Genomic DNA, 56,621 nt, shown 5'->3' on the forward strand with positions numbered 1-56,621 from the left:
GGGGGCCGGGGGGCGGGTGCGGGTGCGTCGTGGCTGGTCGCGCCGTTCCCCGCGCCCCCAGGGGACTGCGGTCGGCGTCGGCTTCGGGGGGCCGGGCGCTGCTTGCCGGGGCGTTGCGGTTCGTGGGGCGGGTGCCGGTCCGTCGTGGTCGGTCGCGCGGTTCCCCGCGCCCCTGAGGGGGGTGCCGGTGCCGTTGGCCCCTGGCTCGGTTACTCGCCGGGCCACTCGGGGGTGCGCTTCTCGTTGAAGGCCGCCACTCCCTCGGCTCGGTCGGCGGAGAAGGCGACCGAGCGCCAGGCCGCGTCCTCCACCTCCAGGCCTGCGCGCAGGTCGAGGCCGTGGCCCAGGCGGAGGGCCCGTTTGGCGGCGCGGAGGCCGATGGGCGAGTTCGCGGCGACGCGGGAGGCGAGGGAGAGGGCCTCCTCGCGATCCCGGCCCTCGTCCACCAGCTGGTCCACCAGGCCCAGTGCCGCCGCCTCCGCCGCCTCCACCCGGCGGGCCGAGAAGATCAGCTCCGCCGCGCGCGCCGCACCCACCCGGCGCGGCAGCAACTGCGTGCCGCCACCGCCCGGGATCACCCCGACCGACACCTCCGGCAGCCCCACCACGGCCGTGCCGTCGGCGACGATCAGGTCGCAGGACAGGGCCAGCTCGAACCCGCCGCCCAGCGCGAACCCGTGCACCGCCGCGATCGTCGGCACCGGCAGCTCCAGCACCCCGGTGTACGCGCCCCGCGCCACCGGCCGCTGCCGGACCAGGTCCGCGTCCGTGAAGGAGTTCCGCTCCTTCAGGTCCGCCCCGACGCAGAACGCCCGTTCATGCGACGAGGTCAGCACGACCACCCGCACCTCCCGGTCCGCCCCCAGCGCGGCGCAGGCCCCGGCGATCGAGCGGGCCATCCCGGTCGAGACGGCGTTCATGGCCTTGGGCCGGTCCAGCACCAGCTCCGCCACGTGCCCGTGCCGCCGTACCAGCACGAACTCCCCGAACCGCTCCTCACCCATGACACCCTCCGGTTAACGCGGGTTAACTCACTGTCGGCCCGATCATCGCAGCCGTACCCGATCCCCGTGAAGCCCGCCGGCGCTACGCCCGTTCGAGTGACAACCCGGCCGTCTCGGCCCACACCGCCCACCCGAGCGCATAGCGTGCGCTCCGCCACGGCGGGGAGGGAACCGATGACACCACCGATACGCGCGCGGTCCCGCACGGAGACGGGAGGGCGCGCCGGGTTCCGGCCGCGCCGTGGGCGTCATCGCAGGCCCCGCCCCCGCAAGGTGCTGCTCGCCGCCGGTGGTCTGGCCCTGGCCGCCGGTGCCCTGACCCTGGTCCGGGTCGCCACGGAGTCGGGCGTCGGCACCCCCGGCACGGCCGAGGCCGAACCCCGGCCCGCCCCGGACGCCGCCGGCACCGCGCACCGCTCGGCTCGCGCCGCCGCGACCGCCGGCACCGGCCCGGCCGCGCTGCCCTCGGCCACCTCCGCGATGGGCGGCCGGAGCCCCGCCCCGACCGCCACCACGGCTTCCGCCACCCCGGGGACCGCGTCGGCGCCGTCCGGCGGCACCGCCGTAGCGACGCCCGTACCGACCGGCACCCCCGCGACCCACCGCGCCCCCAGCCCGGAACCCTCCGCGACGACGTCCGCCCCGCGCCCGGCTCCGTCCGCGCCTGCGTCCGGGACAACGCCGGCCTCGACCCCGACGGCCGGTCAGGGTGGTCAGGGTGGGGTGTGCGTTCCGGTGATCGGCCTGTGCGTCGACATCCACTAGGGCCGGGACAGGGCGGCTAGCCGTCCCGGCGAGCCAGCAGCCACGGCTCGACCACGCCGAGGCCGCGCACCGGGCGCTGCCACATCGGCTGGAGCCCGAAGCGGTATGTCGGGGGCTCCTCGCCCTCCTTCTCGGCCGCCGCGGCGGCCTCCGCCGCCTCCGCCTCCGAGGCGGGCGCCTCACCGCTGCGGATCAGCTCCTCCGCGAAGGCGCTGTCCACCAGCACGGAGTCGCGGGGCGCTATGGAGGTCAGCCGGGAGGCGAGGTTCACGGTCGTGCCGAACACGTCGCCCATCCGGGTCGTGACCGTGCCGAAGGCCATGCCGACGCGCAGCTCGGGCATGGTCTCGTCGTTGGCCAGCGTCTCGACCAGGCGCAGGGCGATGTCGGCGGCGATGCCGGCGTCGTCCGCCGCGTAGAGCACCTCGTCGCCGAGGGTCTTGATGAGCCGGCCGCCGCGGGCGGCCACCAGGTCGGCGGCGGTGGTCTCGAAGGCCTCGACCAGCTCGCCGAGTTCCTCCTCCTCCATACGGCGGGTCAGCCGGGTGAAGCCGACCAGGTCGGCGAAGCCGACGGCGAGCCGCCGGTCGACCATCTCCTCGTCGTCGGCCGACTGCACGACCCGGCCCGCGGAGGCGGCGAGCTGCCGGCGCCAGACGTAGACCAGGAACTCCTCCAGCTCGGGCAGGAGGAGTTCGACGATCGGGTACGTCACCTCGGTGCGGGTCATGCCCGGCTCCGGGGGCTCGGTCAGGCCCTCCAGGAAGGAATCCATCTGCCACTCGGCCAACCGGGCGGTGGTCTGCCCCGTGGAGCGGGCCACCTGCACCGCCATGGCCTCGCTCAGCAGCCCCGCCTCCACGAGACCGGCGAGGCGGCGCAGGGCGAGTACGTCGGCCTCGGTGAGGGCCTTGGCCTGGCCGATGTCGGCGAAGCCCATCGCCCGCCAGAAACGGGAGGCCAGCTCCATGGAGACACCGGCGCTGCGGGCGGCCTGGAAGGGGGTGTAGCGGCGCTCGGCGCCCAGGATGAGCTGTTCGAGCCGCAGGGCCAGCGGGTCCTCGCCGGTGTCGGCGGCTTGGTCGTCCCCCTGCTCCAGCAGAGGGTCCACCCGGCCGTCCGCGTCCGCGCCGGAGCCCGTGTCGTCGACGGTCACGCCTGCTGCCCTTCCGATCTGCCGCGGTCGTATCGACCGGCCTCAACTCTACGGCAGGTGTGCGCCAGCTCACTCCGCCGGGTTGACCGGGGCCGGGGGCCGCTGTCCGGGGCCGATGCCGAGGGTCCCGTCCACGCCCACCCCACCATCGTGGCCGCTCGCCGGGCTCCCCGCGCGGCCTCGGCACCGACGGCCCGCGACGCCGGTCTCCGCGTCGACGGCCCGCGACACCGGCCCCAGCGCCGACGGCCCCCTACGCCGGCCGCAGATGCACGATGTCCCCCGCCCCCACCGGCTCCTGCACACCCTGCGCCGTGGCGAGGATCAGCCGGCCGTCGCCGTCCAGGGCCACCGCCTCCCCGACCACCGACCGGTCGCCCGGCAGTTCCGCGCGCACGGTCCGGCCCAGCGTCGCGCAGCCGGCCGCGTAGGTGTCCTGGAGGCCGCTGGTCACCGGGTCGCCGCCGGCCGAACGCCAGCGGCCGTACCAGTCCTCCAGCGAGCGCAGTACGGCCCGCAGCAGCGGGTCCCGGTCCGTGCCCTGCGCCCCGGCCAGGGCCAGCGAGCCCGCCTGGGGCACCGGCAGCTCCGGCGCCCGCAGCGTGACGTTGACGCCGACGCCGATGACGACACCGTCGTCACCGGCCCGCTCCGCGAGGATCCCGCCCGCCTTGCGCTCCGCGCCGTCCACCGTCACCAGCAGGTCGTTCGGCCACTTCAGCGCCGTGTCGACACCGGCCGCCCGGGACAGCCCCGTCGCCACCGCCACGCCGGTCAGCAGCGGCAGCCACCCCCAGCGGGCGACCGGTACCTCGGCCGGGTCCAGCAGGACCGAGAAGAACAGGCCCGAGCGCGGCGGCGCCGTCCAGCGGCGGTCCAGCCGGCCGCGCCCCGCCGTCTGCTCCTCCGCGACGAGCACCGCGCCCTCCGCCGCCTTGCCGGCCGCCGCGAGCGCGACCAGGTCGTCGTTGGTGGACCCGGTGCTCCGGACGACGTCGAGGGACGACCACAGGCCGCCCTCGCGCACCAGGCCCCGTCGCAGCGCGGCCGCGCTGAGGGGCGGGCGGTCGAGGTCGGACCAGCGGCTGCCGTTGTCGTCTGCTGCATCTCGGGGCGTCATGCAAGCCACCCTAGGTGTGGTAAACGACGCAGTGCTGATCGGTAGGCCCACCACTACGCTACGGATGAGTAACCGTCCCCCCTTTTGAGCAGGCAGGGAGCCGTATCCCGATGTCCGAGCCGGAAGAGCGTCACGAGATCCAAGGGATCGACATTCACACGACCGCGGGCAAGCTCGCGGATCTCCAGCGTCGCATCCACGAAGCGACGCACGCCGGCTCGGAACGTGCCGTCGAGAAGCAGCACGCGAAGGGCAAGCTGACGGCCCGTGAGCGCGTCGAACTCCTCCTGGACGAGGACTCGTTCGTCGAGCTGGACGAGTTCGCCCGGCACCGCTCCACCAACTTCGGCCTGGAGCACAACCGGCCGTACGGCGACGGTGTCGTCACCGGCTACGGCACCGTGGACGGCCGTCCGGTCGCCGTCTTCTCGCAGGACTTCACCGTCTTCGGCGGCGCCCTCGGCGAGGTCTACGGCCAGAAGATCGTCAAGGTCATGGACTTCGCGCTGAAGACCGGCTGCCCGGTCATCGGCATCAACGACTCCGGCGGCGCCCGCATCCAGGAGGGCGTGGCCTCGCTCGGCGCGTACGGCGAGATCTTCCGCCGCAACACCCACGCCTCCGGGGTCATCCCGCAGATCTCGCTGGTCGTCGGCCCCTGCGCGGGCGGCGCGGTGTACTCGCCGGCCATCACCGACTTCACGGTCATGGTCGACCAGACCTCGCACATGTTCATCACCGGACCCGACGTCATCAAGACGGTCACCGGCGAGGACGTCGGCTTCGAGGAGCTGGGCGGCGCCCGCACCCACAACGCCGTCTCCGGTGTGGCCCACCACATGGCCGGGGACGAGAAGGACGCCATCGAGTACATCAAGCAGCTGCTGTCGTACCTGCCGTCCAACAACCTCTCCGAGCCCCCGGTCTTCGCGGAGGAGTCCGACCTCGCCGTCACGGACGAGGACCGCGAGCTGGACACGCTGGTGCCGGACAGCGCCAACCAGCCGTACGACATCCGCACGGTGGTCGAACACGTCGTGGACGACGCCGAGTTCTTCGAGACGCAGGCGCTGTTCGCGCCCAACATGGTCACCGGCTTCGGCCGCGTGGAGGGCCGCCCGGTCGGCGTGGTCGCCAACCAGCCGATGCAGTTCGCCGGCTGCCTCGACATCGACGCCTCCGAGAAGGCGGCCCGCTTCGTGCGGACCTGCGACGCCTTCAATGTGCCGGTGCTGACCTTCGTGGACGTGCCCGGCTTCCTGCCCGGCGTGGGCCAGGAGCACGAGGGCATCATCCGGCGCGGCGCCAAGCTGATCTACGCCTACGCGGAGGCCACCGTCCCGCTGATCACCGTGATCACCCGCAAGGCCTTCGGCGGTGCCTACGACGTCATGGGCTCCAAGCACCTGGGCGCCGACCTCAACCTCGCCTGGCCGACCGCCCAGATCGCCGTCATGGGCGCCCAGGGCGCGGTCAACATCCTGCACCGGCGCACCATCGCCGAGGCGGCGGCGAGCGGCGAGGACGTGGAAGCGGTGCGCGCCCGCCTGATCCAGGAGTACGAGGACACCCTCCTCAACCCCTACGTCGCGGCCGAGCGCGGCTACGTCGACGCCGTGATCATGCCCTCCGACACCCGCGCCCACATCGTCCGCGGCCTGCGTCAGCTGCGTACCAAGCGGGAATCCCTGCCCCCGAAGAAGCACGGCAACATCCCCCTGTAGTCCGCCGACCCCCTGGAGCCGACATGACGATCAAGGTCGTACGAGGCAACCCGACCCCGGAGGAACTGGCCGCCGCCCTCGCGGTGGTCCGCGCCCGGGCCGCCGCCACGGCAGCGGAGCCCGCCGGCCCGGACACCCCCGCCGCCGCGTGGTCCGACCCGTCCCGCATCGCGACCCACCGCGTCCCACCCCCGGGCCCGGCCTCCTGGACCCGAACTTATTGGCCGAGCTAGGAGCAGCCACCCCAGGGGCGCGGGGAACCGCGCACAGCACCACAGCACAGGGCGCGATTTAAGTACCGCTACTCAGGCGCCGTAGCCCGCCAAGCCCCACGCTAGTGGCATGCTGTGGTCGGACCCGGAGAACGAGCCGCCGAAGGAACTGCGCGACATGCAGGAGATGCTTCGGCGGCTCGGCCTTTTCATGGCCCTGGCCATGGTCGTCGCGATGATCGTGATCGGTCTGCGGTGATCGTGCTCGGCCTGGGGTGAGCGCGGCGGCCCCGCCTGACTAACCTGACCGCATGACCGCAACGCGCCGCAGGCGACTCGTGCTCGCCTCCCAGTCCCCCGCCCGGCTCGGGCTGCTCCGGCAGGCCGGCCTCGCTCCCGAGGTGATCGTGAGCGGGGTGGACGAGGACGCCGTCACCGCCCCCACCCCGGCCGAGCTGGCGCTCGCGCTGGCCGAGGCGAAGGCCTCGGTGGTGGCCGCGCTGCCCGAGGTGCGGGGCGCCCTGGTGATCGGCTGCGACTCGGTGCTGGAGCTGGACGGCCGGGCGCTCGGCAAGCCCGCCGACGCCGCGGAGGCCACCGCCCGCTGGAAGGCGATGCGCGGGCGGGCCGGGGTGCTCCAGACGGGGCACTGCGTGTGGGACACGGAGGCGAAGCGGTACGTCTCGGCGACCGCCTCCACCGTCGTCCGGTTCGGCGAGCCCAGTGACGCGGAGGTCGCCGCCTACGTGGCCTCGGGCGAGCCGCTGCACGTCGCCGGGGCGTTCACGCTGGACGGCAGGTCGGCGCCGTTCATCGAGGGCATCGACGGCGACCACGGCAACGTGATCGGCATCAGCCTGCCGCTGGTGCGCAGACTCCTCGCCGAGCTGGGCGTGGGCATCACGGAGTTGTGGGCGCCGGCGGAGTGACCCGGCCGGGGACGGCGTCCCGCGGCTCGTCGTCCCCGTACCGCTGTTCGGGCAGGTGCCGGGTGGTGTCGTCGGCGGACCCGGCGGTGGCGTCCTTGGCCAACGGGTCACCGCCCGTGCCGTCGTCGCCGCCCGGCGCCCGCCGCTCCGGGCCGGCCGAGCGGTCGTACGTCATCAGGAGCAGCACGATCAGCCCGAGCACCACGACCATGAAGACGAACGCCCCCGGGCCGACCAGACCCCAGGCGAACGCGCCCAGCAGGCCGTGGACGACGGCGGCGCTGATCAGCAGGATGCGGCCGAAGCCGGCCGGGGCGCGGTCGCGGACCGCGACCAGCAGGGCGACCAGCGCGCACAGGGCGAAGTAGAGGCCGAAAACCACCCCGGCGACCTTCGTGGACGTGGCCATCACCCCGGAATCGAGGCCGGCCAGGGACATCCGCTGCCGGTCGACGACCGTGCCGAGGAGCCAGTTGACGGCCGCGATGCCGCACGCCTCGGCGAGCAGGACCACCGCCACGATCCACGCCACCGGTCTGCGTACCACCGGTCCCCACCCACTCTCCGGTCGCTCAGCTGTCTGTTACCCCAGGTACGTTCGAGCCACCGCGAACGCTACTAACGGGTAAACCGGGGGACAAGGGTTCGCGCCGCGGCAAAGAATCATTGGGCCATTCGTAGGGACTCGACAAAGAAACAGAGTGGGGCGCAGCACCCCGCCACAGAGACCTTGGCCACATGGGGGACTAGGGTTTTCCGGGGGAAGTCCTGCGTACCGGGGTACGACTTGGGATTTCGCCGGTCGAGCGGGCCTCGAATCACGCTCCGTGTGGGCAAGCTCACCATTGGGGACGGGTCGTAGTGCCGTGTCGGCAGTCCCTAAACTCGGCTTGTTTCAAGGAGGGAGCCTCAATCGTGCGCAAGGTGCTCATCGCCAACCGTGGCGAAATCGCTGTCCGCGTGGCCCGAGCCTGTCGGGACGCCGGGATCGCGAGCGTGGCCGTCTACGCCGACCCGGACCGGGACGCTCTGCATGTCCGCGCCGCGGATGAGGCGTTCGCCCTGGGCGGTGACACTCCGGCGACCAGCTACCTGGTCATCGACAAGATCCTCAACGCCGCGCGCGAGTCCGGCGCCGACGCCATCCACCCGGGCTACGGCTTCCTGTCGGAGAACGCCGACTTCGCCCAGGCGGTCCTGGACGCGGGCCTGAACTGGATCGGCCCGCCGCCGCAGGCCATCCGCGACCTGGGTGACAAGGTCGCCGCCCGGCACATCGCCCAGCGCGCCGGCGCCCCGCTGGTGGCCGGCACGCCCGACCCGGTGTCGGGCGCGGACGAGGTCGTGGCCTTCGCCGAGGAGCACGGCCTGCCGATCGCCATCAAGGCCGCCTTCGGTGGCGGCGGGCGTGGCCTGAAGGTCGCCCGCACCCTCGAAGAGGTCCCCGAGCTGTACGACTCGGCCGTCCGTGAGGCCGTCGCCGCCTTCGGCCGCGGCGAGTGCTTCGTGGAGCGCTATCTGGACCGCCCGCGGCACGTCGAGACCCAGTGCCTGGCCGACAAGCACGGCAACGTGGTCGTCGTCTCCACCCGTGACTGCTCCCTCCAGCGCCGCCACCAGAAGCTGGTCGAGGAGGCCCCGGCGCCGTTCCTCTCCGAGGCGCAGGTCGCCGAGCTGTACCGGGCCTCGAAGGCCATCCTCAAGGAGGCCCGCTACGAGGGCGCGGGCACCTGTGAGTTCCTGGTCGGCCAGGACGGCACGATCTCCTTCCTGGAGGTCAACACGCGGCTCCAGGTGGAGCACCCGGTGACCGAGGAGGTCGCCGGCGTCGACCTGGTCCGCGAGATGTTCCGCATCGCCGACGGCGAGGAGCTGGGGTACGGCGACCCGGAGCTGCGCGGCCACTCGTTCGAGTTCCGGATCAACGGTGAGGACCCGGGCCGGGGCTTCCTCCCGGCGCCCGGCACGGTCACCCGGTTCGACGCGCCGACCGGGCCCGGTGTCCGGCTGGACGCGGGCGTGGAGGCCGGCTCGGTCATCGGCCCGGCGTGGGACTCGCTGCTCGCCAAGCTGGTCGTGACCGGCCGCACCCGCAAGGAGGCCCTGGAGCGGGCCGCCCGCGCGCTGGACGAGTTCCAGGTGGACGGCATGGCCACGGCCGTCCCGTTCCACCGCGTGGTGGTCCGGGACCCGGCGTTCGCCCCCGAGCTGACCGGTTCCGCCGACCCGTTCACGGTCCACACCCGGTGGATCGAGACCGAGTTCGTCAACGAGATCAAGCCCTTCACCGCCTCGGCCGACGCCGACGCGGAGGAGGAGGCCGGGCCGCGCGAGACGGTCGTGGTCGAGGTGGGCGGCAAGCGCCTGGAGGTCTCCCTGCCGGCCTCCCTGGGCATGTCCCTGGCCCGTACGGGTCTCGCGGCGGGCGCCAAGCCCAAGCGTCGCGCGGCGAAGAAGTCCGGCCCCGTCGCCTCCGGTGACACCCTCGCCTCGCCCATGCAGGGCACGATCGTCAAGATCGCGGTCGAGGAGGGCCAGGAGGTCCAGGAGGGCGACCTGATCGTCGTCCTGGAGGCCATGAAGATGGAGCAGCCCCTCAACGCCCACCGGGCGGGCACCATCAAGGGCCTCACCGCCGAGGTGGGGGCCTCCATCACCTCGGGCGCCCCGATCTGCGAGATCAAGGACTGACCCACAGCACGACACGCCGACGCCCGACGGAATCCTTTCCGTCGGGCGTCGCGCTGTTCAGCAGCCGGGCGTCCAGTTCTCGGCAGACGCGACGGACAGCCAACTCAGGGGCGCGGGGAACTGCGCGATCAGCCACAACGCACCCGCACCGGGCGACGCACCGACACGACCCGCCCCCGGCAACGCACAGCCAAGCCCCCCTACCGGCGCCGCAAATCAGCGACGCGCCCCCGTTCGGAAGCCGCCGCGGGCTCCCGCAGAGGCACATGCCCCCGCCTGGGCCCCGGCAGGGGAGCGCGCCGTGCCGGAGGCCCTTGGTCACCCCCCTGGCTCCCGCTCGCCCCGGTCACGGCGATCTGCACCCCCTGATCGGCGAGGGCCTGCAACTCGGTGCCCGCGCGGTCGTCGTGGGCCGGAGGCTCGTCGGTGACCAGCCGCGTGATGAGGTCGGTCGGCACGGTCTGGAACATGGTGTCCGTACCGAGCTTGGTGTGGTCGGCGAGGACCACGACCTCCCCGGCGGCCTGCACGAGCGCCCGGTCCACCGACGCCGAGAGCATGTTGGACGTGGACAGACCCCGCTCGGCCGTCAGCCCGCTCCCGGACAGGAACGCCCGGGAGACCCGCAGCCCCTGGAGGGACTGCTCGGCCCCGGAGCCGACGAGGGCGTAGTTGGACCCGCGCAGGGTGCCCCCGGTCATGACGACCTCGACCCGGTTGGCGTGGGCCAGCGCCTGGGCGACGAGGAGGGAGTTGGTGACCACCGTCAGACCGGGCACCCGCGCGAGCCGGCGGGCCAGCTCCTGCGTGGTCGTACCCGCCCCCACCACGATGGCCTCGCCCTCTTCGACGAGGCCCGCGGCGAGGTCGGCGATGGCCGTCTTCTCGGCGGTCGCGAGATGGGATTTCTGCGAAAAGCCGGATTCTCGCGTGAATCCGCCCGGCAGTACCGCACCGCCATGCCGGCGGTCGAGGAGTCCTTCGGCCTCCAGCGCCCGCACGTCCCGCCGTACGGTCACTTCGGAGGTCTGGACGACGCGGGCGAGTTCACGGAGCGACACGGCACCGTTCGCTCGCACCATTTCGAGGATCAATTGGCGACGTTCAGCAGCGAACACGAAACTGACAGTAACCCCAGCGACCGTCTGCTTTCAGCAGTTTGCGCCGAATAACAGAAGTTGTTCGCATGGCCGGTCGGGCAGTGGTATAAGCCCTGCCCGGCCCGACTATGCCGGACGCATGCCCGGCAACTTCCCGTGACCAGCGGGAAGTTCACCGGCGCCTCAGGCCTCCGCACCCGCCTTGCGGGTGTGCAGCTGCCGGGCGACCTCCGCGATCGACCCCGAAAGGGAGGGGTAGACCGTGAACGCGTTCGCGATCTGTTCGACCGTCAGGTTGTTGTCGACGGCGATCGAGATGGGGTGGATCAGCTCCGAGGCGCGCGGCGCGACGACCACACCGCCGACCACGATGCCCGTGCCGGGCCGGCTGAAGATCTTCACGAAGCCGTCCCGGATGCCCTGCATCTTGGCGCGCGGGTTGCGCAGCAGCGGCAGCTTGACGACCCGGGCGTCGATCTTGCCCGCGTCCACGTCCGCCTGCGTGTAGCCGACGGTGGCGATCTCGGGGTCGGTGAAGACGTTCGAGGAGACCGCCTTCAGGTTCAGCGGGGCCACCGCGTCGCCCAGGAAGTGGTACATGGCGATGCGTCCCTGCATCGCGGCGACGGACGCGAGCGCGAACACACCCGTGACGTCTCCGGCCGCGTAGACACCCGGAGCGGTCGTCCGGGACACCTTGTCGGTCCAGATGTGACCGGACTCGCGCACCTTGACGCCGGCCTCCTCCAGGCCGAGCCCCGCGCTGTTCGGGATGGCGCCGACCGCCATCAGGCAGTGGCTGCCGGAGATGACCCGGCCGTCGGCGAGGGTGACCTCGACCTGGTCGCCGACGCGTTTGGCGGACTGCGCGCGGGAGCGGGCCATCACGTTCATGCCCCGGCGCCGGAAGACGTCCTCCAGCACGGCGGCGGCGTCCGGGTCCTCGCCCGGCAGCACCCGGTCCCGGGAGGAGACGAGGGTGACCTTGGAGCCGAGCGCCTGGTAGGCACCCGCGAACTCGGCGCCGGTGACACCGGAGCCGACCACGATCAGCTCGTCCGGCAGCTCGGTCAGGTCGTAGACCTGGGTCCAGTTGAGGATGCGCTCGCCGTCGGGCTGGGCGTCGGGCAGCTCGCGCGGGTGGCCGCCGGTCGCGAGGAGCACGGCGTCGGCGGTGAGGGTCTCCTCGGTGCCGTCGGCGGCGGTGACGACGACCTTGCGGGAGCCGTCCAGCGACTGCATGCCGTCCAGCCGGCCGCGCCCGCGCATGACCCGGGCGCCGGCGCGCGTCACGGAGGCGGTGATGTCGTGCGACTGCGCGAGCGCGAGCCGCTTCACCCGCCGGTTGACCTTGCCGAGGTCCACCCCGACCACCCGGGCGGCCTGCTCCAGCGGCGGGGTGTCGTCGGCGACGATGATCCCCAGCTCCTCGTAGGAGGAGTCGAAGGTGGTCATCACCTCGGCCGTGGCGATAAGGGTCTTCGACGGCACGCAGTCGGTCAGCACCGACGCCCCGCCCAGACCGTCGCAGTCGACGACGGTCACCTCCGCGCCGAGCTGGGCGGCCACCAGGGCCGCCTCGTATCCGCCGGGTCCGCCACCGATGATCACGATCCGAGTCACGTACCCCATTGTCCCGCACGCTTCAAGGTGCCACTGCCCGGGGGCGGCACAAGGGCCGGACGGGACGGAAGTGACGCGCGCGGGGGCTGCCGTACCCTTCGTCCCATGTCGCTCTACGCCGCGTACGCCGGCAACCTCGACGCGCGGCTGATGTCCCGCCGCGCCCCGCACTCGCCGCTGCGCGCCACGGGCTGGCTGAACGGCTGGCGGCTGACCTTCGGCGGGGAGCAGCTCGGCTGGGAGGGCGCGCTCGCGACGCTCGTGGAGGACCCGCTGGCCCAGGTCTTCGTCGGCCTGTACGACCTCGCGCCGCTGGACGAGGAGTCGCTCGACCGCTGGGAGGGCGTGGGCCTCGGCATCTACCGGCGGGCGCGGGTACGGGTGCACACCCTGGACGGCGAGGAGCGGGCCTGGGCGTACGTCCTGGACGGCTACGAGGGCGGGCTGCCCTCGGCGCGCTATCTGGGCGAGATCGCCGACGCGGCGGAGTCGGCGGGGGCGCCGCACGACTACGTGATGGAGCTGCGCAAGCGCCCCTGCTAGCGGGTCGACCGAAGCTTGTCGGAAACGACAAGACAACGATCGCATTCCCGTGACGTCTGTCATCTACGCGCGTAGGCGAACACCGGCTACCCTCGTCGGCGTGAACGCATCTCTTCTTCCGGACGACATCCAGGGCGACCCCTACGCCGCCGCCGACGCCGCCGCCGCGCGCCTGCGCGCGCTGACCGGCGCCGAGACCCACGACGTCGCCCTCGTGATGGGCTCCGGCTGGGCCCCGGCCGTCGACGCACTGGGCGCTCCCGACGCCGAGTTCCCGGTCACCGAGCTGCCCGGCTTCCCGCCGCCGGCGGTGGAGGGGCACGGCGGCAAGATCCGCTCGTACACCTTCGGTGACAAGCGCGCGCTGGTCTTCCTCGGCCGCACGCACTACTACGAGGGCCGGGGCGTCGCCGCCGTCTCGCACGGCGTCCGCACCGCCGTCGCCGCCGGCTGCAAGACCATCGTGCTCACCAACGGCTGCGGCGGCCTGCGCGAGGGCATGCGCCCCGGCCAGCCGGTGCTGATCAGCGACCACATCAACCTGACGGCGACGTCGCCGATCGTCGGCGCCAACTTCGTCGACCTGACGGACCTGTACTCGCCGCGCCTGCGCGCCCTGTGCAAGGAGATCGACCCCTCCCTGGAGGAGGGCGTCTACGCCCAGTTCCCCGGCCCGCACTACGAGACCCCGGCCGAGATCCGCATGGCCCGCGTCATCGGCGCGGACCTGGTCGGCATGTCCACGGTCCTGGAGGCCATCGCCGCCCGCGAGGCCGGCGCCGAGGTCCTCGGCATCTCCCTGGTCACCAACCTGGCCGCGGGCATGACCGGCGAGCCCCTCAACCACGAGGAGGTCCTCCAGGCCGGCCGCGACTCGGCGGCCCGCATGGGCGAGCTGCTGGGCCAGGTACTGGGCAAGCTGTAGCACCACCCCCGGCCGGCCGGGTCGGGGGAACCCCCGGGGGACCAGGCAGACGCAGCAGACACAGGAGAGGTTGATCCCAAGGTGCACGATCTCATCGCCCGGGCCGGCGCGTGGCTCGCGGAGGACCCGGACCCGGAGACCCGCGACGAGCTGGCCAAGCTGATCGACGCCGGCGACACCGCGGAGCTGGCGGCCCGCTTCGCCGGCACCCTCCAGTTCGGCACCGCCGGGCTGCGGGGCGAGCTGGGCGCGGGCCCGATGCGCATGAACCGCGGCGTCGTCATCCGCGCCGCCGCCGGTCTCGCCGCGTACCTGAAGAAGCGGGGCCACGCCGGTGAGCTGGTCGTCGTCGGCTACGACGCCCGCCACAAGTCCGCCGACTTCGCCCGCGACACCGCCGCCGTGATGACCGGTGCCGGCCTGCGTGCCGCCGTACTCCCCCGCCCGCTGCCCACCCCGGTCCTGGCCTTCGCCATCCGGCACCTCGGCGCGGTCGCGGGCGTGGAGGTCACCGCCAGCCACAACCCGCCCCGGGACAACGGCTACAAGGTGTACCTCGGCGACGGCTCCCAGATCGTGCCGCCCGCCGACGCGGAGATCGCCGCCGAGATCGACGCGATCGCCTCGCTGCACGACGTACCGCGCCCGGAGGCCGGCTGGGAGATCCTGGACGACTCGGTCCTGGACGCCTATCTGGCCCGTACCGACGCCGTCCTCGCCCCGGACTCCGCGCGCACCGCCCGCACCGTCTACACGGCGATGCACGGCGTCGGCAAGGACGTCCTGCTGGCCGCGTTCGCCCGGGCGGGCTTCCCGGAGCCGGTCCTGGTCGCCGAACAGGCCGAGCCGGACCCGGACTTCCCGACGGTCGCCTTCCCGAACCCGGAGGAGCCGGGCGCGATGGACCTGTCCTTCGCCCGGGCCCGCGCCACCGACCCGGACCTGGTCATCGCCAACGACCCCGACGCCGACCGCTGCGCCGTGGCCGTACCGGACGGCGCCGACTGGCGGATGCTGCGCGGCGACGAGGTCGGCGCGCTGCTCGCCGCCCACCTGGTGCGCCGCGGCGCCCGGGGCACCTTCGCGGAGTCGATCGTCTCCTCCTCCCTGCTCGGCCGGATCGCCGGGAAGGCGGGGCTGCCGTACGAGGAGACGCTCACCGGCTTCAAGTGGATCGCCCGGGTGGACGGCCTGCGCTACGGCTACGAGGAGGCCCTCGGCTACTGCGTGGACCCCGAGGGCGTGCGCGACAAGGACGGCATCACCGCCGCGCTGCTGATCACCGAGCTGGCGTCGGTGCTGAAGGAGGAGGGCCGTACCCTCCTCGACCTCCTCGACGACCTCGCCGTGGAGCACGGTCTGCACGCCACCGACCAGCTCTCGGTCCGCGTCCAGGACCTCTCGGTGATCGCCGACGCGATGCGCCGCCTGCGCGAGCGGCCGCCGACCGCGCTGGCGGGCCTCGCCGTCACCCGCGCCGAGGACCTGAACCAGGGCACGGACACGCTGCCCCCGACCGACGGCCTGCGCTACACGCTCGACGGCGCCCGCGTCATCGTCCGCCCGAGCGGCACGGAGCCCAAGCTCAAGTGCTACCTGGAGGTCGTCGTCCCGGTCGCCACCCACGCCGACCTGCCGGCCGCCCGCACCCGCGCGACCGAACTCCTGACGGCGGTGAAGCACGACCTGTCGGCAGCCGCCGGCATCTGACCAGCCCGACGGCACAGGGGCGGCTCACCGGACACCGAGCCCGGTGAGCCGCCCCTGAGGCCGGGGGCCGGAACCTCACCCCACCGCCAGCAGAATCGCCAGCAGCACCGCCCCCGCCACCGCCGGCGCCATGATCTCGTAGGCCCAGCGGACCGTCGGCTCGCCCTGGGCCGTGTTCGCCTGGCCGCGGGTCTCCAGCAGGTCGCGCAGGTCGTCCATGACCTTGTCGGTCTCCGCCCGGGTCGGGCCCGTGTCCGCGCCGCGCAGGCCGAAACCGCCGAGTCCGGGTCCGCCGGAGCCGAGGCCGCCCGCACCGATGCGCCCGGCGGGGCCCCGGGCCGCCTCCGCCGCCGCCCGCTCCTGCCGCCGCGCCGCGCGCTTGCGGGCCCGCAGCGAGACCGGGACGGCCCACAGCTGGTACTTGGTGCCGGATTTGGCGACGACCTCGTTGGAGAAGCCGGAACGCAGGGCCGCCACCTCGCCCCAGGGCAGGGTGACGACCCGGAAGGGGTTGCGGACGCGCAGCCGGTCGGGGCCGGCGAAGACCGCCGGGCGCAGGGTGAAGGCGGCCACCAGCGGCACCACCAGGATCATGCCGGCGAGCGCCAGCCAGGGCGTGCGGCCCTCGCCCTTGAACAGCGCGTCGAAGCCCAGCCAGCAGACGATCACGAGCAGCAGCACACCGCCCGCGAGTCCCATGGGCGAGCGGTAGACGCGGTCCTTGGCGACGGGCGCCGGCGGCGGGGGCGTGGGGGACTGGTCGTCCGGGGTGGTCATGGCCCCGATTCTGCCGCATGCCCCCGGCACCCGGCCGACCCGCCCGGCGGCGCCCGGCACGGTGCCCGCGCTTCGATCAAGAAGCCGGGGGTGTACAGCCGCTACGCGCGTAGATATGCTCGTCTGGTGACCATGCCCACCACTGCTCCCACAGCTCAGGCTCTCGTCGACGTCACCGCGTCCGACAGCACGCTGCGCCGCTTCCTGCACGGGCTGCCCGGCGTCGACGCGGTCGGCCTGGAGGCGCGCGCCGCGGCTCTCGGCACCCGTTCCATCAAGACCACCGCGAAGGCGTACGCCATCGACCTCGCCATCTCGATGGTCGACCTGACGACGCTGGAAGGCGCGGACACCCCGGGCAAGGTCCGGGCGCTCGGCGCCAAGGCGGTCCACCCCGACCCCACGGACCGCACGGCCCCGACCACGGCCGCGGTCTGCGTCTACCCCGACATGGTGGCCGTCGCCAAGGAGGCCGTCGCCGGCTCCGGCGTCAAGGTCGCCTCGGTCGCCACCGCCTTCCCGGCCGGCCGCGCCGCGCTCGACGTGAAGCTGGCCGACGTGCGCGAGGCCGTCGCAGCGGGCGCCGACGAGATCGACATGGTCATCGACCGGGGCGCGTTCCTGGCCGGCGGGTATCTGAAGGTGTACGACGAGATCACCGCCGTGAAGGAGGCCTGCGGGACCAGTGCCCGGCTGAAGGTCATCTTCGAGACCGGCGAGCTGTCGACGTACGACAACATCCGCCGCGCCTCCTGGCTCGGCATGCTGGCCGGCGCCGACTTCATCAAGACCTCCACCGGCAAGGTCGCCGTCAACGCGACCCCCGCCAACACCCTGCTGATGCTGGAGGCGGTGCGCGACTTCCGCGCCCAGACCGGCGTCCAGGTCGGCGTGAAGCCCGCCGGCGGCATCCGCACCACCAAGGACGCCGTCAAGTTCCTGGTGCTCGTGAACGAGACGGCGGGCGCGGACTGGCTGGACAACCACTGGTTCCGCTTCGGCGCCTCCTCGCTCCTCAACGACCTGCTGATGCAGCGCCAGAAGCTGGCCACCGGCCGCTACTCCGGCCCCGACTACGTGACGGTGGACTGATCACCATGGCTTCCGCATTCGAGTACGCCCCCGCGCCCGAGTCCCGCTCGGTCGTCGACATCGCCCCCTCCTACGGCCTGTTCATCGACGGTGAGTTCACCGACGCCGCCGACGGCAAGGTGTTCAAAACCGTCAGCCCCAGCACCGAGGAGGTGCTGTCCGAGGTCGCCCAGGCCGGTGAGGCAGACGTCGACCGCGCCGTCCGGGCCGCCCGCAAGGCGTTCGAGAAGTGGTCCGCGCTGCCCGGCTCCGAGCGCGCCAAGTACCTGTTCCGCATCGCCCGGATCATCCAGGAGCGCAGCCGCGAACTGGCCGTCCTGGAGACGCTGGACAACGGCAAGCCGATCAAGGAGACCCGCGACGCGGACCTCCCGCTGGTCGCCGCGCACTTCTTCTACTACGCCGGCTGGGCCGACAAGCTGGATCACGCCGGGTTCGGCCGGAGGACGACAAATGGGCCCAGCGGTGCGAACCCGGCTCCGCTGGGCGTGGCCGGCCAGATCATCCCGTGGAACTTCCCGCTGCTGATGCTGGCGTGGAAGATCGCCCCGGCGCTCGCGACCGGCAACACGGTCGTCCTCAAGCCCGCCGAGACCACCCCGCTGTCGGCGCTGTTCTTCGCGGACATCTGCCGCCAGGCCGGCCTGCCCAGGGGTGTCGTCAACATCCTCCCGGGCTACGGCGACGCGGGCGCCGCGCTGGTCGCGCACCCGGACGTGAACAAGGTGGCCTTCACCGGCTCCACCGCCGTGGGCAAGGAGATCGCCCGCACGGTCGCCGGCACGAACAAGAAGCTCACCCTGGAGCTGGGCGGCAAGGGCGCCAACATCGTCTTCGACGACGCCCCGATCGACCAGGCCGTCGAGGGCATCGTCACCGGCATCTTCTTCAACCAGGGCCAGGTCTGCTGCGCCGGCTCCCGGCTGCTGGTCCAGGAGTCGATCCACGACGAGCTGCTGGACTCCCTCAAGCGCCGGCTGTCCACGCTGCGCCTCGGCGACCCGCTGGACAAGAACACCGACATCGGCGCGATCAACTCCGCCGAGCAGCTGGCCCGGATCACCGCGCTGACCGAGCAGGGCGAGGCGGAGGGCGCCGAGCGCTGGTCCCCGGCCTGCGAACTGCCCGGCTCCGGTTACTGGTTCGCACCGACGCTGTTCACGAACGTCACCCAGGCGCACACCATCGCCCGCGACGAGATCTTCGGCCCGGTGCTGTCGGTCCTCACCTTCCGCACGCCGGACGAGGCGGTCGCCAAGGCGAACAACACGCAGTACGGCCTCTCGGCGGGCATCTGGACCGAGAAGGGCTCGCGGATCCTGGCGGTCGCGGGCAAGCTGCGCGCGGGCGTGATCTGGTCCAACACCTTCAACAAGTTCGACCCGACCTCGCCGTTCGGCGGTTACAAGGAGTCGGGTTTCGGCCGCGAGGGCGGTCGCCACGGCCTGGAGGCTTACCTCGATGTCTGACCGTCTGAGCGTCTTCAAGACCTACAAGCTGTACGTCGGCGGGAAGTTCCCGCGTTCCGAGAGCGGCCGGGTGTACGAGGTGACGGACTCCAAGGGCAACTGGCTGGCGAACGCTCCCCGGTCCTCCCGCAAGGACGCCCGGGACGCGGTCGTCGCCGCCCGCAAGGCGTTCGGCGGCTGGTCCGGCGCGACCGCCTACAACCGGGGCCAGGTCCTGTACCGGGTCGCGGAGATGCTGGAGGGCCGCCGCGAGCAGTTCACGCGCGAGGTCGCCGAGGCGGAGGGCCTGTCGAAGTCGAAGGCGGCGGCGGTCGTGGACGCCACCGTCGACCGCTGGGTCTGGTACGCCGGGTGGACCGACAAGATCGCCCAGGTGACCGGCGGCGCCAACCCGGTCGCGGGCCCGTTCTTCAACCTCTCCTCGCCCGAGCCGACCGGCGTGGTCGCCGTACTGGCCCCGCGGGAGTCGTCGTTCCTCGGCCTGGTCTCGGTGCTCGCCCCGGTGATCGCCACCGGCAACACGGCGGTCGTCGTCGCCTCCGAGCGGGCCCCGCTGCCCGCCCTGTCCCTGGGCGAGGTGCTGGCCACCTCCGACGTGCCGGGCGGTGTCGTCAACGTCCTGTCCGGCGGTACGGCGGAACTGGCGGCCCCGCTGGCCGCGCACCAGGACGTCAACGCGATCGACCTCGCGGGCGCCGACGAGGCGCTGGCGAAGGAGCTGGAGATCTCGGCGGCCGACAACCTGAAGCGGGTTTTGCGTCCGGGTCCCGTGGACTGGGCCGCGACGCCGGGGACCGAGCGGCTCACCGCGTTCCTGGAGACGAAGACGGTGTGGCACCCGACGGGCTCGCTGGGCGCGTCGGGGTCCTCGTACTGACGAAGCCCGCACGGGCCCTGACGGGGTCCGGATGGGCGGGGGCTGCGCGATGCGGCCGGGTGCGGGGCCTTCCCCGTGGCCGGTCGCGCAGTTCCCCGCGCCCCTCAGACGTCCTGATGGGCGCTCAGCGCGCTGAGGAGCGGCCCCACCAGCGGGACGCCGCCGAGGGACCGGGCCTGGGCCAGGGGGGCCGTCAGCATCTGGGTGCTGACCGGCTTGAAGTCGGCGAGCTGGGTGCCGATGCCGTTGTCCAGCGGGTCGACTCCCGTGCCGGCGAGGGGGTTGGGCTTGAGGCCGGCCACCGGGCCGGTCACGTAGCCCACCGCGCCGGTCAGCGCCTGCAGGCCCGCTTGCGGGTCCACGTTGCCGATCCCCACCGGCCGGGAGTTGAGGCCGGCGACCGGGGAGGAGTCCGCCGCCGCCGTGGCCGCCCCCGCGCCCAGCGCCGCCCCGGCGGTCGCCAGGACGATCAGGGCGCGCCGCGCGGTGGAGGTGCGGGAGGAAGTGTGTCGTGCCATCGCTGGTGCCACCTTCTGGTGCGCAGGGTAAGGATGTCGGCACACAGGGTAGTTGAGGCGGGAGTCACGCTCAAAAGCCGACCCGCGGGGTCGGCAGGCGGCCCCCCATGCGTCAAACTGGTGTTCCGTGAGCCTTCATCTCCCGTCCCCCGCCCGTGTCGTGCTGCTGTGCGGCCCCTCCGGCTCGGGCAAATCCCTGGTCGCCGCCCGCTCCGGGCTCCCCGTCCTGCGTCTGGACGACTTCTACAAGGAGGGTGACGACCCCACCCTGCCGCTGGTGGCGGGCAGTTCGGACATCGACTGGGACCACCCCGGGTCGTGGGACGCGGAGGTCGCGGTCGAGGCCATCGCCCGGCTGTGCGCCACCGGGTCGACGCCGGTGCCGGTGTACGACCTCTCGCTGAGCGCCCGTACCGGCGAGGAGACGCTGCACATCGGCCGTACCCCGCTGTTCATCGCGGAGGGCATCTTCGCCGCCGAGATCGTCGAGCGCTGCCGGGAGCGGGGGCTGCTCGCCGACGCGCTGTGTCTGCGCCGGGGCGCCTTCACCACCTTCCGGCGGCGCTTCCTGCGGGACCTGCGGGAGGGCCGCAAGTCGGTGCCGTTCCTGCTGCGCCGGGGCTGGCGGCTGATGCGCTCCGAGCGGTCGATCGTCTCCCGCCAGGTGGCACTGGGCGCGCATCCCTGCGACCGGGACGAGGCGCTGGGCCGGCTGGCGGCGGCAGCGGCGGGGCGCCGGGCGCGGGAGCAGCGGACGGCGGCGTGACGGCCGTACCCGCCGTGGCCGGTCCTCGGGGGCCGGAAACGCGGAACGGGACTGGTGGGACCCCCCGGTCCGCCAGTCCCGCCCCTGTGCGCTCCCCCGTGTTTCCCCCGTAGGGGCCCACCCCCCAGTGGTCCCCCCGTCACCCCCGTGTTTCCCCCGTAGGACCCACCCCCCAGCGGATCCCCGTCCCCCGTGGGCCACCCCCCAGTGGCCCCGCCTTCAGGCGACCAGCTCGCCGAAGGCGCTCTCCTCGTCACGGCCGAAGCTGAGGACCTCGTCCTCGCGCAGCCGGCGCAGCGAGCGCCAGATGCTGGACTTCACCGTGCCGACACTGATGCCGAGGATGTCGGCGATCTCCGGGTCCGTGCGGCCCTCGTAGTAGCGCAGGACCAGCATGGTGCGCTGCGGTTCGGGCAGCCGGGCCAGCGCCTGCCAGAGGACCGCGCGCAGCTCGGTGCCGCGCATCGCGTCCGTCTCGCCGGGCGTCTCGGGCAGTTCCTCGGTCGGGTACTCGTTGAGCTTGCGGCGCCGCCAGGCGCTGATGTGCAGGTTGGTCATGGTGCGGCGCAGGTAGCCGCCCACGGCCGCCTTGTCGCTGATCCGGTCCCAGGCCCGGTAGGTCGAGAACAGCGCGCTCTGGAGCAGGTCCTCGGCCTCGTAGCGATCACCGGTCAGGTGGTAGGCCGTGGCGTACAGGGAGGCGCGGCGCTCCTGGACGTAGGCGGTGAACTCCGCCTCCGACAGCGAGCGGCGCCGCTCCCCCGAGTCCTCCCCGTACGCCTCTCCCCCGTGCTTCTCCCCCGTGTGTGCGTCGACCACCGTCATGTACGCGGTGTGCTGACGCCCGGTGCCGCGAACGCACCCCCGTCCGCTCACACCACCGGACTTCTCCGCTCCCCGGCGTCCGTCGTGCAGACGCGTGACCACTGCGCTGGTGCTGATGCTGTGCAGCGTGTTCATCTCGCGCTCCCCGTCGTGGACTTCCGGTGCTTCCGTGGTGCTCCGGCGCTGTCTCGCAGTGCCGCGGGCCGGCCTGCCGTTCCCGGCGTCCTGCCCGTGCCGAAAAGACTGCCGGGGCCACTTCATCGCCGTGTCCGTCGACTGTCACAGACCTGTCACAGGCCATCGGGACCCGGCTGTCACGCTGGGCACACAGGTGATGGCGGTGTGCGGGTATCGGTCCCGGCGGTCGTCCCGCGCCCCCTCCATGGGCCAGAATGAGCCCCGTGCCTTCCCTGTTGCTGATCGAGGACGACGACGCCATCCGCACGGCCCTGGAGCTGTCCCTGACGCGCCAGGGACACCGGGTGGCCACCGCTGCCAGCGGCGAGGACGGTCTGAAGCTGCTGCGCGAGCAGCGGCCGGACCTGATCGTGCTGGACGTGATGCTGCCCGGCATCGACGGGTTCGAGGTGTGCCGGCGCATCCGGCGCACGGACCAGTTGCCGATCATCCTGCTGACCGCGCGCAGCGACGACATCGACGTGGTGGTCGGTCTGGAGTCCGGTGCCGACGACTACGTGGTCAAGCCGGTGCAGGGCCGGGTGCTGGACGCCCGCATCCGTGCCGTGCTGCGCCGCGGGGAGCGCGAGTCCAGCGACTCGGCGACGTTCGGCAGCCTCGTCATCGACCGCTCGGCCATGACCGTGACGAAGAACGGCGCGGACCTCCAGCTGACCCCGACCGAGCTGCGGCTGCTGCTGGAGCTGAGCCGCCGGCCCGGTCAGGCGCTGTCCCGGCAGCAGTTGCTGCGGCTGGTGTGGGAGCACGACTACCTGGGCGACTCGCGCCTGGTGGACGCCTGTGTGCAGCGGCTGCGCGCCAAGGTGGAGGACGTGCCCTCCTCCCCGACCCTGATCCGTACCGTCCGTGGTGTCGGCTACCGCCTGGACTCGCCTCAGTGACCGAGACGCGCGAGGAGCCGCGCGGCCAGGCCGCGGGGCGTGGGGGAAGGCTGTCGCGGCTGCGGTTCACGAGCCTGCGGCTGCGGCTGGTGGTGGTCTTCGCGCTGGTCGCGCTCACGGCCGCGGTGTCGGCGTCCGGGATCGCCTACTGGCTCAACCGGGAGGCGGTGCTCACCCGCGCCCAGGACGCGGTGCTGCGCGACTTCCGGCAGGAGATGCAGAACCGGGCCGGCGCCCTGCCCGAGCATCCGACACAGGACGCGTTGCAGCGGGCCGCGGGCCAGATGGCGGCCGGGAGCCAGCACTTCAGCGTGCTCCTGGCCGGCAAGGACCCGAGCGGCAAGACGGTGTACGGCAACTCGGACGGCATCAACGGCTTCTCGCTGGATGACGTGCCCGCCTCGCTGCGCGCGGCGGTCGACAAACGGCAGAAGGTGACGGACTCGGGGCAGCAGCCGTACCACCTGTTCTGGCAGCGGGTCACCGACCGGGGCACGCCGTACCTGGTGGCCGGCACCCGGGTGATCGGCGGCGGTCCGACGGGCTACATGGCGAAGTCCCTGGAGCCGGAGGCCAAGGACCTCAACTCGCTGGCCTGGTCGCTCGGTATCGCCACCGGGCTCGCGCTGATCGGCGCCGCGCTGCTCGCGCAGGCCGCCGCCACGACCGTACTGAAGCCGGTGCACCGGCTCGGGGTGGCCGCCCGGCGGCTCGGCGAGGGCCGGCTCGACACCCGGCTCCGGGTGTCCGGCACGGACGAACTCGCCGATCTGTCGCGGACGTTCAACAACGCGGCCGAGGCGCTGGAGAAACGGGTCGCCGAGATGGCCGCCCGGGACGAGGCCTCGCGCCGCTTCGTGGCCGACATGTCGCACGAACTGCGCACCCCGCTGACCGCCATCACCGCCGTGACGGAGGTGCTGGAGGAGGAACTGGAGTCGGAGGCCGGCGGCATCGACCCGATGATCGAGCCGGCGGTACGGCTCGTGGTCAGCGAGACGCGGCGGCTCAACAGCCTGGTCGAGAACCTGATGGAGGTGACCCGCTTCGACGCGGGCACCGCCCGGCTGGTCCTGGACGACGTGGACGTGGCCGACCAGATCACCGCCTGCATCGACGCGCGGGCCTGGCTGGACGCGGTCGAACTGGACGCCGAGCGGGGCATCCACGCCCAGCTCGACCCGCGCCGCCTGGACGTCATCCTGGCCAACCTGATCGGCAACGCGCTCAAGCACGGCGGCTCGCCGGTGCGGGTGTCGGTGCGGACGGCCGACGACGAGGTGGTCATCCGGGTCCGCGACCACGGCCCCGGCATCCCCGAGGACGTCCTGCCGCACGTCTTCGACCGCTTCTACAAGGCGAGCGCGTCCCGGCCGCGTTCCGAGGGCAGCGGGCTCGGTCTGTCCATCGCCCAGGAGAACGCCCACATCCACGGCGGCGGCATCACCGCGGCGAACTCCCCCGAGGGCGGTGCGGTGTTCACGCTGCGGCTGCCCCGGGACGTCTCACGGCTGACGGAGGAGGAAGCCGCCGCCGAGGAGGAACGGACCGGCAGGGCCGAGAAGGCCGAGAAGAAGAGCGAGACGAAGACCGGCGAGAAGAAGGACCGTCCCGGAAAGGAGGGGTCATGACCGTACGACGCCTGCTGACGCTGCCCCTCCTGGGCGCGCTGCTCACCGGGTGCGGCATCCGGGCGACGGAGGTGCCGACCGACTTCGGGGCGGCGCCCTCCCGGGTCGCGTGCTCGCTGGCGGCGCCGGACACGGCCGCGCAGTCCGCGCACGGGGTGCCGGTGCAGGTCTTCCTGCTGTGCGGGGCGTCCCTGGTGGCCGTGGACCGCACGGTACGGGTCCCGGACGGCACACCCGACGCCCGGCGCCGGGTGATCGTGGCGCAGGGCCTGCTGGACGAGCTGGCCGCCTCTCCGTCGGCGCAGGAGAAGGCGGCGGGGTACACGACGTACGTGCCGGGGGCCCTGAGCGTGTCCGGGCCCGGTCCGCGGGACCCCGAGGACACCCTGCGGCTGAGCACCGCACCGGACCACCTCACGGCCTACGCCCTGGCCCAGCTCGTGTGCACCCTCTCCGACTCGGCGGCGGCCGAGGGCGACGGCTCGGTGGTCCTGGCGGGCCCGGCGCCCGCCGAGCCGCGCCGGTACGAGTGCACGGACGAGCTGCGCGGCACACCCCGGGCGAAGCCGCCGTCCGGCAGGGTCGCGGACGGCTGATCCCGGCTGTTGGCGGACGGCCGCCCCGGGAGTGACCGCTCGGTACGGAGACCGCTCGGGGTGGAAACCGCTCGGTATGGAACCGATCCCGCCCGGCCCGGCGTCTAGGGGGTCGTGCAGCGTCAAGGCTCCATCGGCGGCAGCAGCGCCGCGATCCGCATCCGTGTCACGGCAGGCGTCCTCCTCGTCGCCCACCTCACCCTCGTCGCCTGGCTGATGCTGCGGCCCCTGGACGTCCCCTGGGTGATGCCACCCAACGTGCACCTGCTGGCCGGCATCCGCGCCGATCTCGCGCTCGGCTGGCCGGCCGCGGTGAAGCCGCTCGGCGAGGGGCTGGCCCTGCTCGCCCCGCTCGGTGTCCTGCTCCCGCTGGCCCACGGCAGGCTCGCCGTGTCCCCGGTCGCCTCCGCCCTGCGTACGGCGGCGGCCGGCGCCCTGGTCTCCTGCGGCATCGCCCTGCTCCAGACCGGGGTGCCGGGCCGGGTCGTGGACGTCGACTCGCTGCTGCTGAACACCACGGGCGTGCTGCTGGCCCACCTCGCCGTCGTCCCGGCCGTCCGGGGCCGGCTGCGTCGCCGGGAGCCGCTCACCGACGGCACGGCGGCACCGGTCGTCGCCCAGGAGGAGCTGCCTCAGGGGCGTACCCCGACGATTCCCAGGGTCGGGATCGCCCCATAGAGTGATGCTTCGCCCCCTTCGTATCCGTACCGTGGAAGACAGCCGGGAACAGCCGGCCGCCGACAGTCGGCAGCCGGCCGAGCACAGCGGAAGTCGGCTGACAGCGACGACGACCACGGAGGAGATCACATGCCCGCCCTCACCCGTCCCACCCACGGCCGCATGATCGGCGGAGTGTGCGCCGCGCTGGCCCGCCGCTTCGGCACCTCGGCGACGACGATGCGGGTGATCTTCCTGCTCTCCTGCCTGCTGCCGGGCCCCCAGTTCGTGCTCTACATAGCGCTGTGGATCCTGTTCCCGTCGGAGGACAAGGCCCGCACCGCCACCTGGTAGCCCGCACCGCCACACGGCAGACCTCGCACACGCCGACGCCGCCGACGCGCGCCCGGAAGAACCGGGGCGCCCCGACGGCGTCGTACGGGGGGGTGCTGGGAGGGGGCTGCCTCAGCCGACCGGAATGCCGTTGACCGGCAGGCCGTGGGTGGGCAGGCCCTTGAGCGGCAGGCCGCCCAGCAGACCGGCGACCGGCTTGGTCGGACCCTCGGCGATGATGCTCTCGACGACCGGCTGAGCGGCGGCGAGCCCCTTGCCGAGCAGCGGCACCGCGGCGGCGACACCGCGCTCGGCCACCGGCTTGACCTTCTTCATCGCACCGCTGTCCGGGAGCGCCTCGATGAGCGTGGAGGGCGGCAGCGTCTTGGTGACGGTGTCCAGGGTCTGCGCGGAGTCCGGGACGGCCGGGGCGGCGCTCGCCACGCCGGCACCGGCGGCGGCGAAGGCGGCACCGAGGGCGGCGACACCGAGGGTCTTGGCAGCAGACTGCTTCATGGCGAATGCGTCCTTGAATGCGGAGAGGGAGATCACAAACGATCTGAGCGGTCCACGACCGTAAACATCCCGGACCGCCCACCGCAAACACCGAAATGCGGACACCTTGTGAAACCGCGTCCGCATTCCGAGCCGGCGACCGCCTCCCCCTAGACCCCCGGTTCCGCAGAACCGCTGGTGGAGGCCGTCTGCCGGAACAGCCATTCGGATTTCAGCTCGGCGTATCCGGGCTTGATCACGTCATTGATCATCGCGAGTCGTTCATCGAAAGGAATGAACGCTGATTTCATCGCATTGACGGAGAACCACTGGAGGTCGTCGAGCGTGTAACCGAACGCCTCGACGAGGTGCTCGAACTCCCCGCTCATGGTGGTGTGCGACATCAGCCGGTTGTCGGTGTTCACGGTGGCCCGGAAGTGCAGCCGGCGCAGCAGCCCGATCGGGTGCTCGGCGTAGGAGGGCGCGGCCCCGGTCTGGAGGTTGGAGCTGGGGCACAGCTCCAGCGGGATCCGCTTGTCCCGGACGTACGAGGCGAGCCGGCCGAGCGTGACCGAGCCGTCCTCGTGGACCTCGATGTCGTCGATGATCCGCACCCCGTGCCCGAGCCGGTCGGCGCCGCACCACTGCAACGCCTGCCAGATGGAGGGCAGTCCGAAGGCCTCGCCGGCGTGGATGGTGAAGTGGTTGTTCTCCCGCTTGAGGTACTCGAAGGCGTCCAGGTGCCGGGTGGGCGGGTAGCCGGCCTCGGCGCCGGCGATGTCGAAGCCGACGACGCCGGTGTCCCGGTAGCGGTTGGCCAGTTCGGCGATCTCCAGGGAGCGGGCCGCGTGCCGCATGGCGGTGAGCAGGGCACCGACCCGGATCCGCCGGCCGCTGTCCCGGGCGAGCCGCTCGCCCTGCCGGAAGCCCTCGTTGACGGCCTCGACCACCTGCTCCAGGGTCAGCCCCCGCTCCAGGTGCTGCTCGGGGGCGTAGCGCACCTCGGCGTAGACGACCCCGTCGGCGGCGAGGTCCTCGGCGCACTCCCGGGCGACCCGCACCAGGGCCTCGCGGGTCTGCATCACGCCCACGGTGTGCGCGAAGGTCTCCAGGTACCGCTCCAGCGAGCCGGAGTCGGCGGCCTCCAGGAACCAGCGGCCCAGCTTGTCCGGGTCGGACTCGGGCAGTCCGGAGTAGCCGGTCTCCCGGGCGAGTTCGACGACGGTGGCCGGGCGGAGTCCGCCGTCGAGATGGTCGTGCAGCAGAACCTTGGGCGCGCGGCGGATCTGGTCCGGCGTCGGAACATGCGCCGGCACGGTCGCCGGGACGGACCCGGTGGGTGCGGTCTGGCTCGTCATTTCGGCACTGTAACTCCTACGCGCGTAGAGAGAGCCGACCGCGCGGCGGTCACTTTCCCGGCGCCTTGGTCGGTGCTTGCCGGTGCCTTACCAGCGCCTTGCCGACGCTTTTCCGTCGATACGCAACGGTGACCGCACGTACGGGTTTCGTCCACCGCGCCTTCTGACACTGTTCTGTCATGGGAGAGCGAGCGACGCCGGTCCGAACGGCCAGGCTGGGAAAGGCAGTCGGCCCGGAGCCGACGTCCGTCAGCGGAGCGGTGCTGCTGCTCCCGGGCGGAGAGGAGGTCTCCGCCCGTAAGCCGTCCCCCGTCTGGGCGACGGCGTTCGTCCCTTCCCTGGGCCGCCGCCTCGCCCGCGCGGGCCGCGCGGAGGGCCTTGCCGTGCACACCGTGCACTACCGCTACCGGGGCTGGAACGGCAGCGAGGCGCATCTCGCGGCGGACGCGGAGTGGGCCGCCGACGAGGTGGTACGGCGCTACGGAGATGTCCCCGTCTGCCTGGTCGGCATCGGCATGGGCGGCCGGGCGGCGCTGCGCACGGGCGGGCACGAGGCGGTCGGCTCCGTGGTGGCGCTGGCGCCGTGGCTGCCGGAGGACGACGTGGCCGCACCCGCCGAGCCGGTGAAGCAGCTGGCCGGGCGCCGGGTGCTGATCGTGCACGGCACGAACGACGAACGCACCGATCCCGAACTGTCGTTCCGCTTCGCGGCCCGCGCGAAGAAGACCAACCGCGAGGTGTGCCGCTTCGAGGTCCACTCCGACGGCCACGGCATGCACGGCTACCGCGAGGAAGTCCTCTCCCTCACCGCCGACTTCGCGATGGGCGCCCTGTTCGGCCACACGGTCTCCCGCCCGGTCGAGGACGCGCTGGCGGCCCCGCCCCCGATCGGGCTGCGGATGCCGTTGGCGGCGGGGTTCGGGAGGTCGCTGAAGCGGTAGGGCGCGCGGGCTGACACTGTGACGTCCGTCTCACTGTGACGGAGAGTGCCCCCGCCGCCGCTTCAGCGAAGGACCGGTGAAGCCGGCTTCACAGGGTACGCACAGGAACCACCTGGCTGCCCCTCAGGATCACTGTTACTGAGCGTAACCCGCCCCGGTCGTAACGTCCTTGCCGTGTGAATCATCGGCATGCCTATGGTGGCGTCCGCTCCCGGGAGGACCTGACCAGTCCGCTCGTCCGGGAGTCTCCGGTGCGTCCACGGGGGGACGCTCTGCACCACGCAGGACCCGAGCCCGGGTTTGGCATGTCCCTCCCAGGAGTGCGCCTCCAGCAGCCACCCCTGAAGAGAGGGACACGCGTGTCGCTCATACCTGTACGGAAGCAGGGCAGACGCCCCAGATGGATGACGGGCTTGGCGACTCCGGTCGTCTCGCTCGCTTCCCTCGCCCTCCTCGCCACCATGGCGGTGCATCCCGATCCGACCGCCGGCCGGGAGCCGCGCACCGCTCCGGTGGCCGACTCCTACGACGGGTTCGACGCCAAGGCCGCCGAGCAACTGCGCGGGGACCAGTGTGTGGGCGTCGACGGCCTGCGCAAGGGCGGGCCCAACCTGTTCGCCCTGGCGCAGAGCGCCATCGGACTGCCACCCGATCAACTCCACAAGAAGCTCAATCGGGATCTCTACGACACCAAGGATCCCCTGCACACGGCTTTCATGGCCGACGAGGACAACAGCTCTCAGTGGCGGGACAAGGTCCTGGACCAAGGACACGCGTTCTCCAACGCCGTCACAGGCCTGGATGACTACCCTGGCTCGCCGGAGGGCGAGACCGAGATCTACGACCGGATCGGGCTGCTCCCGTGGATCTACCAGTCGTGGGGCAAGGCGATCGACCTCTTCTCGCCGTTCTACGAGCCCTCGCCCACCGCGGACGACGCCACCAAGGCTGCCGCGGTGAAGGTCGGCGACCAGCTGTACACCTCCGGGGGGACGCCCGAGGAACAGCAGGCATGGGCGCTGTGGAAGAAGAACTCCGGCAAGATCGAACCCAACACGCTGTTCGTTCCCCGGGTGTTCGCGGACGACGCCCGCGTCTTCCTGTCCTCGGGTGGCTTTCCCAAGACGGCACCGGCCCCGGACACGCCTGAGTTCCGTATCGCCGTCGAGGACCTGAAAACCCGTTTCGCAGCCTGCGGGTGGCACGACCCGATCGACCCCAACCGGGTGCTCGGCAAGGAAGTGGCCCAGGCGACCACCGAGTGGCAACAGGAGATCACCTCCCAGGCCGCACAGCGCCAGCAGATCCTGACGGCTTCCGGCACGGCCACGAAGGCGTTGCAGGACGGCTCGTTCGCGTTGGGCAAGATGCTGGGGCAGTCCTGGATCGCCGACTACTCCACCCGTTGGCTGGACTACTACACCGAGGGCGGCCTCAACTGGGTCGGCGACGGCCAGCTGGAGATCCAGGTGCCGGGCGCCGCCGGCAAGTGCCTCGACGTCCAGGGCGCCGGCAAGACCAACGGCACGCCGGTCCAGGTCTACACCTGCAACGGCGGGGCCTCCCAGAAGTGGCAACGGTGGGCCACCTATGACGGCGGCTACACCCTGATGAACCCGAACTCGTTCAAGTGCCTTGAGGTGCTGAACGGCGCCACTGCCGACGGAACGAAGATCCAGATCCGGGACTGCGGCAGCGGCAAGGCCCAGCAGTGGAAGTTCGACATCCGCAGTGCCGGCCCGCTGGTGAACGCGGCGTCCGGCAAGTGCCTGCACCTGCCGACGTTCGACAACAGCAAGGACGCCGTCTCCTCGGCCTGCAACGGCTCCGCCGCGCAGAAGTTCCGCATCGTCGCCAAGACCCATACCGGCAGCGCCCCGGCCAAGGCCGACGTGGACAAGGCCAAGGCCAACCTCACCGCCGCGCAGACGGAGTCGAAGAAGCAGCTCGCCGTCCTCAAGACACAGCTGACCGCCGCGCAGAAGGCCGCGACCACCTCGGACACCGCCCTCCAGGCGGCATACGGCATCGCGGATACGGCCGGGGCCCCGCGCGGGCGGGGCCTGCTCGTCGGTCTGCAAAAGGACCAGGTCACCAAGGGCGCGTCCGCCGCACTGACCGCGCTGGAGAAGGCCGGCGAGACCGCCGAGGCCGCAACCCGTGCCGCCGCCGGGGACAGCGCGACCATCACACAGCGCGCCCTCGCCCAGGCCGCCCAGTCGAAGGCCGAATTCCGCAAGAAGGCCGCCGAGGCAGCCGAGTGGCAGGCCAAGGCCGCCGCGGACGCGGCCAAGGTCCACCGGGACAACGCCAAGAAGGACAAGGAGACCGCCGAGGCCAAACTCGCGGTCGCGGTGAAGGCCGAAGCCGACGCGAAGGCGGCCGCCGCCGACGCGCACGCCAAACGCCTCGCGGCCGAGGCCGAGGAGAAGACCGCCAAGGCGGAGAAGGAGAACGCCGCCGCCAGCCGCGCCGAGGCCGCCCAGCACCGCACGAACGCCGGGTCCGAGGCGACCAAGGCCAAGGACGCCAAGGACAAGGCCGAGGCCGCCGAGAAGACCGCCGAAAACAGACGCGACGACGCGGTCACGGCCAAGGACCACGCCAAGGACATGCGCGACGACGCCTGGGACGCCGAACAGAAAGCCGACGCCGCCCGCGCCAAAGCCGACGCCAAAACCGCCTACGCCGACTCCCTCGACTCCGGCGACGCCGCCGACGCGGCCCGCACAGCGGCCAACGACGCCGACACAGCAGCCGACAACGCCGAAGCCGCCGCAGGCAAAGCCCGTTCCGAGGCCGACGCCGCCACCCAGGCCGCAGCCGACGCCGACGCGGCGGCCACCCGCGCCGAGGCGGCGGCCAAACGGGCTCGCTCCGACGCCGACGCCGCCCAGGCAGCCAAACTCAAAGCCGACGCCGCCGTGAAGACGGCCACCAGCGCCGCCGCGGACGCCATCACCGCCTCCCAGCACGCCGCATCCGAAGCCAAGACGGCCGTGAAACTGGCCGACGAGGCCGAACAGCACGCCAAGGACGCCAGAACCCAGGCCGACGCCGCCAACACCGAGGCCGGCAAGGCACGCGCCGCCTCCGCCAAAGCCGCCGGATACGCCCACGTCACCGCCCAGGCAGCCGTCGACGCCGGCAAGGCGGCCCAGCAGGTCGCCGCCCCCGCCAACGACGCCATCCAGCTCGGCGCCGCCTACATCGACACCGACTCCGCCGCCGGCCTCGTCGTCCTGACCGGACAAGGCGCGAAGACGATCGCCGAGCAGCAACAGGCCGTCGCCGACGCCCACGCCAAGAACGCCGCCGCCGAGGCCGACGCCGCCAAGAACCTCGCCGACCAGGCCAAGGGCGACGCCAAGGAGGCCTACCAGCACGCGGCCAACGCCGCCAAATACGCCGCCGACGCCCGCACCTACTCCAAGGAAGCCCTCGGCTACGCCGCCGACGCCGCCAAAGCCGCCGCAGCCGCACAGGCATCACTGGCCCGCACCCTCACCTACGACCAACAGGCCACCGACGACGCCGCAGCCGCCGACAAGGCAGCCGGCAACGCCGAGGGCTACGCCAAGGACGCCCGCGACAACGCCGACGCCGCCGAACTCGACGCCGAAGCCGCCCGCTCCGCCGCCACCCAGGCCGAACAGGACGCCAAGGACGCCCGCACCGCAGCCGACCGCGCCGACACCGCCGCCACCGAAGCCGAACAAGCGGCGAAGGACGCCGACAAGTACGCCAAGGAGGCCCAAGCAGCCGCCGACCGGACGGAGAAGGCGGAGGCCAACAAGGAAGCGTCCCAGGGATCCGGCACCGGTATCCCCGGTGTCTTCGCCGTCCCGGACGAGTCCACCGTCGAGATCGTCAGCAGCAAGCAGATCGGCACCTGCCCCGGTATGCCGGAAGCGGCCTTCCAGGGCTGCAACGCGGCCTACGACCTCGTCGTCACCTACGAAGCCGACGTCTACCTGTGCACCGACGACCAAGCCCAGGCCACCGCTGACGGATGCCCGAAGGCGGCATGGCAGTTCCTCCAGCGGGCGACGCTCAAGAAGATCGAGATCAACGGCTGGACGCACCACTTCTCCGGCAAGGACATCGTCCGCGCCGGCTGGCAGAGCCTCTTCGGTGACGTCGCCGGCTCGATCCTCTTCTCCTTCTTCGCCGAAGACCTCATGGACTGCTGGCACGGCGACAAGACCGCCTGCGCCTGGAGCATCGCCACCTACGTCCCGCTCGAAGGCCTGCTCGCCCCGATCACACGCGCAGTCAAAGCCCTCGACGCCGCAACCAGAACCGGAATCGGATTCGAAGACGCTTTCAAGGCCCTACGGAGCCTTGACGGCCTGTCACCGCTGGCAAAGGAAGGGATCGGTGCCAAGGTCCTCCAACAGCTGTACGAGACCTGCACGAAGCGCACAAGGGCAGCATTCAGGCTGTCCGCGGGCGGCGCATGCGGGGAAATAGTCCCGTACGCCGGCTCGGAATTGGCTGCAATTGCATACAAGTTCCGGATAGCCAGCGGGCTTCGGTACAAGTTTGGACGCAACGTCGCGGTCGCCAGGGTTCCCGGATGGGCCAAGGCCACCGGAGCGAAGGATGACTTCGTCGTCTTCGCAAATATTCCTCAGGGACTCCACTCCGAGGAACTGATCGTGCAAAAACTGGAAGAAAAGGGATTCAACAGGAATCAGATCTCGGAACTCTACAGTGAACGCAGCCCATGCGCCGATAGGTGCTCCCCCCTCATGGAAGGCATACCGGTGACTTATTCGACTCCCGACGGACCGGGTGCGTACCATATGATCGAGTACATGATCAACACGTTCGAGCGTGGGAAGTTGGCCCGATCCACTCAATCGACTCCGTCTGAGTGACGTAGAAAAGAGATGGGCGCCGGAAAGCCCAACCTCCGGCGCCCCCTGCGTGCAAAGCAATGCACGCAGGTTACTCAGGAGAAATTCGTGACATCAGGGATGTCATCCCACCTGGAGATGCCTTGTGACGTACATAGACCCCGAGACACGAGCCAAAGCCGAAGCACACGGGAATCCGTACGCCCCGGAGGACATCATCGCCGCAGGCCACGAACTGGCGGGCCGGGTCTGCCGCGAGCTGCAACGCGCTGGTCTTCCCGCTGATGTCAAGCGTCCGGGGGCACCGCAACAGCCGGGCGCCTGGGTGGAAGTCGACGACAGCCAGGGTCAATACGCTGGCGGCCTCTACGTGCGCTGGAGCGCTCCGGAACTGGCGGAAGCCGGTATGCGGGCGGTTGCCGAGCGCCAGGACCCGGAGGCGGCAGACTGGAGGCACCACGCCGAAGTCGTTGTCCTCATGCAGACGGCATTGATCGGGATTCTGCGGCTGGCCGGCTTCTCCGTGGTTCGCGCGGAAGAGGTCGACGACATCGCCAAGGGTGACGTGTACGTCCACGCCGATCCACCCTCGTCTTCGTGAACGTGTTGCCCCCGCACTGCTCCGGAACAGGGTGACAGCGCGCACCGCTGCGAGCAGCGCCCTGCCGGGCGGCGTGTGGCTGTTCCTGTTCTGGCCTAGCCCGGAACCAGGTTCCCCCGCCGAGACAGCAGGAACCTCTTGAAGGCCGCCACCGGTGGGGTGTCCGGGCGGTCGGCCAGCCAGGCGACGCCGATTTCGCGGGCCGCCCGGGGGGCGGTGACCGTCAGTTCCACGACGCCGGGGCGGGGGACGGTGGGCGGGGGGAGGAGGGCGACGCCGAGGCCCGCGGCGACCAGGCCGCGCAGGGTTTCCGCCTCCTCGCCCTCGAAGGCGATGCGGGGGCGGAAGCCGGCCTCGTGGCAGAGGGTGTCGGTGATGCGGCGCAGGCCGTAGCCGGGTTCGAGGGTGACGAAGTTCTCCTCCGCGGCCTCGGCGAGGCGGACGCGGCGCCGGGACGCCAGCGGATGGTCGGCGGGCACGACCAGGCGCAGCTTCTGCTCGTCCAGGCGGCGGGCGACCAGGTCGGGGGCGTCCGGCACCGGAGAGGTCAGACACAGGTCCAGTTCCCCTGCGCGCAGCCGCTCCAGCATCGCCTCGCCGTAGTTCTGGACCAGGCTGAAGCGGATGCGGGGATGGTCGGCGCGGAAGGCGTGCAGCAGGCCCGGCACGGTCTCCGCGCCCATGGTGTGCAGGAAGCCGAAGGCGACCTTGCCGGTCGCCGGGTCGGCGTCCGCGCGCACCTCCTCGGCAGCGCGTTCGACCTCGGCGAGGGCGCGCTCGACGGAGGCGAGGAAGGTGCGCCCGGCGGGGGTCAGGGAGACCGTGCGGCCGTGCCGGGCGAACAGGTCGACGCCCAGGTCCCGCTCCAGCCGGACCATCGCCCGCGACAGGGTGGACTGCGGGACCTCCAGCTCCTGGGCGGCCCGCGTGACGTGCTCGGTACGGGCCACGGCGGCGAAGTGGGCGAGCCGGGGCGCCAGCAACAGCGCCATGTCTTCTGTGTCACCGGACGGTGACAGCCGCCCCTGTGAGCTGTACTGATGCGCCATGGGAACGATTATGCCGATTCCGTGCATTGGACGCATCAGCCCTGCGTAGCTACGGTCGAAGCATGTCTCCCGCCAGTACCGAGGCGTCCACCAGCGTGGACGCCGGCACATCCGTCACCTCCCCCGACTCCCGGCTGACCCCGGGCGGCCCCGGCTACCGCCGGATGAGCTTCGCCCTGTTCCTGGCCGGCGTCGCGACCTTCGCCCTCCTCTACTCCACCCAGGCCCTGCTGCCGCTGATCTCCGGCGAGTTCGGGGTCGCGGCGAGCGAGGCGAGCTGGACGGTGGCCGCCGCGACCGGTGGCCTCGCCCTGTTCGTGCTGCCGATGAGCGCCCTGTCGGAGCGGTTCGGGCGCCGTACGGTGATGACCGCCTCGCTGGCCGTCGCGGTCACCGTCGGGATGCTGGTGCCGTTCGCGCCGTCGATCGGTGCGCTGGTGGTGCTGCGGGCGGTGCAGGGTGCCGTGCTGGCCGGGCTGCCGGCCTCGGCGACGGCGTACCTGGCCGAGGAGGTGCGGCCGAAGGCGCTGGTCACGGCGATCGGCCTGTTCGTCGCGGGCAACAGCGTCGGCGGCATGAGCGGCCGGGTGATCACCGGCTGGGTGGCCCAGGAGTGGGGCTGGCGGGTCGCGGTCGGCGTGATCGGCGCGGTCGCGGTCGGCTGCGCGGTGGCGTTCCGCCTGCTGCTGCCCGCCCCCCGGCACTTCACGGCGGGCTCGCTGCGCCCGCGCGTGCTGCTCGGCACGGTCCGCGACCACCTCTCCGACCCGCTGCTGCGCCGCCTGTACGCGATCGGCGCGCTGTTCATGACGGTGTTCGGCGGCGTCTACACGGTGATCGGCTACCGCCTCACGGAGGCGCCGTTCGGACTGCCGCAGGGCATCGTGGGCTCGATCTTCCTGGTCTACCTGGTGGGTACGGTGTCCGCGTCCTCGGCGGGCCGCCTGGTGGGCCGGCTCGGCCGCCGGGGCGCGCTCTACCTGGCGGGCGGTACGACGGCGGCGGGGCTGCTGCTGTCCCTGGCCGCCTCCCTGCCGCTGGTGCTGCTCGGCCTGGTGCTGATCACGGCGGGCTTCTTCGCCGGGCACGCGGTGGCCTCCTCGGCGGTCGGCAAGACCGCCACGCACGGGCGGGCGCAGGCGGCGGCGCTGTACCAGTCCGCGTACTACATCGGCTCCAGCGTGGGCAGCACGGTCGGCGCGACGGCCTTCCACGCCACCGGCTGGGGCGGCACGGTCGGCGTCGGGCTGTGCGCGGTGCTGGGGGTCGTGGCGATCACAGTCCTCGGTACGAGGGCGGCCCGGGTGGCGGCGCGCCGCGTGCCCGTGGGGGCGCGCTGACATCGCCGTACGCCGGTCCGAACACCCGATCCCAGCTGCGCCTTTTCCCGCTCCAGGGGCCGTTGTCAGTGGGCTGCGGTAGCTTCCCGAGTGCTGGGGCGCGACAACGCGCCACCGGGACGGCCACAGGGGTGGGTGGACGATGGGCGACAGTACGGCGACGGCGGACCTGGACCTCGCGCTGGAGAAGCACCGCACCGAACTGACCGGGTACTGCTACCGGATGCTCGGTTCCTCCTTCGAGGCGGAGGACGCGGTGCAGGACACGCTGGTGCGGGCCTGGCGGAGTTACGACCGGTTCGAGGGCCGTTCCTCGCTGCGCTCGTGGCTGTACCGGATCGCGACGAACGTGTGCCTGGACATGCTGGCGGCGGGCAGCAGGCGGGCGCGTCCGATGGACCTGACCGAGTCGACGCCGCTCGCGCGGGCGGCGCTCGCCCCGCGCCCGGACAACACCTGGCTGGAGCCGGTGCCGGACGCGCGCGTGCTGCCGGCGGTGGCGGACCCGGCGGAGGCGGCCGTCGCCAAGGAGTCGATCCGGCTGGCGTTCATGGCGGCCCTCCAGCAGTTGCCGCCCAAGCAGCGGGCGGTGCTGATCCTGCGCGAGGTGCTGGCCTGGCGGGCGAGCGAGGTCGCCGAGCTGCTGGGCACCTCGGTGGCGTCGGTCAACAGCGCGCTCCAGCGGGCCCGGGCCACCCTCGCCGAGCGCGAGACGACCCCCGAGGGCGCGGTGTCCGATCCGCTGGACGAGGAGCAGCGAAGACTCCTGGAGCGCTATGTGAAGGCGTTCGAGGGGTATGACATGGCGGCGCTGACCGCCCTGCTCCACGAGGACGCCATCATGACGATGCCGCCGTTCGACCTGTGGCTGCGCGGCCCGGCCGACATCACCGGCTTCATGTCGACCCTGGGCGCCTCCTGCGCCGGTTCCCGGCTGCGGCCGGTCCTGGCCAACGGCCTGCCGGGCTTCGCCCACTACAAGCCGGACCCGGACACCGGCGGCTTCAGCCCGTGGGCGGTGCAGGTGCTGGAGCTGTCAGGGGGCCGGATCACCGGTTTCCACTGCTTCCTCGACACCAAGCGCTGGTTCCCCCTCTTCGACCTCCCCCTCCACCTGGAGGCGGAGCCCGACGAAGTCGAGCAGAGCGAGTAGCGCGGCTCCCGGCCCCCGCAGCCGGATCCGCCCTCCCCTCCGCCGCGCGGCCAGCTCCATCCGCGCCAGCACCTCCACCACCCCGAGCCCCGGCTCCTCGACGGCCCCCACGTCACACACCACGACCCGCCCCCGCTCCCCCTCCACCCGCGCACACAACTCGACCACCCGCTCCCGACCGACGGAAGCGGGCAGCACGATCACGACCGGGCTCCGGGCATCCACGCGCGGGTAGACCGGCGCGGGGGCCGTAACTCATCGGGGGGCGGGCTCACCGGCCCCGGCATGCCGAAGGGGCCGGTGGAGGATCCACCGGCCCCGTTCACCCGCGGCAGGGAAGTGCCGGCTCAGGCGATGCGCTCCAGCACCACCGGATTCGCCGTGAAGGCCGTGCCCGGGGTCGCGATGTCGTACGCGGACTCGACTGCCTGGAGGGCGTAGTCGAAGCGTTCGGGGGTGTCCGTGTGGAGGGTGAGGAGGGGCTGGCCCTCGGTCACGGTGTCGCCCGGCTTGGCGTGGAGTTCGACGCCGGCGGCGGCCTGCACCGGGTCCTCCTTGCGGGCGCGGCCGGCGCCCAGGCGCCAGGCGGCGATGCCGACGTCGTAGGCGTCGAGGCGGGTCAGGACGCCGGTGGCCGGGGCCTTGACGACGTGCTGCTCCTTGGAGGTGGGCAGGGCCGCGTCCGGGTCGCCGCCCTGGGCCGCGATCATCCGGCGCCAGACGTCCATCGCCGAGCCGTCGGCCAGGGCCTTCGCCGGGTCGGCGTCCTTGACGCCGGCCGCGTCGAGCATCTCGCGGGCCAGTGCCAGGGTCAGCTCCACGACGTCCGCCGGGCCGCCGCCGGCCAGCACCTCGACCGACTCGCGGACCTCCAGGGCGTTGCCCGCAGTGCGGCCGAGCGGGGTGGACATGTCGGTCAGGAGGGCGACCGTCTTCACCCCGTGGTCGGTGCCGAGGCCCACCATCGTGGACGCCAGCTCGCGGGCGTCCTCGATCGTCTTCATGAAGGCGCCGGTGCCGACCTTGACGTCCAGCACCAGGGAGCCGGTGCCCTCGGCGATCTTCTTCGACATGATCGAGGACGCGATCAGCGGGATCGCCTCGACCGTGCCGGTGACGTCGCGCAGGGCGTACAGCTTCTTGTCGGCGGGGGCCAGGCCGTCGCCCGCCGCGCAGATCACCGCGCCGGTGGTGTCGAGGACGTCCAGCATCTCCTCGTTGGAGAGCAGGGCGCGCCAGCCGGGGATCGACTCCAGCTTGTCGAGGGTGCCGCCGGTGTGGCCGAGGCCCCGGCCCGACAGCTGCGGGACGGCCGCGCCGCAGGCCGCGACCAGCGGGGCCAGCGGCAGGGTGATCTTGTCGCCGACGCCGCCCGTGGAGTGCTTGTCGGCGGTCGGGCGGGACAGCGCGGAGAACTCCATGCGCTCACCGGAGGCGATCATGGCCGCCGTCCAGCGGGCGATCTCACGGCGGTTCATGCCGTTGAGCAGGATGGCCATGTTGAGCGCGGCCATCTGGTAGTCGGCGACGGCGCCGCGGGTGTACGCGTCGATGACCCAGTCGATCTGCTCGTCGGTCAGTTCACCGCGGTCCCGCTTGGTGCGGATGACGGAGATGGCGTCCATGGCCATGGTCGATGGCTTCCTTCCGGGAGGTGCGAAGCCGTACGGCCCCTCTGCGCAGGTCAGAGGGGCCGTACGGGAGTTACTTGGTGAGATGGTCCGGGCCGAAGGCCTGGGGCAGCATCTCGGCGAGCGGCAGGACGCCCGCGGGGGTGTCCAGCAGCAGGTCGGGGCCGCCGAACTCGTAGAGGAGCTGGCGGCAGCGGCCGCACGGCACGAGCAGGGCGCCCGCGCCGTCCACACAGGTGAAGTGGGTCAGCCGGCCGCCGCCGGTGCGCTGGAGCTGGGAGACCAGACCGCACTCGGCGCACAGGCCGATGCCGTACGAGGCGTTCTCGACGTTGCAGCCGGAGACCGTGCGGCCGTCGTCGACGAGCGCGGCCACGCCGACCGGGTAGCCCGAGTAGGGGGCGTAGGCGTGGGACATGGCCTCCCGCGCCTCGGCGCGCAGCGCCTCCCAGTCGAAGCCGGCCGCGTCCGTCGTCACTTGCCCTGTCCCTTCCGGTACCGCATGCCGTCCGCCTTCGGCATCCGCAGGCGCTGCGCGGACAGCGACAGCACCAGCAGCGTGACGACGTACGGGGTGGCGCCCACGAAGTCGCTCGGGACCTCGTCGGTGAGCAGGTACCAGACCAGCACGAGGGCGGCCATGACGGCACTGATGACGCCCTGCCACAGCGCCTTCTTGTACATCTTCCACCCGGCCAGCAGCGCGAGCAGGACGACCAGCAGCAGGAGCAGCGCGTGCACGGTGACACCGCCGTTGCGCAGCTGGAGCGCGTCGGAGTAGCCGAACAGGCCCGCGCCCATCGCCAGGCCACCCGGACGCCAGTTGCCGAAGATCATCGCGGCGAGACCGATGTAGCCGCGGCCTCCGGTCTGGCCCTCCAGGTAGGTGTGGGAGGTGACCAGCGCGAGGAAGGCGCCGCCGAGGCCGGCCAGGCCGCCGGAGATCGCGACGGCGGCGTACTTGTAGCGGTAGACGTTGACGCCGAGGGACTCCGCGGCGATCGGGTTCTCGCCGCAGGAGCGCAGCCGCAGACCGAACGGCGTGCGCCACAGCAGCCACCAGCTGGCGACGAACAGCACCGCGGCGAGGATCGTCACCACGGACAGGTTGGTGATCAGACCGCCGAGGATGCCGGCGACGTCGGAGACCAGGAACCAGTGGTGCTTCTCGATCGACGCGAGGCCGTCGGACAGACCGGGGATGGTGACGTCCGGCAGCGAGTCCGCGGGCGGGGACTGCTTGGGGTTGCCGCCCGCGTCGGCCGCCTTGCCGTCGGCGAAGAACAGCTTGGCGAGGTACTGGGTGGCGCCGAGCGCGAGCAGGTTGACGGCGACACCGGAGACGATGTGGTCGACGCCGAAGGTGATGGTGGCGACGGCGTGCACGAGGCCGCCGAGGACACCGAAGCCGATGCCGCACAGCAGGCCGAGCCAGGGGCTGGACTGCCAGCCGATCCAGCCGGCGCCGAAGGTGCCGAGGATCATCATGCCCTCAAGGCCGATGTTGACCACGCCGGCCCGCTCGGACCACAGACCGGCGAGCCCTGCGAGGCCGATGGGCACGGCGAGGCCGAGCGCGGCGGCGACCTGCCCGGCGGAGTCGAGCTGGTCGGAGCCGGTGATCATCCGGACCGCGGCCAGGAGCAGCAGCGCACCGGCGACGATCACGAGGATCTGGCCGAGGGAGCGGCCCGAGCGCCGGGCGGCGCCGTCGGCCTTGGGCGCCGCGGGCGGCGGCGCGTCGGTCATCGTGGCAGTCATCACGCCACCTCCTGCTTCTTCGTCGCGGCGGCGGCCTGCGCGGCGAGTTCGGCGCCGACCTTCTGCTGCTGGCGCTTGAGGCCGTAGCGGCCTACGACCTCGTAGGCGATGACGACGCACAGGACGATGACGCCCTGGATGACGCCGAGGATTTCCTTGTCGTAGCCCTGGAATTCCAGGTGGTTGGTGGTGCGCTCCAGGAAGCCCCAGAGCAGGGCGCCGAGCGCGATCCCGACCGGGTTGTTGCGGCCGAGCAGTGCGATGGCGATGCCGGTGAAGCCGATGCCCGTCGGGAAGTCGTTGCTGAAGGCGTGGCTGTCGTTGAGGAGGGTGGGCATGCCGATCAGACCGGCCACCGCGCCCGAGATGACCATGCTGGTGGCGATCATCTTCTTCACCGAGACACCGCTGGCGCTCGCCGCGGACTCGGACTGGCCGACGGTGCGCAGGTCGAAGCCGAAGCGGGTGCGGCCGAGTACGAACCAGTAGGCGATGCCGACCAGGACGGCGATGACGATGAAGCCCCACAGCTCACCGGCCGGGCCGGCGTCGATGGTGAAGAAGTACGACGACGAGGGCAGCGGCTTGGTCGAGACGACGGTGCCGCCCTGTTCGAGCCGGGCGAGCTTCCCGGGCTGGAGCAGGTAGGCGATGATCGCGGTGGCGATCGAGTTCAGCATGATCGTGGAGATGACCTCGCTGACGCCCCGGGTCACCTTGAGGACGCCGGCGATGGCCGCCCACAGGGCGCCGGTCACCATGGCCGCGATGATGACGAGCGGGATGGCGATCCAGCCGGGCACGGCGAGGGCGCCGCCGAGGACGGCGGCGACGAACGCGGCGAGCCGGTACTGGCCGTCGACACCGATGTTGAACAGGTTCATCCGGAAGCCGATGGCCACCGCGACGCCCGCGAGGTAGTACGTCGTCGCCTTGTTCAGGATGTAGACCTGGCTGTCGCTGGCGAAGCCGTAGGTCGTCATGTCGCTGAAGGCGGCACCGGGGTTCTTGCCGGTCGCGAGGATCACCAGGGCGGTGACGACGAGGGCGGCGACGACCGCCAGCACCGGCGCCGCGATCCCGAGGAGCAGCCGCTCCTTGTCGATCCGTGAGGTCAGCTTCTTCATCGCTCGTCGTCCTCTGTGTGCTCCAGGTGGCCGGTGGCCGCACCCGTCATGGCGGAGCCCAGCTCCTCGGGGGTGATCGTGGCGGGGTCGGCGTCGGCGACCAGGCGGCCGCGGTACATCACCCGCAGGGTGTCGGACAGGCCGATCAGCTCGTCCAGGTCCGCAGAGATCAGCAGCACGGCGAGGCCCTCGCGGCGGGCCTCGCGGATGTAGTCCCAGATGGCGGCCTGGGCACCGACGTCCACACCGCGGGTGGGGTGGGCGGCGATGAGCAGCTTGGGGTCGTGGCTCATCTCGCGGCCGACGATCAGCTTCTGCTGGTTGCCGCCGGACAGCGAGGCCGCGGTCACGTCGATACCGGGGGTGCGGACGTCGTACGCCCGCACGATCCGCTCGGTGTCGGCGCGGGCGGCCTTGATGTCGAGGAGCGGGCCGCGCGAGTTGGGCCGCTCGGAGACGTGGCCGAGGATGCGGTTCTCCCACAGCGGTGCTTCCAGCAGCAGGCCGTGGCGGTGGCGGTCCTCGGGGATGTAGCCGATGCCGGCCTCGCGGCGGTCGCGGGTGGGGGTCGCCGAGATGTCGGCGCCGTCGAGGGTGACGGTGCCGGTGTCGGGCCGGCGCATGCCCATGATCGCCTCGACCAGTTCGGACTGGCCGTTGCCCTCCACACCGGCGATGCCGAGGACCTCGCCCTTGTGGATGGTGAAGGAGATCTGGTCCAGGATGATCCGCTCGATGCCTTCGAGGTCGGTCTGCGCCAGGTGCAGTCCGGCCACCTCCAGCAGCGGGACGTCCGTGACGGTGGACTCCGCGGTCTCCGGGGTGGGCAGCTCGCTGCCGACCATCAGCTCGGCGAGCTGCTTGGGGGTGGTGCCCCGGGGCTCGACGGTGCCGACGGTGGTGCCGCGCCGGATGACGGTGATCTCGTCGGCGACGGAGAGCACCTCGCCCAGCTTGTGGGAGATGAAGATGACGGTGAGGCCCTCGGCCTTCAGCTCGCGCAGGTTGTCGAAGAGCGCGTCGACCTCCTGCGGCACCAGGACGGCGGTGGGCTCGTCCAGGATGAGGGTCTTGGCGCCGCGGTAGAGGACCTTGAGGATCTCCACGCGCTGGCGGTCGGCGACGCCCAGCTCCTCCACGAGCACGTCGGGGCGGACGCCCAGGCCGTACGCGTCGGAGATCTCCCGGATCTTCGTACGGGCCTTGCCGCCGATGCCGTACAGCTTCTCCGCGCCGAGGACGACGTTCTCCAGCACGGTGAGGTTGTCGGCGAGCATGAAGTGCTGGTGCACCATGCCGATGCCGCGGGCGATGGCGTCGCCGGGGTTGGTGAAGGTGACCTGTTCGCCGCCGACCGTGATGGTGCCCTCGTCCGGCTGCTGCATGCCGTAGAGGATCTTCATCAGGGTGGACTTGCCGGCGCCGTTCTCACCGCAGAGGGCGTGGACGGTGCCGGTGCGGACGGTGATGTCGATGTCGCGGTTGGCGACGACGCCGGGGAAGCGCTTGGTGATGCCGCGCAGTTCGACGGCAGCGGGAGGGCTGGACGCGTTGATGGCGCACTCTCCTCGGGGAAAAGGGGCTGCATAGGGAGGTGGCAGGCGTCGGCGACGCTAGCGCGGCAACTCCGCGCTACACGCGTAGAGTTGACACATTGTTATGGCCCGGCGGGGAGCTCTGGAAGGCGCCCCCACGCCGAGCCACGGGTACGGCGGGAACCGTCAGGTCACGGGGTGGTCTTGACCTTGACCGAGCCGTCGACGATCTTCTTCTTCGCCGCGTCCAGCTTGGCCTTGATGTCGTCCAGGAAGCCGCCGCTGGTGGACAGCGAGACACCGTCCTTCTCAAGCGAGTAGGTGTTGGTGCCGGCCAGCGGCTTGCCGTCCTTGACCGACTTGACGAAGTCGTAGACGCCGACGTCGACGTTCTTGACCATCGAGGTGAGGATCGAGTTCTTGTACTTGGCCAGGCCCGGGATCTCGTACTGGTCGGAGTCCACGCCGATGGCCCAGGCGCCCTTGACGCCGTTGACGGCCTCGATCGCGCCGTTGCCGGAAGAGCCGGCCGCCGAGTAGATCACGTCGGCGCCGTTGTCCAGCATGCCCTGCGCGGCCTGCTCGCCCTTGTCGGGGCTGGCGAAGCCGGAGGTGTCAGAGCCGTGCGACAGGTACTGGGTGTCGACCTTGATCTTCTTGTTGGTGTCGTGCACGCCCTGCACGTAACCCGCCTCGAACTTCTTGATCAGCGGGCTGTCGACACCGCCGATGAAGCCGACGTGGTCCTTCTTCGTCTTCAGCGCGGCGGCGACACCGGCCAGGTAGGAGCCCTGCTCCTCGGTGAAGGTGATGCTGTCGACGTTCTTGCCGTCCACCACGGCGTCGATCAGGCCGAACGACGTCTTCGGGAACTGCTTGGCGACCTTGGCGACCGCGGGCGCGTAGGTGTAGCCGACGGCGATGATCGGGCTGTAGCCGGCCTGGGCCAGGTCCGAGAGGCGCTGCTCGCGGTCGGCCGGGGTGTCCGAGGACTTCGCGGTCAGCTCCTTGATGGAACCGCCGAACTCGGACTTGGCCTTGTCGGCACCGCGCGCGGCGGAGTCGTTGAAGGACCGGTCGCCGCGGCCGCCGACGTCGTAGGCGAGACCGATCTTGATGCCGCCCTTGCCGCCCGTGGAGGACGAGTCGGTGTCGTTGTCGGAGGAGGTGCTGCCACACGCGGTGGCAGTGACGGCGAGAGCTGCGGTGGCGATACACGCAGCGGAAAGCTTGGCTACCCGGCGCACGGGAGGCTCCTTCACCTGACCTGAGCGCCGTGTCGGCGCTTGATGGGAGCACTGTGACAGCGCTCCAGCCGGGACGCCCCCATTGGCGTCGGCTTCGCGGCATCGTAACGCGCGTAGATGTCGCGAAAAACCCCCTACCGAAGCCGTTATCGATTCGAGGCAAACAGCACCTGAACACGGACTCTCGGCCCTCTCACGGCCCTGTTGCGCAGCGTGTCCGATTGGCTTACGAGTGTGTTGCGTCGCCTGCCGGAACACTGTCCGGCAGGCGCGTCACGCTGCGCGGCACCGTCGCCGGACGGCCTGACCATGATCCCCTTTGATCAAATCCCTTGCACCCTCTGTAACTCGGTGACTACAGTCGACCCGCGATCTTCGGCTACTGACCATTGCCGATCACCGATCATCATCAGCAGGGGGAACACCCGTGAACTTCCGCAAGACCATTTCGGCCGCTGTGGGCCTCGGCATCGCCTCCGGCGCCGCGCTCGTCGCCGTGTCCGCATCGCCCGCCGTGGCGGAGTCGACGTGCACCACGTGGAAGTCCTCCAACGGAGGCACCGCGTACGGCAAGTGCACGGGCGGGGAGACGCGCTTTTCCACGCATCGGGTCGTGGCCGTGTGCATAGGCCCGGACGGTAAGAAGTTCAACCGAGAGGGCCCGTGGGTCAACACCCGCAAGGGTGAGACGTCCAAGGCGGTGTGCAGCTCGGACCCCGGCCACACAGGCATCGGCGTCTACTCGATCAAGGTGGTTACCGACGAGCCGGCATGACGCCGGCTGTCGAGGGAACTCCCGCTTGACTTCTCCAGGGCCTCCCGGCACGCCGCCGGGAGGCCCGTCCGTTGCGTCGCGCGGGTCAGCTCTCGCTCTCCAGGAAGGCCGCGGCGGTGAACATCTCGACGCCGACCGTGATCGCGTACTCGTCCGCGTCGAAGTCACCCTGGTGCAGGTCGCGCGCGACGCGCTCGCCGGGGCGGCGGACGCCGAGCCGGGCCATCGCGCCGGGGACGTGCTCCAGGTACCAGGAGAAGTCCTCGCCGCCGAGGCTCTGCTCGGTGCTCTCGACGGAGTCCCGCCCGCGCCGCGCGGCCATGGCCCGGCGCAGCAGGTCGGCCGACTCCTTGTCGTTGACGACGGGGGGGACGCCGCGCACGTAGGTGATCTCGGACTTGGCGCGGTGCAGGGTGGCGACCTCGTCGATCGCCGCGTGCACGATGTCGGGGGCCTCGCGCCACGCCTCCAGGTCGAGGCAGCGCACGGTGCCGGACAGCTCCGCGTGCTGCGGGATGACGTTCGGGGCGTGGCCCGACTCGATCCGGCCCCAGGTGAGGGCGAGCCCGGCCCGGGTGTCGACACGGCGGGCGACCAGCGCGGGCACGTCGACCGCGACGCGGGCGGCGGCGGTGACCAGGTCGGTGGTCAGGTGCGGGCGGGCGGTGTGGCCGCCGGGGCCGTCGAGGGTGACCTCCAGGCGGTCGCAGGCGCTGGTGATCGGGCCGTGCCGCAGACCGATCCGGCCGGCCTCGACCTTGGGGTCGCAGTGCACGGCGAGGATCCGGCCGACCCCGTGCAGCGCGCCGTCCTCGATGGCGACCAGGGCGCCGCCGGGCAGCACCTCCTCGGCGGGCTGGAAGATCAGCCGTACCGGGCGGGGCAGCAGGCCCTTGGCGTGCAGGTCGGCGAGGACCAGTCCGGTGCCGAGCACGACGGTGGTGTGCACGTCGTGGCCGCAGGCGTGCGCCCGGTCGGGGACGGTGGAGCGGTACGGGCAGTCGCTCTTGGTGTCCGGGATGGGCAGGGCGTCGATGTCGGCGCGCAGCGCGAGCAGCGGTACGGCGGTCCGGCCGCCCTCCGGCAGGCCGATGTCACAGACGAGTCCGGTTCCGCTGCTGAGGACACGGGGCCGGAGCCCGGCGCGCTCCAGCCGCTCCTTGATCGCGGCGGTGGTACGGAACTCCTGGTTGCCCAGCTCGGGGTGCATGTGCAAGTCGCGGCGGAAGGCGACGAGTTCGGCGTGCAGGGACTCGCTCAGCACGCCGGGGAGCACATCCCCCGGGAGGCCGGCCTCGGACTCTAGGGACATCAATTGCTTCACCCTCTGAAGGGTAGGACGCCCGAGTGATCAACTACCCCTCGTTCAACAAAAGTTCAGCCCGTTAGGGGAAGAAAATCTGAGCAGCGGACGCATGGCGGCGTATTCGGGTGGGTAAAACCTCTGTTTCCTCTCCTTCCACGGATACCACGCCTCACCGCAGTCACGCTCGCCATGTCCACGAACCGGACCACAGCGGGGCCGGTGGCCGACGCCCCGATGGCGGACCCCGGCAGCGGCCCCGGTGATGTCACCGCGCTGCTCCATGAGAGGGGCGTCCCGATCACCCTGGACGGCCGGACCCTTACGCCTTGCCCCGGCACCCCGCGAGGAGGACGGCGACCATCTGCCTGGCGTCGGCCTGTTCGTAGTCCGGGCCGGTGATGCACAGGTTTCCGATGGCGCGCATGAGCGTGTAGGCGGTGACGCCGGGGATGAAGTCGCCGACGGCGGCGCAGGCGTCCAGGAGGGTCGCGCAGGCCGGCACCAGGGTGTCGAGCATGAGGCTGTGGAGGTTTTCCAGGCCCGCGTCACCGGACCCGAGTGCGGCGCCGAGGCCGTGCTTGGTCACGAGGAACTCCACGAACGCGTCCACCCAGCGGGTCAGCGCGGTGAAGGGGGAGTCCGACTCCGCCAGGAGCCGGGGCGCGAGTGCGGCGCAGGTGTCGATCTGGTGCCGGTAGACGGCGGTGACGAGGTCCGCCCGGGTCGGGAAGTGGCGGTAGATCGTGCCGACGCCGACCCCGGCGCGCTCGGCGATGTCGCGGATGGGGGCCTGGACGCCCTGGTCCACGAAGACCGCCGCCGCGGCCGCCAGCACACCGCCACGGGTGCGCTGCGCCTGGGCTTGGCGTACTCCGACCGGTTCCGGCACAAGGCCTCCCTTTACTCGCGGAACAATGTTCCGCTAAGTTGGCGGAACAGCGCTCCGCCAAAGTATGGCAGAGCTGTCCCATGGAGAAGGCGCAGGTCCCCCATGTCTTCCAGTCACCTCGGCCGACGGATCGTCTCGGTCAAGCCCATCACCGTTCCCGCGCCCGGCCGCGGCGTCGACCTGCAGGTGAAGGTCACCGCCCCACTGTCGGGCCGGAGCCTGCCCGTCATCGTGTTCTCCCACGGCAACGCGTGGTCCCTGGACGGCTACGAACCGCTCGTCGACCGGTGGGCCGCCGCCGGATTCGTCGTCGTACAGCCCACCCACCTGGACTCCCGCCGCAACGGCATCGGGTGGGACGACCCGCGCTTCGCCACCATCTGGCGCGTCCGGATCGCCGACCTCCACGCGGTCCTCGACGGCCTCGGCGACATCCTTCTCCAGGCCGGCGGCCTGGACACTCGCGTCGACCGCGAGCGCGTCGCGGTCGTCGGCCACTCCTGGGGCGCCCAGACCGCCGGCGCGCTCCTCGGCGCGCGCGTGCTCGACGCCGACGGCGTTCCCGGTGAGAGCTTCTCCCACCCCGAGGTCGCGGCCGGGGCCTTGATCGCCGCGACCGGAACCGGCGACACCCTCACCCCGTTCGCCGCCGAGCACCTTCCGTTCATGCGGCCGGACTACTCCGCCATGACCACTCCGGCCCTGGTCGTCGCGGGCGGCAAGGACCAGTCCCAGCTCTCCACCCGCGGGCCGGACTGGTTCACTGACGCCTACCACCTCAGCCCGGCCCCGAAGAGCCTGCTCACCCTCGCCGAGGGTGAGCACACCCTGGGCGGCATCGCCGGCGAGATGGTCGCCGAGACCACGGACGAGGACCCCGCCCGGGTCGCCCTCGTGGCCGAGGCGGTCTCCGCGTACCTCCTCGACGCCTTCCAGCTCGACGTCACCGCGTGGGCTGCCTTGCAGAACGCCGCTGAGGCCGGCGACGGGGCGTGGAGCATCTCCGGCAAGTGAACTCGCGCCCCCACCCCTACGCCAGACCCACCGCCGCCAGCCGATGCACATCCCGCGCCGTCCCCGTGACCCCCGACAGGAACCCCTGCGCCCGGGGGGACGCGGAGTCGGTGAGCCAGGTGGGGTCGATGTCGCAGACGGCCACGCGGACTCCGGTGCCGGTGAGGGCGAGGGGGAGGGTGTGGACGACGGTGGAGGGGAAGCTGAGGATGGTGCGGCCGATCGGGCCGCGGCGGGCGATGAGTTCCAGGGGGAGGTCGGGGCGGACGATCTCCAGGCCGGTCTCGGTGGCGAGGCGGTGGAGTTTGTCGGTGCTCTCGCGGCGGTGGGCGAAGTAGCGGGTGGCGCCGTGGGTCTTCGCGAGGGCGCGGACGGCTTCCAGGTAGTGGTCGGCGTCCACCACGCCCGTCTCCACCAGCGACGTGCCGACCAGGTCCGCGCCCTTGGTGATGCGCGGCGGGCCGAAGCGGGCCCGGGTCCAGGCGAAGTCGTTCGCGGTGACCGTCACGCCCTCGGGGGTCTCCGTGACCGGCATGGAGGAGAAGACCTCCACCCGGCGGTGGGCGCTCGGGGTGAGGCGGCGGCGGGCCGAGGAGGAGACCGGCGCGAAGAGCAGGTCGCGGGGGCCCGGACGGCCGCCCTTGCGGTGCCAGCGCACCAGGCGCTCGCCCCGGGCCAGCTGGGCGACGAACTCCATGGTCGCGGTGCCGTCGTCCACCACGACCAGGTCACGGGCCCGGGTGATGGTCAGCAGCAGCTGGACGTAGCGGGAGAAGGGGTCGCCCATCACGATCCGGTCGGCCCGGCGCAGCGAGCCCGCCAGGCCGCCGATGGTGTGGAAGGGCGCGGTCGTGCCGCCCCGCGCCTCCTCCCAGCGCACCCGGTACCCCTCGTCCCGGGCCAGGTCGGCCATGCGGCGCAGCTGGCCCCGGGTCATGGGGTCGGTCGGGGACAGGACGACGACGGTGAGGTCCGCGCCGGCCCCCGGCGGCCCCCCGGCCACCGTCCGCCGTATCTGCGAGGGCACGGACGGCAGCGGGTCCGGGTCCGCGCCGTGCAGGCCGCGCAGGTGCGCCCACTCCAGCACGTTGAGCAGCTGGACCGGGCTCTCCACGAAGGCGAGCGTGCGGGGAGGGTGGCCGGCGTGACCGGCGCGGGGGCTCATCGGCGTACGACCGTCCCGTCGTAAGTGTCCTGGTCTCACACCGAGACCGGCTCGCCCGCCGCAGCGGCGATGTCCGCCTCGGCGACGACGCCGGCGACGCGGCGCAGCTTCTTCATCGGGCCCAGCTCGGAGTCGTAGACCTTCTTGACGCCGTCGCCGAGGGAGGCCTCGATGGTGCGGATGTCGCGGACCAGGCGGGTGAGGCCCTGCGGCTCGACCGAGGCGGCCTGGTCGGAGCCCCACATGGCGCGGTCGAGGGTGATGTGGCGCTCGACGAAGACGGCGCCGAGGGCGACGGCGGCGAGGGTGGTCTGCAGGCCCGTCTCGTGGCCGGAGTAGCCGATCGGGACGTTCGGGAACTCCTTCTCCAGCGTGTTGATCACGCGGAGGTTCAGCTCCTCGGCCTTCGCCGGGTAGGTGGAGGTGGCGTGGCACATCAGGATGTTGTCCGAGCCGAGCACCTCGACCGCGTGCCGGATCTGCTTCGGGGTGGACATGCCGGTGGAGAGGATGACCGAGCGGCCGGTGGCGCGCAGGGCGCGCAGCAGCTCGTCGTCGGTCAGGGAGGCGGAGGCCACCTTGTGGGCGGGCAGGTCGAACTTCTCCAGGAAGGCGACGGCCTCGGTGTCCCACGGGGAGGCGAACCAGTCGATCCCCTTCTCCTTGCAGTACGCGTCGATCTGGCGGTACTCGTCCTCGCCGAACTCCACGCGGTGGCGGTAGTCGATGTAGGTCATGCGGCCCCAGGGGGTGTCGCGCTCGATGTCCCACTGGTCGCGCGGGGTGCAGATCTCCGGGGTGCGCTTCTGGAACTTCACGGCGTCGCAGCCGGCCTCGGCGGCCACGTCGATCAGCTTGAAGGCGTTCTCCAGCTCACCGTTGTGGTTGATGCCGATCTCGCCGCAGATGTAGACGGGGCGGCCGGGGCCGACCTCGCGCGAACCGAACTGGCGCAGACGGGAGTTGGTGCTCATCAGGGAGATGTCCTTACTTGGGGAGGGAATCGAGAGAGGGGCCGAGGATCCAGCTGGCGATCTCTCGGATCGCGCCGTCGCCGCCGGGGACGGTGGTGACCGCGCGTGCGGCGCCGCGTACGACGTCGTGGGCGCTTCCGACGGCGACCGGCCAGCCCACGAGGGCGAAGCACGGCAGGTCGTTGACGTCGTTGCCGACGTAGAGCACGCGCTCCGGCGCGATGCCCTGCTCCTCGCACCACTGCTTGAGGGCGAGGTCCTTGCGGTCGACGCCGTGCAGCACCGGGAGCCTGAGCTTCCGGGCGCGGGCGGCGACCACCGGGTTCTGTTCCGTGGACAGGATCAGCATCCTCAGGCCGCTGCGGCGCAGCGCCGCGATGCCGAGTCCGTCGCCGCGGTGCACGGAGACGAACTCCCGTCCGTCGGAGTCGATCAGCACCCGGTCGTCGGTCTGGGTGCCGTCGAAGTCCAGTACGACCGCGTCGATGTCGGCGGCGGTCGGCAGCGAACCGGGGCGGTCCGCGTCGAAGAGGGGGGCCAGCGCGCGGGCGCGGGCCAGGTCGTGCGGGTCGTCGATCTCCAGCACCCGGGCCGGGTCGGTGCGCACCAGCTCGGTGTGGCCGAAGAAGCGGTGCCGGTGCTCGCGGAAGCCGGCCGCGTCCATGGCGTAGGCGGCGCCGGTCTCCAGCAGGTCCTGGGGGCGGTCCTGGCGGCGGGGGCGGAAGGACTTGTCGTGGTTCACGCCGTAACCACCGCTCACACCGGGGGCGTCGACTCCGGCCGGGTCGGCGGCCACGCCCTCGTCCGCGTCCCGCCAGATGAACCCGTGGAAGGGCGCGACGGTGACGGCGGTGTCGGCGCCGTTCTCGACGACCGCCGCGGCCACCGCCTCGATGTCCTCGCGGACGATGAAGGGGCTGGTGCACTGCACGAGCAGCACCGCGTCGACGCGGGCGCCGTGCAGGGCCTCGTGGGTGTCCAGGGCGTGCAGGACGGCGGCCTCGGAGGTGGCGGTGTCGCCGGCGATGGCGGCGGGGCGCAGCACGACCTCGGCGCCGGCCTGCCGGGCCGCGGCGGCGATGGCCTGGTCGTCGGTGGAGACGACCACGTCGGTGACGAGCCGGGTGGCCCGGCACTCGCGCACCGCGCGGGCCACCAGCGGGACGCCGCCGACGGGGGCGAGGTTCTTGGCCGGTACGCCCTTGGAGCCGCCGCGCGCGGGGATCACCGCGAGCACCCGGCGCACCTCGGCGCCGCGGCCCGTTTCCGGGTGGGACATGGGGTCCGGGTGGGACATGGGGTCTCCTCCTTGGGGAGAGGTCACAGCTCCCCCATCCGCCGGATCACCGGGGCGACCCGCTGCACACCGTGGCGGTAGGCGCCGCGGGCGGCGCGGCGCACGATCTGGCGGACGGGTCCGGGCGCCCGGTCGGCGGCGGGCGCGCCGGGCAGCGGGGCGCCGTCGGGGCCGAGGTGGTGGCGGGCCAGGATGCCGGGCAGATAGCCGGGGGCGGTCTCGGGGGTGTAGTAGGGGTTCAGGGGCGGCAGGGCGCCGGGGCGGTCGAGGAGTCTCGCGATGCGTTCGCGGGCGGTGTCGAAGGCCGTGTCGTACGACCCGTCGGCGGCGACGCCCTGCCGGGCCACCCACTCCGCGTCCGGCACCGGCCGGTGCCCGGCGTCGAGCTGGTCCCAGGAGGCCAGGCAGCCGGAGCCGGTGAAGTGGTGGTTGCCGAGCGCCTCGCGGACCCCGAGGTCGGTCAGGACGACCGTGGGGACACTGCGGTGCAGGGCCTCCAGGGCGGCCGTCGAGCTGACGGTGACCAGCAGGTCGGTACGGTCGAGCACCTCGCCCATGTGCCCGTACACCAGCCGGAAGTTGGCGGGCACGTCTCGGCCCTGGACCAGTTTCTGGTAGGGCAACTCCTCGATGTGCGTGGTGTGTTCGCCGGGCCGGGAGCGCAGCTTGAGCAGTACCTCGCGGTCGGGGTGCCGGCGGGCGTGCTGGACGAGCCGGTCCAGCAGGTAGGTACGGTCGCGGCGGTTGTCCGGCACGGACGGCTGGGCCGCGAACACCACGGTGTAGGGCTGGTGTTCACCGGTGTACGGCGCCCCGCCCAGGAAGGGCAGCGCGACCTCGGTGACCGAGGAGGCGTCGGCGCCCACCCCCTCGTACACGGCCCGGAACCGGTCGGCGTCGTGCCGGGAGTTGGCGAGGACCAGGTCCGCGCCGTGCCGTAGCAGCAGGCCGTCGGCGAGCTTCTCGTAGACGACGCCGACGTAGCCGGTGACGACGACGGGGCGCGGGCCGGAGCCCCAGGCGTTGCGCAGCCCGTGCAGCATCGCCTGCACACCGCCGCCGACCAGGGCGAGGACGAGGACGTCGGGCGCCTCCTCGGTCATGGCGCGCAGGAACTCGGCGCCGGTGACCTCCCGGAGGGAGTCCGCCTGGACGCCGACCTCCTGGAGCTGGCGGGCGGTGGGGGTGGCTCGTCCTCGCAGGAGGTAGCCGTCGAGCCGGCTCCCGGCAGCCGTGGGAGCGAGGCGCTGCGCGGTGAGCGCGCCCCACTTCCATCGGGTGTCGGAGTCCGCGATGACGGCTACCCGCGGGGACTTCGTTGCACTGGCTGGCACGTCACAGACGCTAGGAAGCGATTTCGAGGAGCGGCCCAACCTGAAAGCAACAAACGGTTAACAGAACGTCGCCGAATGGCGAATCGGGCCGTGGGCGGGCCGGGAAAAGACCTGGTTCACAGCTTCGCCACGCGTCGTTCACCCGGTATCAAGGAAAGCGTCAAGACGAATGACGGGCTTCGCCCTAACGTCCCTGACGTGGTCAAGCTCTCCGTCATCGTGCCGTTCTACAACGTGCAGCAATACGCGCCCGACACGCTCACCAGCCTCGCGGCCAATGCGCGTGACGACTTCGAGTTCCTTCTCGTCGACGACTGTTCCCGCGACGGGACACCAGACATCCTCGCGCGCGCGGAGCGCGAGCTGCCGGGCGCGGTCGTCGTCCGGCACGAACAGAACGGAGGGCTGGCGACCGCGCGCAACACCGGTATCGACCGGGCGCGCGGCGAGTACCTCACCTTCCTGGACGGCGACGACTGGCTCGCCCCCGGCTACTTCCCGCGGCTGCTCGCCGCGATCGAGGAGCTGGGCTGCGACTTCGTGCGCACCGACCATGTGCAGTGCACGGCCCGGGCGCGCAGCGTGCACCGGGTGCCGGTGGGCCGGCGCGGGGTGGTGCTGAACCCGCGCGAGGCGATCCTGCCCGCCGACCGCTCCACCTCCGTGGACTACGCCTACGCCTGGGCGGGCATCTACCACCGCCGGCTGGCCGACAAGGGGCTGCTGCACTTCACCGACGGGCTGCGCACCGCCGAGGACCGGCCGTGGATCTGGAAGCTGCACCGGGAGGCGGAGTCCTTCGCGGCGGTGAGTCTGCTCGGGGTGTTCTACCGGCGCGGAGTGGCGTCCTCGCTCACCCAGATCGGTGATGTGCGGCAACTCGATTTCATTCGCGCGTTCGATCAGGTGGTGGCGGAGACCGCCGCCGACCCGGAGGCGGTCTCGCTGCTGCCGAAAGCGGTGCGCACCTATTGCGCGATCATTTCCCATCACTTGGGATCCATCGAAAGGTTCGAGCCGGCGGTGGCCAGAAAACTGAAATCCATGAGTGCCGCGGCGATGCGGCGCATGCCGCAGGACGTGCTGGACGAGGCGCTGGACTCCATGGACCTCCAGCGCGCGTCGAAGCTGCGCCGGCTGCGCCGCCGGCCCGCCCCCTCGGGAGCCGCCGCGTGACCACCCAGATCTTCCAGGCGTCCACCCTCTACGGCACGGCCACGCTCGCCGCCGCCCTGGACTCCGGCTGCTTCCGTCCCGCCGACCGGCGCGTCCTGCTGGTCTGCAACAACGCGGCCACCCCCGAGACCACGCCCGCCCTCGACACGATGCCCGGCTTCGACCGGCTGCGCGACCGGTTCGACGACGTGCTGTCGTACAACGAGACGATCTTCCCGTTCCACCCGGGCGGCTGGGCGCCGCGCGGCGACGACCTGCCGCTGTGGGAGCGGTTCCTGCGCCACGAGTGGCGACTGGGCGACGACGACGTCGAGCTGGCCGTCGAGTCGATCCAGGTCAACCCCTCGCTCGCCCTCGCGCAGATCTTCACCGGCGCCCCGGTCACCGTCTACGCCGACGGCCTGATGAGCTACGGCCCCACCCGCAACAAGATCGACCCGCTGGTCGGCACCCGGGTGGACCGGGTCCTCCACCTGGACCTGGTGCCGGGCCTTGAGCCGCTGCTGCTCACCGAGTTCGGGGTGCCCGGCGAGATCCTGCCGACGCCCGCCTTCACCAAGGTGCTCGCCGAACTCGCCCCGCTCGGCGACGGCCTGCCGGCGATCGAGGAGCCGGCCCTGCTGCTCGGCCAGTACCTGTCGGCGCTGGAGATCCTCACGCCCGCGCAGGAGGAGGAGCTGCACGTGCGGATGCTGCGGGGCGCGGCCGCGCTCGGCCACCGCACCGTGGTGTTCAAGCCGCACCCCTCCGCCCCGCCCCGCTTCGCCCGGCTGCTGGAGGAGGAGGCACGGAAGCTGGAGGTCGAGCTGACCGTGCTGGACACCCCGGTGCTGGCCGAGGTGCTGTACCAGCGGATGCGTCCGGCGCTGGTCGTGGGCTGCTTCTCCACCGCCCTGCTCACCGCCTCCGCCCTGTACGGCCTGCCGGTCGCCCGGGTCGGCACCGAGCTGCTGCTGGAGCGGCTGACGCCGTTCGAGAACAGCAACCGGGTCCCGGTGACCGTCGTGGACGCGCTGCTGCCCGAGCTGGGCGACCGCGCCGCCGTCACCGAGCAGCGCCGGGGGCGGGACGTGGCGTCGCTGGGCGCGCTGGTGCGGGCGCTGGGCTTCGCGATGCAGCCGAAGGTGCTGCCGGGGCTGCGGACGGAGGCGGAGGCGTATCTCGCGGGCAACCTGGGCCCGGGGACGCTGCGCTACTTCAAGCGCAGGCGGCTGACCTCACTGGCGCTGCCCGGCGGGGTGCCGGCCCAGCTCGCGTTCATCCCGCGCAACGCCACGGTCCGCCGGGTCGCCCGCACGGCGCGCAGCCTGCGCCGGGGGGCCCGCCGCTGACCCGGCCACGGTGGAGGGTGGCGGGGAGGGAAACCTCGCGTGACGTACGGGTGGCGACGAGGCGGAATCCTGTGGAATCCCGGCGGTATTCACACAAGAATCCGAGACTATTAACTTTTGTTCGGGAAAATGCCGAAC

At 71.9% G+C, this 56,621-nt stretch carries 52 protein-coding genes; 27 read left to right on the plus strand and 25 right to left on the minus strand.

All coding sequences use genetic code 11. The features are described from left to right. Positions 1–209 precede the first annotated feature (209 nt). Positions 210–1,004, minus strand: coding sequence for an enoyl-CoA hydratase/isomerase family protein (locus NX794_RS26085; protein ID WP_258781431.1), 795 nt, complete (start codon positions 1,002–1,004; stop codon positions 210–212). A gap of 174 nt (positions 1,005–1,178) precedes the next feature. Between NX794_RS26085 and NX794_RS26090 the strand changes: the two genes are divergently transcribed. Then, positions 1,179–1,769: a hypothetical protein gene (locus NX794_RS26090; protein ID WP_258781432.1), complete on the plus strand. Its 591-nt coding sequence runs from the start codon at positions 1,179–1,181 to the stop codon at positions 1,767–1,769. A gap of 16 nt (positions 1,770–1,785) precedes the next feature. Here NX794_RS26090 and NX794_RS26095 read toward each other — a convergent pair whose 3' ends face one another. After that, a complete protein-coding gene (locus NX794_RS26095) occupies positions 1,786–2,925 on the minus strand; it encodes an adenylate/guanylate cyclase domain-containing protein (protein ID WP_258781433.1) in 1,140 nt (379 codons plus the stop codon). Positions 2,926–3,178: 253 nt separating this feature from the next. Then, positions 3,179–4,045, minus strand: coding sequence for a biotin--[acetyl-CoA-carboxylase] ligase (locus NX794_RS26100; protein WP_258781434.1), 867 nt, complete (start codon positions 4,043–4,045; stop codon positions 3,179–3,181). Positions 4,046–4,155: 110 nt separating this feature from the next. On the opposite strand from NX794_RS26100, the gene NX794_RS26105 reads away from it, so the two are divergent. The 4 genes from NX794_RS26105 (at position 4,156) to NX794_RS26120 (ending at position 6,910) form a co-directional block, all read left to right on the plus strand. Then, positions 4,156–5,769: an acyl-CoA carboxylase subunit beta gene (locus NX794_RS26105; RefSeq protein WP_258781435.1), complete on the plus strand. Its 1,614-nt coding sequence runs from the start codon at positions 4,156–4,158 to the stop codon at positions 5,767–5,769. Between the two features lie 23 nt (positions 5,770–5,792). After that, positions 5,793–6,002 carry an acyl-CoA carboxylase epsilon subunit gene (locus NX794_RS26110; RefSeq protein ID WP_258781437.1) on the plus strand — a complete coding sequence of 70 codons (210 nt, stop codon included), beginning with the start codon at positions 5,793–5,795 and terminating at the stop codon, positions 6,000–6,002. 109 nt (positions 6,003–6,111) lie between these two features. Next, positions 6,112–6,240 carry a morphogenic membrane protein MmpB gene (gene mmpB / locus NX794_RS26115; RefSeq protein ID WP_258781438.1) on the plus strand — a complete coding sequence of 43 codons (129 nt, stop codon included), beginning with the start codon at positions 6,112–6,114 and terminating at the stop codon, positions 6,238–6,240. Positions 6,241–6,292: 52 nt separating this feature from the next. Beyond that, positions 6,293–6,910, plus strand: coding sequence for a Maf family protein (locus NX794_RS26120; protein ID WP_258781439.1), 618 nt, complete (start codon positions 6,293–6,295; stop codon positions 6,908–6,910). Here NX794_RS26120 and NX794_RS26125 read toward each other — a convergent pair. Then, positions 6,882–7,457 (minus strand): hypothetical protein, encoded by a 576-nt coding sequence (locus NX794_RS26125; protein WP_258781441.1) that lies wholly within the window; start codon positions 7,455–7,457, stop codon positions 6,882–6,884. The genes NX794_RS26120 and NX794_RS26125 overlap by 29 nt on opposite strands. Before the next feature lie 368 nt (positions 7,458–7,825). Here NX794_RS26125 and NX794_RS26130 point away from each other — a divergent pair, with 368 nt between their 5' ends. Then, complete coding sequence (locus NX794_RS26130; RefSeq protein WP_258781442.1) at positions 7,826–9,601, plus strand: acetyl/propionyl/methylcrotonyl-CoA carboxylase subunit alpha; 1,776 nt, start codon at positions 7,826–7,828, stop codon at positions 9,599–9,601. A 200-nt stretch (positions 9,602–9,801) separates the two neighbouring features. Here NX794_RS26130 and NX794_RS26135 read toward each other — a convergent pair whose 3' ends face one another. Both NX794_RS26135 and NX794_RS26140 read right to left on the minus strand, forming a co-directional pair. Beyond that, positions 9,802–10,719, minus strand: coding sequence for a DeoR/GlpR family DNA-binding transcription regulator (locus NX794_RS26135; protein WP_258781443.1), 918 nt, complete (start codon positions 10,717–10,719; stop codon positions 9,802–9,804). A 165-nt stretch (positions 10,720–10,884) separates the two neighbouring features. Next, the gene (locus NX794_RS26140; RefSeq protein WP_258781444.1) at positions 10,885–12,333 is read right to left on the minus strand and encodes an NAD(P)H-quinone dehydrogenase; all 1,449 of its coding nucleotides are present in this window, start codon (positions 12,331–12,333) and stop codon (positions 10,885–10,887) included. 96 nt (positions 12,334–12,429) lie between these two features. On the opposite strand from NX794_RS26140, the gene NX794_RS26145 reads away from it, so the two are divergent. The 3 genes from NX794_RS26145 to NX794_RS26155 all read left to right on the plus strand — a co-directional run bounded on the left by NX794_RS26145 (position 12,430) and on the right by NX794_RS26155 (position 15,502). Next, a complete protein-coding gene (locus NX794_RS26145; RefSeq protein ID WP_258781445.1) occupies positions 12,430–12,867 on the plus strand; it encodes a gamma-glutamylcyclotransferase family protein in 438 nt (145 codons plus the stop codon). Positions 12,868–12,967: 100 nt separating this feature from the next. After that, positions 12,968–13,792, plus strand: coding sequence for a purine-nucleoside phosphorylase (locus tag NX794_RS26150; protein ID WP_258781446.1), 825 nt, complete (start codon positions 12,968–12,970; stop codon positions 13,790–13,792). An 81-nt stretch (positions 13,793–13,873) separates the two neighbouring features. After that, positions 13,874–15,502 carry a phospho-sugar mutase gene (locus NX794_RS26155; RefSeq protein ID WP_258781447.1) on the plus strand — a complete coding sequence of 543 codons (1,629 nt, stop codon included), beginning with the start codon at positions 13,874–13,876 and terminating at the stop codon, positions 15,500–15,502. 75 nt (positions 15,503–15,577) lie between these two features. Here the strand turns inward: NX794_RS26155 and NX794_RS26160 are convergent, their stop codons facing one another. Further along, on the minus strand, positions 15,578–16,279 hold the full coding sequence (locus NX794_RS26160) for a PH domain-containing protein (RefSeq protein ID WP_258781448.1): 702 nt from the start codon (positions 16,277–16,279) through the stop codon (positions 15,578–15,580). A gap of 132 nt (positions 16,280–16,411) precedes the next feature. Between NX794_RS26160 and deoC the strand changes: the two genes are divergently transcribed. The 3 genes from deoC to NX794_RS26175 are packed head-to-tail and all read left to right on the plus strand — an operon-like array spanning position 16,412 to position 19,717. After that, positions 16,412–17,371, plus strand: a complete 960-nt coding sequence (gene deoC, locus NX794_RS26165; protein WP_258781573.1) for a deoxyribose-phosphate aldolase — start codon at positions 16,412–16,414, stop codon at positions 17,369–17,371. A gap of 5 nt (positions 17,372–17,376) precedes the next feature. Further along, positions 17,377–18,840, plus strand: a complete 1,464-nt coding sequence (locus tag NX794_RS26170; protein ID WP_258781449.1) for an aldehyde dehydrogenase family protein — start codon at positions 17,377–17,379, stop codon at positions 18,838–18,840. Next, positions 18,833–19,717 carry an aldehyde dehydrogenase family protein gene (locus NX794_RS26175; RefSeq protein WP_258781450.1) on the plus strand — a complete coding sequence of 295 codons (885 nt, stop codon included), beginning with the start codon at positions 18,833–18,835 and terminating at the stop codon, positions 19,715–19,717. The genes NX794_RS26170 and NX794_RS26175 overlap by 8 nt, the downstream gene beginning before the upstream one ends. 104 nt (positions 19,718–19,821) lie before the next feature. Here the strand turns inward: NX794_RS26175 and NX794_RS26180 are convergent, their stop codons facing one another. Then, positions 19,822–20,235 carry a hypothetical protein gene (locus NX794_RS26180; protein WP_258781451.1) on the minus strand — a complete coding sequence of 138 codons (414 nt, stop codon included), beginning with the start codon at positions 20,233–20,235 and terminating at the stop codon, positions 19,822–19,824. Positions 20,236–20,395: 160 nt separating this feature from the next. Here NX794_RS26180 and NX794_RS26185 point away from each other — a divergent pair, with 160 nt between their 5' ends. Next, complete coding sequence (locus NX794_RS26185) at positions 20,396–21,001, plus strand: uridine kinase family protein (RefSeq protein ID WP_258781575.1); 606 nt, start codon at positions 20,396–20,398, stop codon at positions 20,999–21,001. A gap of 219 nt (positions 21,002–21,220) precedes the next feature. On the opposite strand, the gene NX794_RS26190 is transcribed toward NX794_RS26185, so the two are convergent. Next, the gene (locus NX794_RS26190; protein ID WP_258781453.1) at positions 21,221–21,961 is read right to left on the minus strand and encodes a SigE family RNA polymerase sigma factor; all 741 of its coding nucleotides are present in this window, start codon (positions 21,959–21,961) and stop codon (positions 21,221–21,223) included. Positions 21,962–22,227: 266 nt separating this feature from the next. Between NX794_RS26190 and afsQ1 the strand changes: the two genes are divergently transcribed. The 5 genes from afsQ1 to NX794_RS26215 all read left to right on the plus strand — a co-directional run bounded on the left by afsQ1 (position 22,228) and on the right by NX794_RS26215 (position 26,143). Beyond that, a complete protein-coding gene (gene afsQ1 / locus NX794_RS26195) occupies positions 22,228–22,905 on the plus strand; it encodes a two-component system response regulator AfsQ1 (RefSeq protein ID WP_258781454.1) in 678 nt (225 codons plus the stop codon). Then, the gene (locus tag NX794_RS26200) at positions 22,902–24,536 is read left to right on the plus strand and encodes an ATP-binding protein (protein ID WP_428985961.1); all 1,635 of its coding nucleotides are present in this window, start codon (positions 22,902–22,904) and stop codon (positions 24,534–24,536) included. The genes afsQ1 and NX794_RS26200 overlap by 4 nt, the downstream gene beginning before the upstream one ends. Then, positions 24,533–25,132 carry a hypothetical protein gene (locus tag NX794_RS26205; protein ID WP_258781455.1) on the plus strand — a complete coding sequence of 200 codons (600 nt, stop codon included), beginning with the start codon at positions 24,533–24,535 and terminating at the stop codon, positions 25,130–25,132. Before NX794_RS26200 ends, NX794_RS26205 begins: the two co-directional genes overlap by 4 nt. A 114-nt stretch (positions 25,133–25,246) precedes the next feature. Next, entirely contained in the window at positions 25,247–25,810 is a 564-nt protein-coding gene (locus NX794_RS26210) for a VanZ family protein (protein ID WP_258781456.1), read from the plus strand. 129 nt (positions 25,811–25,939) lie between these two features. Beyond that, positions 25,940–26,143, plus strand: a complete 204-nt coding sequence (locus NX794_RS26215; RefSeq protein ID WP_258781457.1) for a PspC domain-containing protein — start codon at positions 25,940–25,942, stop codon at positions 26,141–26,143. Positions 26,144–26,254: 111 nt separating this feature from the next. Here the strand turns inward: NX794_RS26215 and NX794_RS26220 are convergent, their stop codons facing one another. Both NX794_RS26220 and NX794_RS26225 read right to left on the minus strand, forming a co-directional pair. Beyond that, on the minus strand, positions 26,255–26,638 hold the full coding sequence (locus tag NX794_RS26220; RefSeq protein ID WP_258781458.1) for an ATP-binding protein: 384 nt from the start codon (positions 26,636–26,638) through the stop codon (positions 26,255–26,257). Positions 26,639–26,787: 149 nt separating this feature from the next. Continuing rightward, positions 26,788–27,975, minus strand: coding sequence for an adenosine deaminase (locus tag NX794_RS26225; RefSeq protein ID WP_258781459.1), 1,188 nt, complete (start codon positions 27,973–27,975; stop codon positions 26,788–26,790). Positions 27,976–28,154: 179 nt separating this feature from the next. Here NX794_RS26225 and NX794_RS26230 point away from each other — a divergent pair, with 179 nt between their 5' ends. The 3 genes from NX794_RS26230 to NX794_RS26240 all read left to right on the plus strand — a co-directional run bounded on the left by NX794_RS26230 (position 28,155) and on the right by NX794_RS26240 (position 34,379). Continuing rightward, positions 28,155–28,916 (plus strand): prolyl oligopeptidase family serine peptidase, encoded by a 762-nt coding sequence (locus tag NX794_RS26230; RefSeq protein WP_258781460.1) that lies wholly within the window; start codon positions 28,155–28,157, stop codon positions 28,914–28,916. A gap of 404 nt (positions 28,917–29,320) precedes the next feature. Continuing rightward, positions 29,321–33,799, plus strand: a complete 4,479-nt coding sequence (locus tag NX794_RS26235) for a ricin-type beta-trefoil lectin domain protein (RefSeq protein WP_258781461.1) — start codon at positions 29,321–29,323, stop codon at positions 33,797–33,799. 124 nt (positions 33,800–33,923) lie between these two features. Continuing rightward, positions 33,924–34,379, plus strand: a complete 456-nt coding sequence (locus tag NX794_RS26240) for a hypothetical protein (protein WP_258781462.1) — start codon at positions 33,924–33,926, stop codon at positions 34,377–34,379. 95 nt (positions 34,380–34,474) lie between these two features. Here the strand turns inward: NX794_RS26240 and NX794_RS26245 are convergent, their stop codons facing one another. Continuing rightward, complete coding sequence (locus NX794_RS26245) at positions 34,475–35,428, minus strand: LysR family transcriptional regulator (RefSeq protein WP_258781464.1); 954 nt, start codon at positions 35,426–35,428, stop codon at positions 34,475–34,477. A 62-nt stretch (positions 35,429–35,490) separates the two neighbouring features. Here NX794_RS26245 and NX794_RS26250 point away from each other — a divergent pair, with 62 nt between their 5' ends. Both NX794_RS26250 and NX794_RS26255 read left to right on the plus strand, forming a co-directional pair. Continuing rightward, positions 35,491–36,768, plus strand: a complete 1,278-nt coding sequence (locus NX794_RS26250) for an MFS transporter (RefSeq protein WP_258781465.1) — start codon at positions 35,491–35,493, stop codon at positions 36,766–36,768. A 142-nt stretch (positions 36,769–36,910) separates the two neighbouring features. Next, positions 36,911–37,921: a sigma-70 family RNA polymerase sigma factor gene (locus NX794_RS26255; RefSeq protein WP_258781466.1), complete on the plus strand. Its 1,011-nt coding sequence runs from the start codon at positions 36,911–36,913 to the stop codon at positions 37,919–37,921. Here NX794_RS26255 and NX794_RS26260 read toward each other — a convergent pair. The 7 genes from NX794_RS26260 to NX794_RS26290 form a co-directional block, all read right to left on the minus strand. After that, entirely contained in the window at positions 37,805–38,146 is a 342-nt protein-coding gene (locus NX794_RS26260; protein ID WP_309506021.1) for an STAS domain-containing protein, read from the minus strand. The two genes, NX794_RS26255 and NX794_RS26260, sit on opposite strands and share 117 nt — an antisense overlap. A 122-nt stretch (positions 38,147–38,268) precedes the next feature. Beyond that, positions 38,269–39,552: a thymidine phosphorylase gene (locus NX794_RS26265; RefSeq protein ID WP_258781467.1), complete on the minus strand. Its 1,284-nt coding sequence runs from the start codon at positions 39,550–39,552 to the stop codon at positions 38,269–38,271. 73 nt (positions 39,553–39,625) lie between these two features. Next, complete coding sequence (locus NX794_RS26270; protein ID WP_258781468.1) at positions 39,626–40,030, minus strand: cytidine deaminase; 405 nt, start codon at positions 40,028–40,030, stop codon at positions 39,626–39,628. Beyond that, positions 40,027–41,313, minus strand: coding sequence for an ABC transporter permease (locus NX794_RS26275; protein ID WP_258781469.1), 1,287 nt, complete (start codon positions 41,311–41,313; stop codon positions 40,027–40,029). Before NX794_RS26275 ends, NX794_RS26270 begins: the two co-directional genes overlap by 4 nt. Beyond that, entirely contained in the window at positions 41,313–42,440 is a 1,128-nt protein-coding gene (locus NX794_RS26280; RefSeq protein ID WP_258781470.1) for an ABC transporter permease, read from the minus strand. Before NX794_RS26280 ends, NX794_RS26275 begins: the two co-directional genes overlap by 1 nt. After that, on the minus strand, positions 42,437–43,963 hold the full coding sequence (locus NX794_RS26285) for an ABC transporter ATP-binding protein (protein WP_258781580.1): 1,527 nt from the start codon (positions 43,961–43,963) through the stop codon (positions 42,437–42,439). The genes NX794_RS26280 and NX794_RS26285 overlap by 4 nt, the downstream gene beginning before the upstream one ends. A gap of 203 nt (positions 43,964–44,166) precedes the next feature. Further along, positions 44,167–45,222 carry a BMP family lipoprotein gene (locus NX794_RS26290; RefSeq protein ID WP_258781471.1) on the minus strand — a complete coding sequence of 352 codons (1,056 nt, stop codon included), beginning with the start codon at positions 45,220–45,222 and terminating at the stop codon, positions 44,167–44,169. A gap of 427 nt (positions 45,223–45,649) precedes the next feature. Here NX794_RS26290 and NX794_RS26295 point away from each other — a divergent pair, with 427 nt between their 5' ends. Beyond that, complete coding sequence (locus tag NX794_RS26295) at positions 45,650–45,997, plus strand: hypothetical protein (protein WP_258781472.1); 348 nt, start codon at positions 45,650–45,652, stop codon at positions 45,995–45,997. A gap of 85 nt (positions 45,998–46,082) precedes the next feature. Here the strand turns inward: NX794_RS26295 and NX794_RS26300 are convergent, their stop codons facing one another. Continuing rightward, complete coding sequence (locus NX794_RS26300; protein ID WP_258781473.1) at positions 46,083–47,309, minus strand: amidohydrolase; 1,227 nt, start codon at positions 47,307–47,309, stop codon at positions 46,083–46,085. A 313-nt stretch (positions 47,310–47,622) separates the two neighbouring features. After that, a complete protein-coding gene (locus NX794_RS26305; RefSeq protein ID WP_258781474.1) occupies positions 47,623–48,192 on the minus strand; it encodes a TetR/AcrR family transcriptional regulator in 570 nt (189 codons plus the stop codon). Positions 48,193–48,294: 102 nt separating this feature from the next. On the opposite strand from NX794_RS26305, the gene NX794_RS26310 reads away from it, so the two are divergent. Next, positions 48,295–49,206 carry an alpha/beta hydrolase family protein gene (locus NX794_RS26310; protein ID WP_258781475.1) on the plus strand — a complete coding sequence of 304 codons (912 nt, stop codon included), beginning with the start codon at positions 48,295–48,297 and terminating at the stop codon, positions 49,204–49,206. Positions 49,207–49,222: 16 nt separating this feature from the next. Here NX794_RS26310 and NX794_RS26315 read toward each other — a convergent pair whose 3' ends face one another. Genes NX794_RS26315 through NX794_RS26330 form a run of 4 tightly spaced genes read right to left on the minus strand, consistent with a single transcriptional unit; the run spans position 49,223 to position 53,976 of the window. Then, positions 49,223–50,371 (minus strand): hypothetical protein, encoded by a 1,149-nt coding sequence (locus NX794_RS26315; protein ID WP_258781476.1) that lies wholly within the window; start codon positions 50,369–50,371, stop codon positions 49,223–49,225. Between the two features lie 35 nt (positions 50,372–50,406). Next, complete coding sequence (locus NX794_RS26320; protein ID WP_258781477.1) at positions 50,407–51,345, minus strand: N-acetylneuraminate synthase family protein; 939 nt, start codon at positions 51,343–51,345, stop codon at positions 50,407–50,409. Between the two features lie 13 nt (positions 51,346–51,358). Continuing rightward, positions 51,359–52,624, minus strand: a complete 1,266-nt coding sequence (locus NX794_RS26325; protein WP_258781581.1) for an acylneuraminate cytidylyltransferase — start codon at positions 52,622–52,624, stop codon at positions 51,359–51,361. Between the two features lie 41 nt (positions 52,625–52,665). Then, complete coding sequence (locus NX794_RS26330; RefSeq protein ID WP_258781478.1) at positions 52,666–53,976, minus strand: DUF6716 putative glycosyltransferase; 1,311 nt, start codon at positions 53,974–53,976, stop codon at positions 52,666–52,668. Between the two features lie 198 nt (positions 53,977–54,174). On the opposite strand from NX794_RS26330, the gene NX794_RS26335 reads away from it, so the two are divergent. Further along, positions 54,175–55,152, plus strand: coding sequence for a glycosyltransferase family 2 protein (locus tag NX794_RS26335; RefSeq protein WP_258781582.1), 978 nt, complete (start codon positions 54,175–54,177; stop codon positions 55,150–55,152). Beyond that, positions 55,149–56,483 carry an alpha-2,8-polysialyltransferase family protein gene (locus NX794_RS26340; protein WP_258781479.1) on the plus strand — a complete coding sequence of 445 codons (1,335 nt, stop codon included), beginning with the start codon at positions 55,149–55,151 and terminating at the stop codon, positions 56,481–56,483. The genes NX794_RS26335 and NX794_RS26340 overlap by 4 nt, the downstream gene beginning before the upstream one ends. Positions 56,484–56,621: the final 138 nt, after the last annotated feature.

It is taken from the genome of Streptomyces pyxinicus (assembly GCF_024753135.1).
In the GTDB taxonomy this organism is placed as follows: Bacteria; Actinomycetota; Actinomycetes; order Streptomycetales; family Streptomycetaceae; genus Streptomyces; species Streptomyces pyxinicus.

Bases quoted from the DNA above. Each gene is read 5' to 3' on its own strand.
- NX794_RS26090 (WP_258781432.1), top strand. From the start codon at position 1,179: ATGACACCACCGATACGCGCGCGGTCCCGCACGGAGACGGGAGGGCGC.
- NX794_RS26105 (WP_258781435.1), top strand. From the start codon at position 4,156: ATGTCCGAGCCGGAAGAGCGTCACGAGATCCAAGGGATCGACATTCAC.
- NX794_RS26145 (WP_258781445.1), top strand. From the start codon at position 12,430: ATGTCGCTCTACGCCGCGTACGCCGGCAACCTCGACGCGCGGCTGATG.
- NX794_RS26205 (WP_258781455.1), top strand. From the start codon at position 24,533: ATGACCGTACGACGCCTGCTGACGCTGCCCCTCCTGGGCGCGCTGCTC.
- NX794_RS26140 (WP_258781444.1), bottom strand. From the start codon at position 12,333: ATGGGGTACGTGACTCGGATCGTGATCATCGGTGGCGGACCCGGCGGA.
- NX794_RS26300 (WP_258781473.1), bottom strand. From the start codon at position 47,309: ATGTCCCTAGAGTCCGAGGCCGGCCTCCCGGGGGATGTGCTCCCCGGC.
- NX794_RS26265 (WP_258781467.1), bottom strand. From the start codon at position 39,552: ATGGCCATGGACGCCATCTCCGTCATCCGCACCAAGCGGGACCGCGGT.
- NX794_RS26160 (WP_258781448.1), bottom strand. From the start codon at position 16,279: ATGACCACCCCGGACGACCAGTCCCCCACGCCCCCGCCGCCGGCGCCC.
- mmpB (WP_258781438.1), top strand. From the start codon at position 6,112: ATGCTGTGGTCGGACCCGGAGAACGAGCCGCCGAAGGAACTGCGCGAC.
- NX794_RS26325 (WP_258781581.1), bottom strand. From the start codon at position 52,624: ATGTCCCACCCGGAAACGGGCCGCGGCGCCGAGGTGCGCCGGGTGCTC.
- deoC (WP_258781573.1), top strand. From the start codon at position 16,412: ATGCCCACCACTGCTCCCACAGCTCAGGCTCTCGTCGACGTCACCGCG.
- NX794_RS26190 (WP_258781453.1), bottom strand. From the start codon at position 21,961: ATGAACACGCTGCACAGCATCAGCACCAGCGCAGTGGTCACGCGTCTG.
- NX794_RS26255 (WP_258781466.1), top strand. From the start codon at position 36,911: ATGGGCGACAGTACGGCGACGGCGGACCTGGACCTCGCGCTGGAGAAG.
- NX794_RS26235 (WP_258781461.1), top strand. From the start codon at position 29,321: ATGACGGGCTTGGCGACTCCGGTCGTCTCGCTCGCTTCCCTCGCCCTC.
- NX794_RS26215 (WP_258781457.1), top strand. From the start codon at position 25,940: ATGCCCGCCCTCACCCGTCCCACCCACGGCCGCATGATCGGCGGAGTG.
- NX794_RS26180 (WP_258781451.1), bottom strand. From the start codon at position 20,235: ATGGCACGACACACTTCCTCCCGCACCTCCACCGCGCGGCGCGCCCTG.
- NX794_RS26175 (WP_258781450.1), top strand. From the start codon at position 18,833: ATGTCTGACCGTCTGAGCGTCTTCAAGACCTACAAGCTGTACGTCGGC.
- NX794_RS26250 (WP_258781465.1), top strand. From the start codon at position 35,491: ATGTCTCCCGCCAGTACCGAGGCGTCCACCAGCGTGGACGCCGGCACA.
- NX794_RS26085 (WP_258781431.1), bottom strand. From the start codon at position 1,004: ATGGGTGAGGAGCGGTTCGGGGAGTTCGTGCTGGTACGGCGGCACGGG.
- NX794_RS26280 (WP_258781470.1), bottom strand. From the start codon at position 42,440: ATGAAGAAGCTGACCTCACGGATCGACAAGGAGCGGCTGCTCCTCGGG.
- NX794_RS26230 (WP_258781460.1), top strand. From the start codon at position 28,155: ATGGGAGAGCGAGCGACGCCGGTCCGAACGGCCAGGCTGGGAAAGGCA.
- NX794_RS26315 (WP_258781476.1), bottom strand. From the start codon at position 50,371: ATGAGCCCCCGCGCCGGTCACGCCGGCCACCCTCCCCGCACGCTCGCC.
- NX794_RS26310 (WP_258781475.1), top strand. From the start codon at position 48,295: ATGTCTTCCAGTCACCTCGGCCGACGGATCGTCTCGGTCAAGCCCATC.
- NX794_RS26100 (WP_258781434.1), bottom strand. From the start codon at position 4,045: ATGACGCCCCGAGATGCAGCAGACGACAACGGCAGCCGCTGGTCCGAC.
- NX794_RS26320 (WP_258781477.1), bottom strand. From the start codon at position 51,345: ATGAGCACCAACTCCCGTCTGCGCCAGTTCGGTTCGCGCGAGGTCGGC.
- NX794_RS26120 (WP_258781439.1), top strand. From the start codon at position 6,293: ATGACCGCAACGCGCCGCAGGCGACTCGTGCTCGCCTCCCAGTCCCCC.
- NX794_RS26245 (WP_258781464.1), bottom strand. From the start codon at position 35,428: ATGGCGCATCAGTACAGCTCACAGGGGCGGCTGTCACCGTCCGGTGAC.
- NX794_RS26170 (WP_258781449.1), top strand. From the start codon at position 17,377: ATGGCTTCCGCATTCGAGTACGCCCCCGCGCCCGAGTCCCGCTCGGTC.
- NX794_RS26275 (WP_258781469.1), bottom strand. From the start codon at position 41,313: ATGACTGCCACGATGACCGACGCGCCGCCGCCCGCGGCGCCCAAGGCC.
- NX794_RS26225 (WP_258781459.1), bottom strand. From the start codon at position 27,975: ATGACGAGCCAGACCGCACCCACCGGGTCCGTCCCGGCGACCGTGCCG.
- NX794_RS26110 (WP_258781437.1), top strand. From the start codon at position 5,793: ATGACGATCAAGGTCGTACGAGGCAACCCGACCCCGGAGGAACTGGCC.
- NX794_RS26220 (WP_258781458.1), bottom strand. From the start codon at position 26,638: ATGAAGCAGTCTGCTGCCAAGACCCTCGGTGTCGCCGCCCTCGGTGCC.